Origin of the sequence: Streptomyces sp. NPDC093225 (assembly GCF_044753805.1) — a bacterium.
Classification (GTDB): Bacteria; Actinomycetota; Actinomycetes; order Streptomycetales; family Streptomycetaceae; genus Streptomyces.
In genome coordinates, this window is the sequence record NZ_JBIVNX010000016.1 from 129699 (window position 1) to 172205 (window position 42507).

At 74.4% G+C, this 42507-nt stretch carries 31 protein-coding genes; 15 read left to right on the forward strand and 16 right to left on the reverse strand.

The features are described 5' to 3' along the window. Positions 1 to 224: 224 nt before the first annotated feature. Positions 225 to 884 carry a TetR/AcrR family transcriptional regulator gene (locus tag ACIQCH_RS17340; RefSeq protein ID WP_402581636.1) on the reverse strand — a complete coding sequence of 220 codons (660 nt, stop codon included), beginning with the start codon at positions 882 to 884 and terminating at the stop codon, positions 225 to 227. Between the two features lie 350 nt (positions 885 to 1234). Here ACIQCH_RS17340 and ACIQCH_RS17345 point away from each other — a divergent pair, with 350 nt between their 5' ends. Next, positions 1235 to 2806, forward strand: coding sequence for a S8 family serine peptidase (locus ACIQCH_RS17345; protein ID WP_402581638.1), 1572 nt, complete (start codon positions 1235 to 1237; stop codon positions 2804 to 2806). Positions 2807 to 2953: 147 nt separating this feature from the next. Beyond that, positions 2954 to 4456: an Ig-like domain-containing protein gene (locus tag ACIQCH_RS17350; protein ID WP_402581640.1), complete on the forward strand. Its 1503-nt coding sequence runs from the start codon at positions 2954 to 2956 to the stop codon at positions 4454 to 4456. Positions 4457 to 4518: 62 nt separating this feature from the next. On the opposite strand, the gene ACIQCH_RS17355 is transcribed toward ACIQCH_RS17350, so the two are convergent. Then, on the reverse strand, positions 4519 to 6102 hold the full coding sequence (locus ACIQCH_RS17355; RefSeq protein WP_402581642.1) for an IucA/IucC family protein: 1584 nt from the start codon (positions 6100 to 6102) through the stop codon (positions 4519 to 4521). 50 nt (positions 6103 to 6152) lie between these two features. Between ACIQCH_RS17355 and ACIQCH_RS17360 the strand changes: the two genes are divergently transcribed. The 4 genes from ACIQCH_RS17360 to ACIQCH_RS17375 all read left to right on the forward strand — a co-directional run bounded on the left by ACIQCH_RS17360 (position 6153) and on the right by ACIQCH_RS17375 (position 11899). Beyond that, a complete protein-coding gene (locus ACIQCH_RS17360) occupies positions 6153 to 7676 on the forward strand; it encodes an IucA/IucC family protein (RefSeq protein WP_402581644.1) in 1524 nt (507 codons plus the stop codon). Positions 7677 to 8029: 353 nt separating this feature from the next. After that, positions 8030 to 8875 (forward strand): endo alpha-1,4 polygalactosaminidase, encoded by an 846-nt coding sequence (locus ACIQCH_RS17365; protein ID WP_402581698.1) that lies wholly within the window; start codon positions 8030 to 8032, stop codon positions 8873 to 8875. A gap of 124 nt (positions 8876 to 8999) precedes the next feature. Then, complete coding sequence (locus ACIQCH_RS17370) at positions 9000 to 11063, forward strand: SpoIIE family protein phosphatase (RefSeq protein WP_402581646.1); 2064 nt, start codon at positions 9000 to 9002, stop codon at positions 11061 to 11063. Further along, positions 11060 to 11899, forward strand: a complete 840-nt coding sequence (locus ACIQCH_RS17375) for a class I SAM-dependent methyltransferase (RefSeq protein ID WP_402581648.1) — start codon at positions 11060 to 11062, stop codon at positions 11897 to 11899. The genes ACIQCH_RS17370 and ACIQCH_RS17375 overlap by 4 nt, the downstream gene beginning before the upstream one ends. On the opposite strand, the gene ACIQCH_RS17380 is transcribed toward ACIQCH_RS17375, so the two are convergent. After that, the gene (locus ACIQCH_RS17380) at positions 11862 to 13394 is read right to left on the reverse strand and encodes an FAD-dependent monooxygenase (RefSeq protein ID WP_402581650.1); all 1533 of its coding nucleotides are present in this window, start codon (positions 13392 to 13394) and stop codon (positions 11862 to 11864) included. The two genes, ACIQCH_RS17375 and ACIQCH_RS17380, sit on opposite strands and share 38 nt — an antisense overlap. Positions 13395 to 13559: 165 nt before the next feature. Here ACIQCH_RS17380 and ACIQCH_RS17385 point away from each other — a divergent pair, with 165 nt between their 5' ends. Next, the gene (locus tag ACIQCH_RS17385; protein ID WP_402581651.1) at positions 13560 to 14258 is read left to right on the forward strand and encodes a TetR/AcrR family transcriptional regulator; all 699 of its coding nucleotides are present in this window, start codon (positions 13560 to 13562) and stop codon (positions 14256 to 14258) included. A gap of 94 nt (positions 14259 to 14352) precedes the next feature. Further along, a complete protein-coding gene (locus tag ACIQCH_RS17390; protein WP_402581652.1) occupies positions 14353 to 14721 on the forward strand; it encodes a hypothetical protein in 369 nt (122 codons plus the stop codon). Positions 14722 to 14841: 120 nt separating this feature from the next. On the opposite strand, the gene ACIQCH_RS17395 is transcribed toward ACIQCH_RS17390, so the two are convergent. Both ACIQCH_RS17395 and ACIQCH_RS17400 read right to left on the reverse strand, forming a co-directional pair. Continuing rightward, the gene (locus ACIQCH_RS17395; protein WP_402581654.1) at positions 14842 to 15834 is read right to left on the reverse strand and encodes a universal stress protein; all 993 of its coding nucleotides are present in this window, start codon (positions 15832 to 15834) and stop codon (positions 14842 to 14844) included. A gap of 408 nt (positions 15835 to 16242) precedes the next feature. After that, the gene (locus tag ACIQCH_RS17400; protein WP_402581656.1) at positions 16243 to 16989 is read right to left on the reverse strand and encodes a siderophore-interacting protein; all 747 of its coding nucleotides are present in this window, start codon (positions 16987 to 16989) and stop codon (positions 16243 to 16245) included. 165 nt (positions 16990 to 17154) lie between these two features. On the opposite strand from ACIQCH_RS17400, the gene ACIQCH_RS17405 reads away from it, so the two are divergent. Beyond that, positions 17155 to 17796, forward strand: coding sequence for a GNAT family N-acetyltransferase (locus tag ACIQCH_RS17405; protein WP_402581658.1), 642 nt, complete (start codon positions 17155 to 17157; stop codon positions 17794 to 17796). 48 nt (positions 17797 to 17844) lie between these two features. On the opposite strand, the gene ACIQCH_RS17410 is transcribed toward ACIQCH_RS17405, so the two are convergent. The 6 genes from ACIQCH_RS17410 to ACIQCH_RS17435 form a co-directional block, all read right to left on the reverse strand. Next, positions 17845 to 18285, reverse strand: coding sequence for a hypothetical protein (locus ACIQCH_RS17410; protein ID WP_402581660.1), 441 nt, complete (start codon positions 18283 to 18285; stop codon positions 17845 to 17847). Between the two features lie 505 nt (positions 18286 to 18790). Next, positions 18791 to 19942, reverse strand: a complete 1152-nt coding sequence (locus tag ACIQCH_RS17415) for an XdhC family protein (RefSeq protein ID WP_402581662.1) — start codon at positions 19940 to 19942, stop codon at positions 18791 to 18793. A 114-nt stretch (positions 19943 to 20056) separates the two neighbouring features. After that, on the reverse strand, positions 20057 to 21520 hold the full coding sequence (locus tag ACIQCH_RS17420; protein WP_402581664.1) for an NCS2 family permease: 1464 nt from the start codon (positions 21518 to 21520) through the stop codon (positions 20057 to 20059). A gap of 412 nt (positions 21521 to 21932) precedes the next feature. Then, a complete protein-coding gene (locus ACIQCH_RS17425) occupies positions 21933 to 24335 on the reverse strand; it encodes a xanthine dehydrogenase family protein molybdopterin-binding subunit (RefSeq protein ID WP_402581666.1) in 2403 nt (800 codons plus the stop codon). A 2-nt stretch (positions 24336 to 24337) separates the two neighbouring features. Further along, positions 24338 to 24937: a (2Fe-2S)-binding protein gene (locus ACIQCH_RS17430; protein WP_402581668.1), complete on the reverse strand. Its 600-nt coding sequence runs from the start codon at positions 24935 to 24937 to the stop codon at positions 24338 to 24340. Positions 24938 to 24939: 2 nt separating this feature from the next. After that, positions 24940 to 25833 carry an FAD binding domain-containing protein gene (locus ACIQCH_RS17435; RefSeq protein ID WP_402581669.1) on the reverse strand — a complete coding sequence of 298 codons (894 nt, stop codon included), beginning with the start codon at positions 25831 to 25833 and terminating at the stop codon, positions 24940 to 24942. A 253-nt stretch (positions 25834 to 26086) separates the two neighbouring features. On the opposite strand from ACIQCH_RS17435, the gene ACIQCH_RS17440 reads away from it, so the two are divergent. Continuing rightward, positions 26087 to 27751: a PucR family transcriptional regulator gene (locus ACIQCH_RS17440; RefSeq protein WP_402581671.1), complete on the forward strand. Its 1665-nt coding sequence runs from the start codon at positions 26087 to 26089 to the stop codon at positions 27749 to 27751. Between the two features lie 183 nt (positions 27752 to 27934). Next, entirely contained in the window at positions 27935 to 28696 is a 762-nt protein-coding gene (locus tag ACIQCH_RS17445; protein ID WP_402581672.1) for a hypothetical protein, read from the forward strand. Between the two features lie 54 nt (positions 28697 to 28750). On the opposite strand, the gene ACIQCH_RS17450 is transcribed toward ACIQCH_RS17445, so the two are convergent. Next, complete coding sequence (locus tag ACIQCH_RS17450; protein ID WP_402581674.1) at positions 28751 to 29593, reverse strand: GntR family transcriptional regulator; 843 nt, start codon at positions 29591 to 29593, stop codon at positions 28751 to 28753. A gap of 194 nt (positions 29594 to 29787) precedes the next feature. On the opposite strand from ACIQCH_RS17450, the gene ACIQCH_RS17455 reads away from it, so the two are divergent. After that, positions 29788 to 30675: a (2Fe-2S)-binding protein gene (locus tag ACIQCH_RS17455; RefSeq protein ID WP_402581676.1), complete on the forward strand. Its 888-nt coding sequence runs from the start codon at positions 29788 to 29790 to the stop codon at positions 30673 to 30675. 260 nt (positions 30676 to 30935) lie between these two features. Beyond that, positions 30936 to 31994, forward strand: coding sequence for a DUF2637 domain-containing protein (locus ACIQCH_RS17460; protein ID WP_402581678.1), 1059 nt, complete (start codon positions 30936 to 30938; stop codon positions 31992 to 31994). 12 nt (positions 31995 to 32006) lie between these two features. Here ACIQCH_RS17460 and ACIQCH_RS17465 read toward each other — a convergent pair whose 3' ends face one another. From ACIQCH_RS17465 to ACIQCH_RS17480, 4 genes are all read right to left on the reverse strand, one after another. After that, positions 32007 to 32528, reverse strand: coding sequence for an ATP-binding protein (locus tag ACIQCH_RS17465; protein ID WP_402581679.1), 522 nt, complete (start codon positions 32526 to 32528; stop codon positions 32007 to 32009). 194 nt (positions 32529 to 32722) lie between these two features. Next, a complete protein-coding gene (locus ACIQCH_RS17470) occupies positions 32723 to 34465 on the reverse strand; it encodes a pyruvate dehydrogenase (RefSeq protein WP_402581681.1) in 1743 nt (580 codons plus the stop codon). A gap of 171 nt (positions 34466 to 34636) precedes the next feature. Next, positions 34637 to 36271 (reverse strand): hypothetical protein, encoded by a 1635-nt coding sequence (locus tag ACIQCH_RS17475; RefSeq protein WP_402581683.1) that lies wholly within the window; start codon positions 36269 to 36271, stop codon positions 34637 to 34639. Positions 36272 to 36612: 341 nt separating this feature from the next. After that, positions 36613 to 40389, reverse strand: coding sequence for a S8 family peptidase (locus ACIQCH_RS17480; RefSeq protein WP_402581684.1), 3777 nt, complete (start codon positions 40387 to 40389; stop codon positions 36613 to 36615). Positions 40390 to 40616: 227 nt separating this feature from the next. Between ACIQCH_RS17480 and ACIQCH_RS17485 the strand changes: the two genes are divergently transcribed. Together ACIQCH_RS17485 and ACIQCH_RS17490 are read left to right on the forward strand one after the other, a co-directional pair. Further along, complete coding sequence (locus tag ACIQCH_RS17485) at positions 40617 to 41597, forward strand: helix-turn-helix domain-containing protein (protein WP_402581700.1); 981 nt, start codon at positions 40617 to 40619, stop codon at positions 41595 to 41597. Positions 41598 to 41718: 121 nt separating this feature from the next. Further along, complete coding sequence (locus tag ACIQCH_RS17490) at positions 41719 to 42201, forward strand: DUF456 domain-containing protein (protein WP_402581686.1); 483 nt, start codon at positions 41719 to 41721, stop codon at positions 42199 to 42201. The last annotated feature ends 306 nt before the right edge of the window (positions 42202 to 42507 follow it).

Sequence of the window (42507 nt, forward strand, 5' to 3'; positions counted from 1 at the left end):
CCCTCCCCGGCCCGGCGCGGCCCGCATCATCACCCCCCCCCCCCACAACACCCCCCCCCCCCCGGGGGGGGCCCGCGGGGGGGCGCCCCCCCCCCCCCCCCGGGGCGCCCCCACGTCGGGTCCCGTCGGACGCCCCCGACGGGACCTGACGGCGCATCACGGCCGGAGGGCCGGGTGCGGCGGGGCCGACCCCGCCGCACCCGGCCCGAACCGGGTCCGGCCCCTCAGGCGCCGGCCGCACCGGCTCCGTACAGGCGCAGGAAGGTGTCCACCCCCGCCGTGGCGATCCGCACGAGCTCCTCGTCCGGCAGCGGCACGGCCCCCCAGAACGAGCGGTCGGCGGCGCCGCTGAAGGTCAGCAGGTTGAAGTGCTCGGCGGCGAGCACCGGATCGTCGACGGCGAGGAGCCCGAGCCCCGCGATCCGCTCGAGGTGTGCGGCGAGGTCGCGCACCGAGGCCACCGGGCCCGCCTCCAGCCACGCCTTGAGGACGTCGGGCGGGAGGTTCGCGGCCTCGGCACGGATGGCCCGGGGCAGCGCGTAGCTGTCGGCGAGCGCCAGCACCGCCCGGGCCCGGTCGACCGCGAAGTCCGCCAGGTCGACGCGTACGTCCACGACCTTGCGCAGGTGCCGGTCGGCGAGGGCGGCGATGTGCTCGGTGAGCTCACCGGCCGTCTCGACGGAGGCCGTGAGGAACAGGGTCTCCTTGTCGCCGAAGTGGTTGTAGACGGTCCGCTTCGACACCCCCGCCTCGGCCGCGATCGTGTCGACGCTCGCGCGCGCGTAGCCCTCGCGGCCGAAGACCAGCGCCGCCGCCCGTACGATCGCCTCCCGCTTCTCCGGGCGACGCGACCCACCCGCCGGAGCGAGCCCTTCCGTTCCCATCCGGTCCTCCTGCCCCTCACCACATGTGCACTACCCCGTGCAGTGTAATGAACGCCTCCCCCGTCGCCCACCTCCCGGCCCGACCCGGCCGGATTGGGCCGGCGCACGTCCGGACGGCGAGACGACCGCCCGGACCCCCCAGGGGCACACGTGTGCGACCAGGCGGCCCCGGCGCCGACAGGCCGGACCGCCCCGCAGCACGTCAGCGCCGCGCTCGATGCACCAACTCCTCGTCATGGATGGTGGATTGAGGACGCGGCTCGCCGGAAGGCCCCTTGCCGGAGGGCAGGCCGAACAGACACTCTTGCCTCTCACGGGACCGGCAGGGGGTCCCAGGGGGGAGTTCCTTCATGCATGCCCAAAACCGTTCCGGGCACCGACGGTTCGCCGTGCTCGCCGTCGCCGCGGCGACGCTGCTCTCCGCGGGCCTGGCGGCCCAGGCCGAGGCGGCACCGCCGCCCGAGGGGGTCGTCGTCAACGCCGGGGCGCCGGGCACCGTGCCCGGCAGATACCTCGTGATCCTCAAGGACGCCGGCGCGAAGTCGCAGTCGCCGCAGGGCCGTTCGGTCGTCGAGCGATACTCAGGGAAGATCACGCGGACCTACGACTCGGCGCTCAACGGCTACGCGGCGGAGCTGACCGCCTCGCAGGCCCGGCGGCTGGCCGCGGACCCGGCGGTGGCACAGGTCGTCCAGGACAGCCTCGTCCACGCCGACACCACGCAGCCCGTACCGCCCTCGTGGGGGCTGGACCGGATCGACCGGCGCCGCAAGCCCGGCCAGGACAAGAAGTACACGTACCCCACCACCGCCGGCTCGGGCGTGACGGCGTACATCATCGACACGGGCATCAACTTCACGCACCGAGACTTCGGCGGCCGCGCCAGGTCGGGCTACGACGCGATCGCCCCGGGCACGCCGGCCGACGACGAGCAGGGGCACGGCACGCACGTGGCGGGCACCGTGGGCGGCGCCACCTTCGGCGTGGCCAAGAAGGCCAAGCTGGTCGCCGTGCGCGTGCTCGACGCGAGCGGTTCGGGCACCACCGCCCAGGTGGTGGCGGGCATCGACTGGGTGACCAAGCACGCCGTCAAGCCGGCCGTGGCCAACATGAGCCTGGGCGGTCTGCCCAACCCGGCGCTCGACACGGCGGTCCGCAACTCGATCGCGAAGGGCATCACCTACGCCGTCGCGGCGGGCAACAACAACGAGGACGCCTCCAAGCACTCGCCGGCCCGGGTGGGCACCGCCATCACCGTGGGCTCCACCCAGAGCGACGACCGGCGCTCGGACTTCTCCAACTACGGTCCGCTGGTGGACATCTTCGCGCCCGGCACGGACATCACGTCGGCCGTCTGGTGGGACAACACGTCCTCGACGACCCTGTCGGGCACCTCCATGGCCACCCCGCACGTCGCGGGAGCGGTGGCGCTGTACCTGGCCTCGCACCGCACCGCCAGTCCGGCCACCGTGACGGCGGCGCTCAAGGCGAACTCGACGACCGGCACGATCTGGGACCGGGGCACCGGCTCGTACAACCGGCTGCTCTACGTCGGCGCCACGCCGCTGAAGCCGGCCGGCAAGCGCTTCTCGAACGCCAAGAACTACGTCATCAGCGGCAACACCCCCGCACTGTCCCCGGTCACCGCCAGCGGCGTGGCCGGTGCGGCCCCGAAGGACTTGGAGGTCGCGGTCTCGATCAAGTTCCCGGCATGGGGCTTCCTCGAGCTCGCCCTGGTCGCCCCCGACGGGACCTCCTACCCGCTCAGCCTCGCCGACACCAGCTGGGACATGCCCGACGTGGGCGGCATCTGGACCGTCAACGCCTCCGCGGAGACCGCCAACGGCACGTGGCGCCTGCGCGCCAACGACCCCTACTCCAGCAACGCCGGCTACATCGACAGCTGGACGCTCCGCTTCTGACGGATCCGCCTCCGGCGACCGGCCGGAGGAACGTTGGGCCGTGCGGGTGCTCTCCGACCCCGTACGGCCCAGCGGGCCGAGTAGATGATCATTTGGTGCACCCGCGCCGCCCATACTGCGAACCGGCTACGAGCGCAGGAGGGCGGCGTGACGGTGTCGCAGGCACGGCAACGGCTGAAGTGGGGCACTCTCACCTGTGTGACCGGCGCGCTGCTGGTCACCGCGGCGGCACCGGAGCGGTCCCCGGCGGCCGCCTCCCCGGTCCGACCGCCGACGGCCGCGGTCCCGGTCCTGCTGGACCGGGTCGTGATCGGCACCGCCACCGACTGCCAGGCCGGGAGCCTGCGCGCCGGCGCGTGCGGGGGCTGGCGGCAGCAGACGGTACGGGCCACCCCGGAGGGCGCGGACGCCGGGCCGGCCGAGGTACTGGCGGCCCTCGCCGCCGGGGCCCCGCCGGCCGGCCCGCTGACCAGCGCCACCAGTCCGCTGCGGCTGGCGGTGGCCGAGCCGGACCGGCTGACCGACGTCGTCGTCCAGGACGCGCGCGGCCGGCGCATCGCCGGCGTGCTCGACCCCACGGGCGGGACGTGGCGGAGCGCCGACCCGCTGCGGGCCGGCGAGTCCTACGCCGTCCGGGTCCGGGCCCAGGGCGGCCGTGACGAGCGGGCCGTCGGGGTCACGCTGGCGTTCCGCACCGCCCCGGAGGGCAAGGTCCCCGAGCACCGCGGTCCCACCGCCGGAGCGGACGACACCGGAGCCGCCGGTGAGCGCCTGACCGTGGACTTCGGCCCGGGGCCCGGCACGTACGGCGCCGGGCAGGTGCTGACCGCCGAGCTGAGCCTGGCCGTCCCGGCCACCGACCGGCGGGGGCGGGCCCTGGTGGAACGGGCCCTGGACGTCAGCTCGCAGCCGCGGGTGGAGGGCTCCTGGCACTGGGTGGACGAGCGGACCCTGCACTACCGGCCGCGGGACTTCTGGCCCGCGCACGCCGTGGTCGACGTACGCGCGGGGCTGGACGGCGTGGCTCTCGGCGACGGCCGCTACGGCGGCCCCTCGGAACCTCTCCACCTCCTGATCGGCGACCGGGTCGAGGCGCTCACCGACTCGCGCACGCACCGCATGACCGTACGCCGCAACGGCGTGCGGCTGCGGACCCTGCCGGTGACCACCGGCAAGCCCGGCTTCCGCACCCGCAGCGGCATCAAGGTCGTGCTCAAGAAGGAGCCGAAGGTGCGGATGCGCGGCGACAGCGTGGGCATCCGGCGCGGCACCCAGGAGTTCTACGACCTGCCCGTGGAGTGGGCCACGCGCGTGACGTGGAGCGGCGAGTACGTGCACGCCGCGCCGTGGTCGGTCGAGGCGCAGGGCCAGGAGAACGTCAGCCACGGGTGCACCGGCATGAGCACCGACGACGCGCACTGGTTCTTCGACACGGTGCGGGAGGGGGACATCGTCACCGTGGTCAACAGCGGGGGCGCGGCGATGACGCCCTTCGACAACGGCTTCGGGGACTGGAACCTGAGCTGGGCGGCGTGGCGGGCCGGCAGCGCGCTGTCCGGCCGGGCCGGGGAGGCGGCGGCCGCGGACCCGGGCGCGGGGGCGGCGTACGCCGCCGCACACGGCGCCCCCGTGCTGCGGCCGATGACCTGAGCCCGGCCGGCCCGGGCGGGCGGCGGCGGCCGCCCGGCCGGCCAGGGGCTCGGGCCTGGGGCTCAGACGCGGGGCTCGAGCAGGGGGTTCGGCAGCGGGAGGTAGCGGGAGGCGGCGCCGTCGGCGTCGGTCCAGCGCAGCAGGAGGTTCGCCTTGCCGGGCAGGGTGGGCCAGGCGAGCAGGTCCGCGACCTCGGGGAGTGCACGCCGGTCCGCGTACGCCTCGAACTCCCGGCGCACGGCGGGCCACAGGGCGGGGGCGGCGCCGGGGAAGCGCTCGACGAGGGCCCCGGCGATCTCCGCGAGGTGGTTGACGACCAGGCAGTACACCAACCGCTCCCAGCCGGCCTCGCGCCCCACCTCGGGCAGGTGCTTGACGCCCTCGGGGTCGCGGAAGACCGCCTGCACGGGGGTGCCCGCGCCGTCCACCGCGACCAGGGTGTTCTGCAGGTGGCACTCGAGGACCAGGCCGTACCGGGCGAACGCGTCCAGCACCGGCGGCACCACGCACCGCAGGTACGCCGCCCACCACGGCCGCGGGTCGGCCAGCCGGTCCAGGGGGTTGCCCTCGAACCCCTCGGCGAGCGCGGCCGGGAGCAGCGCGGTGGTACCGGGCCGCAGGTGCCGGTCCAGGCCGTCGCGGACGAGCACCGCGCAGGCCTCGAAGAGGCCGTCGACGGTGCGGTAGCCGCGGTCCCTCATCCACGCGGCGCCCGGGCGGTCGGCGCCGGGGGCGAAGGCGGCGGCCACCGCCCGGTCGGTGCGCAGCAGGCGCAGCAGGTCGTGGCGCCACAGGCGGCGGACGTCGTTGGTGATGCGGACGTCGAGGCTGAACTTCAGGAACAGGTCCTCGTCGTGGCCGGCCGGGCGGCGGCCGGGCAGGTGCACGGTCCGGACCGAGGCGGTGGGGTGCACCGGCCAGGGCGTCTCGCCGAGCCTGACGAGCCGCCCGTCGTCGAACGCCGCCCGCAGTTCTGGCAGGTGGGCGGTGAGGGCCAGCTGCCAGGGGTGGGCGGGCAGGACGCGGTAGCCGGCGGGGGCCCGGCCGAGGGCGTCGAGGGCGCTGGTGTCGCCCTCCTCGACGAGGGCGTCCTCGCGGACGCCGAGCAGGACGAGGGGGAACCGGGCGTGCGCCTCGGGGGCGTAGCGCAGCCAGCCGTCGGCCGGGCCGCCGCCGCGCGCCTTGGGGGCGGGGTGGAAGGGATGGCCGGTGACCAGGGCCTGCTCGGAGCGCAGCCAGGCGTCGGCGGGCGCCTCGGTGCGGGCGCGGGCGGCGAGGATGGCGGCCACGGCCTCGTGGCTTTCGGCCATCTCGTCGGCGAGGGCGTCGTTGGATCGGCCCGTGGTCAGGACCATCTCCCGCGTCACGAGGTCGACGAGGTCGGGGTGGTGCAGCCGCCGCCAGCCCTGGCCGGACCACAGTTCGGGGTGGTGCGGCCGGTGCCGGCCGCGGACGCGCAGCAGGTCGCCGCCCGCGCGCAGCCGGTAGGTGCGCGGGCCGGGCGGGGCCTGGTCGAGGAGGTCGGCGGGCCGGTCCGTGACCGGGTCGGCGAGCTCCCTGAGCAGGCAGTTCAGCAGCGGTATGACGGCCAGCGCGTCGGCGGTCGGAGCGGTGGTCGGGTCGGCGGTGACGGGAATCGCGTTCATCAGAGATCAGTATGGGTACCCTCGCACCCCCGTGCGTTCCAGGAGGACCAGTGTTCCAGACCGCCGCCGAAGTCGCCCTCGCCGACGAACTGCAGGTGGTGCGCCCCGATTTGGTGGCCCCGTACGCGGCCGCGCTGCCGGGGGCCCGGGCATCGGTGCTCGGCCGGCTGTGGCGGGGACTCGTACACGAACCGGTGCCGTGGGTGACCGGGCGCGAGCCGGTGCGCGACGGGCTGGTGCTGCGGCTGGCCGACGGGCGGCGGTTGTACGGGCCGGTGCAGGACCCGTGGGCGACCGGCACCGCGCTGAAGGCGGTGGAGCTCGACAGGGCGGCGTACGCGCATCCGGCGCGCCTGCTGCACGCGCTGGGGGTGCCGTACGGCGAGGGTTTCGCGGCCGAGTTGGACGGCAGCGCGGCGTCGTTGGCGCTGTCCCGGACGGCGCCGGTCGCGGCGGGCCGGCCCGGGGCCTCGTGGGAGTGGGAGCAGCGGGTGGTGGACGGGCATCCGTACCACCCGGGCTGCCGGTCGCGGCCGGGGTTCACGGCCGCCGAGCAGTTGGCCTACGCGCCCGAGCACCGGCCGGTGGTGCGGCTGCCGCTGGTGGCGGCGCGGGAGGCCGCGGTGACGGGCACGTGGCCGGACGCGCTGCGGGACGGCCCGGCGGTCCTGGTGCCGGTGCATCCCTGGCAGGCGGCGCACGTGCTGCCCGGACCGGTACGGGGCCCGGCGTTGCCCGCGCGGCCGCTGATGGCGCTGCGCACGCTGCACGCGCAGGCGTCGGAGCTGGGGCCCGGGGTGGACGTGAAGACGGCGCTCAGCGCACGGTTGACCTCGTCGGTGCGGGACATCTCGGCGTACTCGGTGGCGAACGCGGCGGTGCTGTCGGACTTCGTCGAGGGCCTGGCGGCGCGGCTGGACGGCCCGCTCGCCGGGCGGCTGCACATCACGCGCACGCTGGGCGCGGTGGGGGCGCCGGCTCCCGACCTGGCCGCGGTGTTGCGCGAGTCGCCGGACCGGTACGCGGACCGGGCGGCGGGCGAGTCGGTGGTGCCGGTGGGGAGTCTGGGAGCCGTGGTGCCGGCCGGGCGGCGGCTGGAGTGGCTGACGGGCTACGCGGAGCTGGTGGTCGGCGTCGGGCTGCGGTTGCTGGAGCTGGGGCTGGCGCTGGAGGCGCACGGGCAGAACCTGCTGGTGGTGCTGGACGCCCGGGGCGAGCCGCGGCGGCTGGTGTACCGGGACGTGGCCGACACCCGCATCAGCCCGGAACGGCTGGCGCGGCACGGCATCGCGGTGCCGGCGCTCACGGAGCGGCAGCGCACCGACGACCCCGTGGCGCTGCGGGCGAAGTTGTTCGGGTCGCTGGTCACGGGGGCGCTCGGGCCGTTGGCGGGGGACGCGCAGACGCTCGGCGCGCTGCTGGAGGCGGCCCTGGCGACCGTCCCGGACGGCCCGGACGCGGCGGCTCTGCGCACCCAGCCGCTGCCGGCGAAGGCCCTGACCCTGATGCGCCTCGGCCCGCCGGGTACGGGCGACGTGTGGGCGGCGCTCCCGAACCCCCTGGCGGGTGCATAGGCGCGCCCCGGGGGCGCGTGGACGGGGCGGTACGCCCCCGGCGCACAGTGCCGTTCCGGTGGGCGGACGTGGCCGAAGTCATGCTGTCGGGCGGCGGTTGACGGGTTCGGGCGCGGGGTGGGGCAGGCCTATGATGTGATCGCCTCGGCCCGGCCCGTCCGCCGGGCTCGTCGCTCTCGTGGAAGAGCCCAGTGCCGAGGAGCAAGCCCGTGGCCGAAGCCCGCACCCCGTCCCTCAAGCGCCGCGTCGCGCGGTACGGCCTCGCGCTCGGCGCCGCCGGCGGACTGCTGGCGGGGCTGCCGTACCTCAACTCCGCTGACGGCGGTTCCGACGACGGCGGGCGGGCGGAGCCGCTGGCGGCCGCCGCCGACCGCCGGCCGGTGGCGGGGGCCGGTACGGGTGGCGCGTCCTCCGACACGGGCGCGGCCTCCCCCGGGGCCCAGGGGGCCGGTGCCGCCGGCCCGGTGGCCGCCGCCGTGCGGATCCCGATGCCGCCCGGCAACGCACCGTTCGACTACCAGCTCGGCGGCGCGTACCGTCCGGCGGCCGGGGTCAGGGTGCTCTCCCGCGACCGGTCGGACCGGCCGGTGTCGGGGGCCTACACGATCTGCTACGTCAACGGCTACCAGGCCCAGCCGAACGAGCTCCGCTGGTGGCAGCGCAACCACCCGGACCTGCTGCTGAAGGACGCGCACGGCCGGCCCGTGGTCGACGAGGACTGGAACGAGGTCCTCCTCGACACGCGCACCGCCGCCAAGCGGACCCGGCTGGCGGCGGTCGTGGGGCGGTGGATCGACGGCTGCGCCAAGCACGGCTTCAAGGCCGTGGAACCGGACAACCTCGACTCCTACGAGCGCTCCAAGGGCCTGCTGCGCAAGAGCGACAACGTGGCCTTCGCCCGGCTGCTGGCCGCCCGCTCGCACGCCCGGGGACTGGCGATCGGCCAGAAGAACACCTCCGAGCTGGCTCCGCAAGGCCGGCGCATCGGCTTCGACTTCGCCGTGGCCGAGGAGTGCGGCCGCTACGACGAGTGCGGGGCGTACACGGCGGCGTACGGCAACCGGGTCTTCGTGATCGAGTACCGCGCGCGGGACTTCAAGAAGACCTGCGCGACCTGGGGCGGCCGGCTGTCCGTCGTACAGCGCAACGTCGACCTGCGGCCCGTCGGGCGCACCGGGTACGTCCGCAAGGCCTGCTGACCGGCCCGGCGGTCCCGTCCGCCACGCTGCCGGAGGTGCGGCGGACGGGCACGGTGGCGCAGCGTGGCCGGGCCTCGGCTAGGGTTTTCGGTAGAACTGCACCCCCCGGGGTTAGGTCGATGCATTGGACACTTACCAGTCGACGAGCGAGAGTCCGGATCAGCCCCTCACGGCGGTCGGGTACGCGGGGGTGCTCCGCGAGCTCCTGCCCATGGCCCTGTGGCGGGAGGACGCGGACGGACGCATCGTGGAGTGGTCGCTGGCCGCGCAGGACCTGCTCGGATACCGGCCCGGCGCGGTGCTCGGGAAGCCGGCCGCGGAGGTGCTCGTCCCGCGGGGCAACTGGGGTCTCGCCGAGGACCTGACGCGGCGCGTGCACTCCGGGGAGACGGTGGGCGGCACCCTGTCGGTGCAGCACCGCGACGGGCACCCCGTGACGATGGAGATGTGGATCCTGCCGGCCGCCGACCCCCGGGGCCGGCCGGGCGCGATGCTGATCGCGGTGGAGACCTCCCAGGTGCTGCGGATGCGCGACTCCCTGGCGGCGCTGGAGAGCCTGTTCACCCAGTCGCCCATCGGGCTCGCCACGCTGGGCCCCGACCTGCGCTTCCTGCGCGTCAACGACGCGCTGGCCCGGATGAACGGCGTACCCGCCGCCCAGCACATGGGGCGGCGGCTCACCGAGGTGGTGCCGGGCGTGAACGCCGCCGCGCTGGAGGCCATGATGCAGCGGGTGCTGGACCGGGGGGAGGCGGTGCTGGACGCCCGCCGCACCGGCCGCACCCCGGCCGACCCCGACCACGACCGGACCTGGTCGTGCTCGTACGCCCCGTTGCGGGACGGGGCGGGGCGGCGGCTCGGCCTGATCGCCTCGCTCATCGACATCACCGACGGTCAGCGGGCCCTGGTCGAGGCCGAGCGGGCCCGGCGCCGGTTCGCGGTGCTGGCCGAGGCCGGGGAGCGCATCGGTACGACGCTGGACCTGCGGCAGACCGCCGAGGAGATCGTGGAGGTGCTGGTCCCCCGGTTGGCCGACTCCGCCGACGTGCAGATCCTGGAGACGGTGTTGGCCCCGGACGACGCGAGCGCCCCGCACGGGCTGCTGCGCCGGCTGGCGGCCGCCTTCCCCGACCCGACCGCGCCGACGGCGAAGCTGGCGGTGGGGCAGACCTTCCAGATCCCGCTCGGCTCGGTGTACGAGCAGGTCATCACCGACGGCCGGGCCATGAACCTGTACACGTCGGACGTCCCGGCCCTCATCAAGGGCACCCGTGCAGAATCGCTTCGCCGCTACCTCGGGGCCGCCGTCGGCTCGGCGCGCCTGATCCCGCTCGTGGCGCGGGGCAAGGTGCTGGGCGCGGTGTCGGTGACCCGGCTGAAGGGGCGCGAGCCCTTCGACGAGCAGGACTGCGTGCTGATGGACGAGGTGGTGGCCCGGGCCGCCCTCAACATCGACAACGCCCGCCTGTACATGAGCCAGCGGGAGGCGGCCCTCACCCTCCAGCGCAGCCTGACGAACAACCCGCTGCCCGAGGTGCCGGGCCTGGAGCTGACGGGCCGCTACCTCCCGGCCAGCGACCACGACGTGGGCGGCGACTGGTACGACGCGATCCGCCTGTCCGGCGGGCGGACCGGTCTGGTGATCGGCGACGTGATGGGCCACGGGATCCACGCGGCCGCCGTGATGGGGCAGTTGCGCACGGCGGTGCGCACCCTGGCCCGGCACGACATCCCGCCCGAGCACATGCTGCGCTCCCTCGACGAGGTGGTGGCGGACCTGGGCGAGGACGAGATGGCCACGTGCGTCTACGCCGTCCACGACCCGGCGACGGGCGAGTGCGTGCTCGCCCGCGCCGGGCACCCCCCGCCGGCGGTGGTCCTGCCCGGGGGCGGGGTCACCTTCCTCGACGGACCGGCGGGCACCCCGCTGGGCACCGGCGGGCGCGAGTTCCGCACCGAGCGGTTCGCGCTCCCGCCGGGCAGCGTGCTCGCCCTGTACACGGACGGGCTGATCGAGTCCCGCGAACGGGACCTCGACCAGGGCATGGCCCGGCTCGCCGACGCCCTGCAGGACCTGGACCGGCCCCTCGACGAGGTGTGCGAAAGCATCCTGGTCCGGCTCCTCCCGACCGCCGCGCAGGACGACGTCGCCCTGCTGCTGGCCCGCACCCCCCACCCCGTCCCATGACGTCGGAGCGGTCCCCGGACATGTGGGCGGCCGGTGGCGCCTACGAGCGGTACATGGGCCGCTGGAGCCGGCCGGTGGCGCGGGCCTTCGTGGAGTGGCTCGGCGCCGAGGAGGGGCTGCGTTGGCTCGACGTGGGGTGCGGTACCGGGGCGCTGACGGCAGCCGTGGTCGACCGGTGCCGGCCGCGGCTGGTGCTGGGGCTGGACCGCTCCCCCGGCTTCGTGGCGGCCGCCGCTGCCGCCGCCCCCGCCGCGGCGTGCTTCGCGGTGGCCGATGCGTCGGCCCTGCCGCTGCGCGACGGGGTCTGCGATGCGGCCGTGAGCGGGCTGGCGCTCAACTTCCTGCCGGACGCACGGGCCGCGGTGGCCGAGGTGACCCGGGCGGTGCGGCACGGCGGCCTGGTCGCGGCGTACGTGTGGGACTACGCCGAGGGCATGGGCTTCCTGCGCCGCTTCTGGGACACGGCCGCCGCGCTGGATCCGGCGGCCGCCGCACTGGACGAGGGCCGCCGCTTCCCCGTGTGCCGACCCGAGCCGCTGCGCGCCCTGTGGGTGCGGGCGGGGCTCACGGACGTCCGCGTCGCCCCGGTCGAGGTGCCCACCCGCTTCGCCGGCTTCGCCGACCTGTGGGAGCCGTTCCTCGCCGGTCAGGGCCCCGCACCCGCGTACGTCGCGGGGCTCGGCCCGGCCGCCCGCGACCGTTTGCGCGACGCCTTCCGCCGGGCCGTGGACGTCGGGCCCGACGGAACGGTCGCGCTCACCGCACGGGCGTGGGCCGTCCGGGGCCACCGGCCCGACGTCAGGCGCCCGACACCGCCGGGGCCACCGGTCCGGTGAAAGGGGCCGCCCAGTCCTCCGGCGCGGCCACCGCGTCCTGGGCGGCGCAGGCGATGTAACCGTCCGGGCGGATCAGGAACAGGCCCCGGCCGTAGGCCTCGTACGCCCCTATGCGCGCCGTGCGCAGCTGCGGGAGCGGCGGCAGGTGCCCGGGCAGCTCGGTGTCGACGGCGAGCAGCGTGAAGTGCGGGCCGCGGAAGAGGTCGAAGAGCCGTGTGCCGTCGCGCCGGCCGTCGGGGGCGCGGTCGCCCGCGGTCAGCGCCTCGTCGGGCAGCCCGGTCCGGCTCTCGCGGGTGAGCGAGGAGTACCGGTGGTGCAGGCCCAGCTGGCGGGTGGCGGCCCCGCGCTTGGCTTGGCCGCGGTGGATGCGCGTGGACAGGCCCAGCATCTCGGCGGCGTTGGGCAGCCGTTCCTCCTCGTAGGTGTCGAGCAGGTCCTCCGGCGCGCCGTCGCGCAGTACGGCCGCGAGCTTCCAGCCCAGGTTGTACGCGTCCTGCACGCTGGTGTTGAGCCCCTGCCCGCCTGCCGGGGAGTGGATGTGGGCGGCGTCGCCGGCCAGGAAGACCCGCCCTTCGCGGAAGCGGTCGGCCATGGCGGCGTTCACCGTGAAGTCGGAGGCCCAGCGGACCTCGGTGACGTCCTCGGCGCGCAGGTGCGTCAGTTCGGCCACGAGGGCGCGCACGTCGTCCGCGGTCAGCTCGGGGCGCGCCTCGGAGTACTGGGCGACGAACTGGAACTCTTCCGTGTGCGGGAGCGGGCACAGCGCCGCGAATCCCCGGGTGCCGTCCTCGGAGGGCGGGAAGACGTGCCAGTGGTCCCGGTCGAGGGCGTCCACGACGACGTCGGCGACGACGAGCGGCGAGTCGTCCACGCGCTCCCCGGTCATCTTGATGCCGGTCAGACGGCGCACCGTCGACCGGCCGCCGTCGGCCCCGGCCACGTACCGGGCGCGGACCTCCACCGGACCCTCGGCGCCCGCCGGGCCGCCGGGGGCCGGCGCGAGCGTGGCCGTGACGCCTTCGGAGTCCTGGGCCAGGTCGGTCAGTTCGGTGCCGAAGCGCACGTGGCCGCCCAGCTCGCGCAGCCGGGCGAGCAGGATCTCCTGCGTCCGCCACTGCGGCAGCATCCAGGGGCTGGCGTACGGCTCCTGCTCGGTGGGCTCGCCCTGCTCGAGTACGGGGTGCTCGCCGAGCCGCACCCCGTCCCGCCACGCCATGCCCGTCGGGGCCGGACCACCCCAGCGCAGGACCTCGTCGAGGACGCCCAGGTCCTCGAAGACCTCCAGGGTGCGCGGCTGGATGCCCTTGCCGCGCGAGCCGGGGAACAGTCCCGGCGCCCGCTCCACCACCAGGGCGCGGACCCCGCGCCGCGCCAGGTCGCAGGCGAGCACGAGGCCGGTCGGCCCCGCCCCCACGATCAGGACGTCCGTCTCGCTGCCGTGCGCCTGGTCCTGCGCCTCGCCTCGTGCCTGGTCCTGCGCCGCGTACGCGCTCATCGTCTTCCCCCGTTCCGTCCCCGTGGCCGCACCCTGCGACCACCTCTCCTTAACGTCGTTAAGGAGGCCGTGAAACGAGGATGCCTTTAACGTTGTTAAGCTGTCAAGCCCCGAGAAGCGGAACCCCCGCGGACCTGAGAAGCGGACCCCGAGAAGAGGCAGGCGATGACCCCCACGCCCGACCGAACGCCGCCCCGCGTCCCGCCACTGAGCCGCACCACCGTCGCCGAGGCGGCCCTGCGGCTGCTCAACGAGACCGGCCTGGAGAAGCTGACGCTGCGCGCGATCGCGACCGAGCTGGACGTGAAGGCGCCGGCCCTGTACTGGCACTTCAAGAACAAGCAGGAGCTCATCGACGAGATGGCGACGGAGATGTACCGGCGGATGGCGCGGGACGCCCCGGAGTCCCTCTCCACCCTGGACCCGGGCCCGTCCGCCCCGGCCCTCCCCTGGCGGGACCGGCTCCTCGTCGCCAACCGCAGCCTGCGGCACTCCCTGCTCTCCTACCGGGACGGTGCCCGGGTCTTCAGCGGCTCGCGGTTCACCGGCACCGACCACGCCGAGCACTCCGAGATCCAGCTCCGGGCCCTGCTCGCGGCCGGCTTCGGACTCGACCAGGCGGTGCGGACGCTGGCGACGACGTTCTCGTACACCCTCGGCTTCGTGACCGAGGAGCAGGGCGTCCACCCCGTCCGCGGCGAGCGGCGCGAGGGCTACGACGTGGCCGAGCGCGGCGAGCGGCTCGCGGAGTTCCCGCTCTCGGCGGCGGCCGGCACGCACCTCTTCGAGGAGTACGACGCCCACTTCGAGGAGGGCCTCCAGCTCATCCTCGACGGCGTCAGCGCGCGCTACGGCGTGCGCTGACCCGGCCGGCGGCACCGGGGCCGGTGACCGGGCGGGCCGGTACCTGACGGATGATGGAGCACCGAGAACCGAGAACCGAGAGAGGGAGTCCCGCGTGGACGTACAGCACTTCGAGCGGATCACCGCGTTCATCGAGGCGCGGCTGACGCCGCTGTTCGACCCGCAGGAGGGCAGCGACCACGGCTGGGGCATGGACGACAAGTCCCGCGCACTGCGTGCCCTGCGCAACGCGGTGCTCGGCGCCTCGGCCATCAAGGGGATCATCGCGCAGCGGGCCGCGGCCGACGCGGCGCTGCGCGGGATCATCGACCAGTCGCTGGAGCACAACTGGGACGTCCTGCGCGGGATCGCCCGCCAGTGGGAGGATCACCCGGACTACCAGCGGGAGTTCAAGCGGCACGCCTGGGAGCTGGAGGCCGCTCCGGCAACGGCCGCCGCGGCGACCGCCGCCACGGACGGCTGACGGTCCGTTCCGCACGGTCCACGGCCTACGGCCGGGGTGCTCGCCCCGGCCGGTCCGGTTCTCGTCCGGGTGGCCCGGTCGTTCGGCAGGCCGTCGAGCCGACGCCCGGCCAAGGGCGCTTCACGCCTTCTGCGACCTGGCGCCCGGCACGACCGCCACCGGGCACTGCGCGTGCTGCAGCGCCGCGTTCGCGACGGAGCCCATGATCAGCGACTGCGTCCGCACCCGGTGCCGTCCCACCACGAGCAGTGCGGCGGTCTTCGACAGCGCGACCAGCTGACCCGCCGCGTCACCGGGACCGATCAGGTTCTCCACCGGCACGTCCGGGTACGCGGCCCTGGCCGCCGCCAGCCGCTCCTGCTGGGCCCGCTCGATCTCGCGCAGCAACGGGGCGACGTCCGCCTCCGAGAGCGAGGCGACCGGCATCGGCGTGGCGACCAGCGGCAGCGGCGCGACCGGGTCCAGGAAGGCGGTCACGGCCAGCACCCCCAGGCCGCGTTCGGCAGCCCGCCGGAAGGCGAAGTCGACCACCTCGTCCGACGTGTCGGACGGGTTCACCCCGAGCACCACCCGGCCCCCCGCGTTCCAGTCCCGCGTCGCGGTGCCTTCCTGGGCGGCACCCTCCTCACCGGGCGCCTCCTCGGCGGCCTCCGACGGGCCGGCCTCCCGTGCCCCGTGCGGTACGACGACCACGGGGCACGGCGCGGTCGTCGCGCAGGCCCGGCTGGTGGAACCGAGCAGCAGGCTCGCGAAGCCGCCCCGCCCGCGCGAGCCCAGGACGAGCATCACCGCCCCCGCCGCCCGCGCGCTGAGCGCGCCCGCCACCTCGCCGGTCAGGGACTCGAAGCGCAGCGGCGGCAGCTCGTCGTCCGCATCCACGTGCTCCCGGACGTACGCCTCGACCGGGTCGGCCGCCGCCTCGGCCGGCGTTCCCACCACGGCCTCGCGGCGCGCCTGCCAGAGTTGGGTGTGGTCGGGCAACACGTGCGCGACCACGAGCTCCGTGCCGGCCGCGCGCGCCGCGGGGAGTGCCCAGTGCAGGGCCTTGAGGCTGTGGTCGGATCCGTCCACGGCCACCACGACGGGGCCCTCGTTCGCACCATCAGAGATCATTCGTCCAGGATTGCACCCCTGTGCGTCGGGGGCCGGAAGGCCGCCCCGGGGGACGGTTCGGAAACCCCGGGCGCCCGCGTCCCTCGGTTCTGGGGCGGGTGCGTCCCTCCGTCCCTCGCTTCTGGCGGGTGAGTCCATCGCTTCTGGCGGGCGCCGTGTCGGGTGGGGTGGCTTCGGGGGTGGGTCCCGTGGTGTGTGGGTCCCCTCGGTGCTTGACCCGGTAGGGCCTGCAGGCCCTGCGGCAGGCCCACCCCTGGGGCTTCGGGGGCTCCGCCCCTGGCCTGCGGCCACCCCAGGCCCGGGCCTGCCTCCGGACCAGCCTGCCCTACCGCCTCAAGCGCCTCCCCCACACACCACGGGGCGGCAGTGCTTCGGAAGGGGTGGGCCCGGGGCTTCGGTGGGTGCCGGTCAGGTTTCGGTGGTGGGGCGCCAGTAACCCAGGCTGTTCACGCGCTGCTTGGGGAGGCCCAGGTCCTTGCGGAGGTAGCCGGTGAGGGTGCGGGTCGTCGCCGTGTCGCAGGCCAGCCAGACGTACGCCGACTCGGGGTCGGCGGTCAGGGCGGGCAGTTCGGCGTGGATCCGCTCGACCAGACCGGTGCCGGCGCCGCTGCGCGGGACGTGGCGGATGTCGTGCCGGTCCGGATCGATGCGGACCGGGAGCTCGGCGTCGGCCTCGTGCCGGGTCTCGAACCAGATGGTCGCAGGGGTCTTCGGGTAGGCGTCCAGCAGGGAGTTGATGGCGGGCAGCGAGGCCGGGTCGCCGATCACGAGCAGCCGTTCGGGAGCGGGCGCGGGGGCGGTGAAGCCGGTGCCCTGGACCGTGGCCTCGATGGTGTCGCCCGCCGCCGCGTTGCGCGCCCAGTCGCTGGCCACGCCGTCGTGCAGGGCGAATTCCAGGGCGAAGGTGCCGGCTGCCGGGTCCGGGTCGACGAGCGTGTAGGCGCGCTGGTGGGGCTTGCCGTTGTCGGCGAACCAGAGGCGGACCCACATGGTCGGGTGCAGGGAGTCGCCGGCCGCGGCGAGGAGGCCGCCGTCCGTGAAGCGGACGCGGCGGTAGTGCGGGGTGACCTGTTCCGCGCCGGTGACCGTGAACGTGAAGTCCTTGCCGCGCAGCAGCTTGAGGACCACGCCTTCCCAACCCTTGCCGACCGCCATGTTCCTGACCCCTCCATGGACCGCTATATTTAGGCCAGCCTAACCTAACTCCACGTGTGGGTGTGCGCGCCTTCGGGTTGCCTCATCGCCGCCCGGCGCCGCCCGCAAGACCCCGACGCCGACCCTCGCGGCCGGTCCCTCCCACCGAACGGAACGAGCCACTCCATGAGACCCGACTCCGCGGCCCCCGCCGACGTCTACAGCGAGACCGTCGAGGGGTTCGGAACCGTCCGCTTCACGCCCGTCGACCCGGCCGCCGACTCCGCCGTGCTGCACTCCTGGGTCGCCGAGGAGCGCGCCGAGTTCTGGGGGATGAACGGCGCGAGCCGGGAGCTGGTCCAGGAGATATACGAGGACGTGGACCGGCGCGACACGCACCACGCGTTCATGGTCAGGCTGGACGGCGAGCCGGTGGCGCTGTTCCAGACGTACCGGCCGTCCGAGGACCGGGTCAGCGAGTGCTACGAGGTGCGCGAGGGCGACGTCGGCGTGCACCTCATGCTGGCCCCGGCCTCGGGACGCCCCCGCCCCGGCTTCAGCCGTACGCTGATCGGATCGCTGACCCGTTTCCTCTTCCGGGACCCGGCCGCCCTGCGCGCCGTCGGCGAGCCCGACGCCCGCAACGACAAGGCCCTCGCCCTGCTGGGCCGGATCGGCTTCGTCCGCCAGGGCGAGATCACCCTCCCCGAGGTCGACCTCCCGGAGGTGTACCTGCCCGAGAAGCGGGCCGTCCTCGCCTTCATGGACCGCCCGGAGCCCCTCCCGACCCCGGTCGCCGTCGGCGCCCTGCAGCCCTCGACCATCTGATCGTCCGTCAACAGGGCGGCTGTGGCCAGCAGTAGGAAGCCGTGCGACTCACGGCGCGGACGCCTCCGGAGCCGCCGGCGCGGCCTCCGGCGGCTCCGCCGGGCCGCCCCGGCGGGCGCGTATGCGGGCCCGCACGAAGCGCGCCAGGTGGGTGACGGCGTAGCCCAGCAGCCACGGCCCGAACGTGATGCCCCCGACGTACACGGCGAAGAAGCCGAGGAAGTCGTACAGGTGCTCCGGCGGCCCCAGGCTGCCGTCCATCATCACGGGCCGCTCCCACTTCTCCAGCGGGAAGACCATGGGGACCAACGCGGTCACGACGGGGACCAGCGGGATCAGTACCGAAGCCCACCGCCTGCCGCGACCGGGCTTGCCGGCACACGACGATCCCAGCGCGAGCATGAGGAACGGCCCGAACGGGACCCACAGCACGGCGGGCAGGAGCAGGAGCACCCACCAGTCGTCCGAGTACCCGAACATCATCGGCATCGCCCCCTGCGTCCCGAATTCCGCCCCGTCGTACGCCAGTCTGAATCATGGCACCGACAAGCCGGTTCGTGGGCGTGGGGCGTGGGTTGGGGATGCCTCCGCGCTTCCTTCGCGCGAGTGGACCTCGACTCGGGGCCGGCCGGCCCCGGTGACGGGGATCCTGGTCGCCCGGTTCCGGGAGTGCCGCCCTGTGGTGTGCGGGGGAGCCTCTTGAGGCGCTGTGGCAGGCTGGTCCGGAGGCAGGCCCGGGCCTGGGGTGGCCGAAGGCCAGGGCGAAGCCCCTTGCCCCGGGGGTGGGCCTGCCGCAGGGCCTGCAAGCCGCAGCGGGTCAAGAGGCGAGGGGCCCGCACACCACAGGGCGGCCCCTGCCAGAGCCCCACCCCACGACGGGCCAGCACTGTCACGAGCCGTTCGGTGAAACGGGGTCAGGTGTTGAGCCGGCGCCGTCACATCCGGGCGGCGCCCTCTCCACTCACGGAGAGCCGCCCCCAGCCCCTTCCGGCAGTCAAGCCACCGAGCCGATGCGGCCCACGACCCGCTCGCTGCTGTCGTGGTGGATCGGGGTGTGGGCGCCGGTGAGGGCCGCGCCGCTGCCGCCGCGCCGGTTGGCGACGATCTCGGCGGCGATGGACAGGGCGGTCTCCTCCGGGGAGCGGGCGCCGAGGTCCAGGCCGATCGGGGAGCGCAGGCGGGCGATCTCGAGTTCGGTGACGCCGACCTCGCGCAGCCGCTCGTTGCGGTCCTCGTGGGTGCGGCGGGAGCCCATCGCGCCGACGTAGGCGACGGGGAGCTTGAGGGCGAGTTCCAGGAGCGGGACGTCGAACTTGGCGTCGTGCGTGAGCACGCACAGCACGGTCCGGCCGTCGACGTGCGTCTCGGCGAGGTAGCGGTGCGGCCAGTCCACGACGATCTCGTCGGCGTCCGGGAAGCGGGTCTTCGTGGCGAAGACCGGCCGGGCGTCGCAGACGGTGACGTGGTAGCCGAGGAACTTGCCGATGCGCACGAGCGCGGAGGCGAAGTCGATGGCACCGAAGACGATCATGCGGGGGGCGGGGACGCTCGACTCGACGAGGACCTTCAGCGGGCTGCCGCAGAGCCGGCCGTCGGCGCCCATCTCGAGGGTTCCGGTGCGGCCGGCGTCGAGCATCGCGCGGGCCTCCTCGGCGACCGTGCGGTCCAGCTCGGGGTGGCCGCCCAGGCCGCCCTCGTACCGGCCGTCGGAGCGGACCAGGACCACCTTGCCCATGAGCTCGGCGGGGCCCTCGGCGATCCGGGCGACGGCAGCGGGCTCGCCGGCCGCGGCGGCCGCGAGCGCGGCGGCGTACACCGTGCGCTGCGGGGAGTCCGCGCGGACCGGGGTGACGAGGATGTCGATGATGCCGCCGCAGGTCAGACCCACGGCGAAGGCGTCGTCGTCGCTGTAGCCGAAGCGCTCGGCGACGGTCTCGCCGTCCTCGAGGGCCTGCTGGCACAGCTCGTAGACCGCACCCTCCACGCATCCGCCGGAGACCGAGCCGATGGCGGTGCCCTCGCCGTCGACGGCGAGCGCCGCACCGGGCTGCCGGGGCGCGCTGCCGCCCACCGACACGACGGTGGCGATGGCGAAGTCGCGTCCCTGCTCGACCCACCGGTTCAGCTCTTCGGCGATGTCCAGCATGTCGGCCTCCTGACGAGGTTCGGGTTCCAGTATCGGATGCGCGTGCGCGGGGCGCGGGTGGTGCGGGTCCGGCACCGGCCGACCTGGGTCAGCCGGTGCCGGTCACCGGGGGGCTCAGTGGACGCCGAGCCAGCCCTCGATGGGGTGCAGGGCGTAGAAGACCACGAAGATCGCGGTCAGGCCCCACATGAAGCCGCCGATCTCGCGGGCCTTGCCCTGGGCGAGCTTGATCACGACGTAGGAGATGACGCCGGCGGCGACACCGGCCGTGATCGAGTAGGTGAACGGCATCAGCACGACGGTCAGGAAGACCGGGATGCTGGTGGCGCTGTCGGCCCAGTCCACGTGGCGGGCGTTCTGCATCATCATCGCGCCGATGACGACCAGGGCCGCGGAGGCGACCTCACCCGGGACGATCTGCGTGATCGGGGTGAAGAAGAGGCAGGCGGCGAAGAACAGGCCGGAGACGACCGAGGCGAGGCCGGTACGGGCACCCTCGCCGACACCGGTGGCGGACTCGACGAACACGGTCTGGCCGGAGCCGCCCGCGATGCCGCCGATGGCACCGCCGGCGCCGTCGATGAACAGGGCCTTCGACAGACCGGGCATGCGGCCCTTGTCGTCGGCGAGCTTGGCCTCGGTGCCGACGCCGATGATGGTGGCCATCGCGTCGAAGAAGCCGGCCAGGACCAGGGTGAAGACGATCATGCCGACGGTCATCACGCCGACGTCGCCCCAGCCGCCGAACTCGACCTTGCCGAAGAGCGAGAAGTCGGGCATCGAGACCGCGGAGCCCGAGAGCACCGGCGGGCCGTTCTTCCAGGCCTTGGCGTCGATGTCGATGACGGCGTTGAGGATCGCGGCGACGGCGGTGCCGCCGACGATGCCGATCAGGATCGCGCCGGGGACCTTGCGGGCCTGCAGGGCGAAGATGGTGAGCAGGGTCAGGCAGAAGATGGCGACGGGCCAACCGGCGAGCTCACCCGTCGGGCCGAGCGTCACGGGGGGACCGAACTCGGGACCGCGGCCGACGAAGCCGGCCTTGAAGAGGCCGATCAGGGCGACGAACATGCCGATGCCCATGGTGATCGCGTGCTTCAGGGCGAGCGGGATGGCGTTCATGATCATCTCGCGGAGGCCGGTGACGACCAGGAGCATGATCACGACGCCGTACATCACGCACATGCCCATGGCCTGCGGCCAGGTCATCTCGGGGGCGACCTGCGAGGAGATCACACCGGAGACGGAGAGGCCGGCGGCGAGGACCAGGGGTACCTTGCCGACGAAGCCCATCAGGAGCGTGGTCACGGCCGCGGCGAAGGCGGTGGCCGTGATGAGGGCCTTCTGGCTCAGGGTGTCGCCCGCGACGTCCTTGCCCGAGAGGATGAGCGGGTTGAGCAAGAGGATGTACGCCATCGCCATGAAGGTGGTGATGCCGCCGCGCACTTCGCGCGTGACCGTGGATCCTCTGTGCGTGATGTGAAAGTACCGGTCGAGCCAAGACGTGCCGGCGGGCTGGCGAGTTCCCTCGCCGGCGTCTTCCGCGGTGGTCTTGGGCTCCACTGACGACTGGGTCATGGTGCCTAACTCCCAAGGTTCAAAGGGGCACCCGCATGAGGTGCATGAAGGCTGCGGGATTTGGGACTGCGTTTGGCTGCACGACCCGGGGTGACGGCCCGAGCTGTGTTACTGCTGGGGTGTGCGGCAAAGCCGGTGCATCGGGTGATGCGGTGGCATCCCTTGATGCGGGGGTGAAGCGTTCCGCGAGCGGTGCGGTACTTCGGTGCTCCGGGCGGTGCGCGGTGAAGTGTGACGTTCCCATGCGCACCGCCCGGAGAGTCTTTCGTTCCGGGAGCTGTGCGTCCCCCGGAGCGGGGGGTCCGGGGGCCGTGCGCCCCCGGAGGGTTGTTCCGGGACGTCCCGGTCCCGGGGGTGGGACCCGTGGGGGTCCCTGGGTGCCGGGGGCCTCGGGCCCCCGGCATCCGCCGTCCTAGAGGGTTCCGGTGAGGGCCTCGGGACGGATCGGGGTCTTGTTCAGCTCCAGGCCGGTCGCCGCCCGGATCGCCGCGAGGACGGCCGGGGTGGACGACAGGGTCGGGGCCTCGCCGAGGCCGCGCAGGCCGTACGGCGCGTTCGGGTCCGCGAGCTCCAGGTAGTCGACCGGGATGCTCGGGGTGTCGAGGATCGTCGGGATCAGGTAGTCCGTGAAGGAGGGGTTGCGCACCTTCGCGGTCTTCGGGTCCACGATGATCTCCTCCATCACCGCGACACCGAGACCTTGGGTGGTACCACCCTGGATCTGGCCGACGACGGAGAGCGGGTTGAGCGCCTTGCCCACGTCCTGGGCGGTGGCCAGCTCGACGACCTTGACCAGGCCGAGCTCGGTGTCCACCTCGACCACCGCGCGGTGCGCGGCGAACGTGTACTGGACGTGGCCGTCGCCCTGGCCGGTGACCAGGTCGAACGCGACGGTCGGCTTGTGGCGGAACTCCAGCTCGATGTCGATGGGGTCCTCGCCGTCGAGGATGTCGGCGATCTCCGCCAGCACCTCGCCGCCGTCGGTGACGACCTTGCCGCCCTCCAGAAGGAGCTCGGCGGTGGCCCACGCCGGGTGGTACGAGCCGTTCTTGCGGCGGCCGATCTCCAGGACCGCCTCGCGCACGGCCTCGCAGGTGTTCTTCACGGCGCCACCGGTCATGTACGTCTGCCGGGAGGCGGACGTGGAACCGGCGGAGCCGACCTGCGTGTCGGCCGGGTGGATCGTCACGTTGGTGACGCCCAGCTCGGTGCGGGCGATCTGCGCGTGGACGGTGACGCCGCCCTGGCCGACCTCGGCCATGGCCGTGTGGACCATCGCGACGGCCTCGCCGTTGACGACCGACATGACCACGCGGGCGGTGGAGTAGTCGTCGAAGCCCTCGGAGAAGCCGACGTTCTTGATGCCGACCGCGTAGCCGACGCCGCGGACGACGCCCTCGCCGTGGGTGGTGTTCGACAGACCGCCGGGCAGCGCGCGGACGTCCGCGCCCTCGCCGGCCGTCTCCCACTGGCGCTCCGGCGGCAGCGGGCGGGCCTTGACCCGGCGCAGCAGCTCGGCGACCGGCGCGGGCGAGTCCACGACCTGGCCGGTGGGCATGATCGTGCCCTGCTCCATGGCGTTGAGCTGGCGGAACTCGACCGGGTCCATGCCCAGCTTCGCCGCGAGCTTGTCCATCTGGGCCTCGTACGCGAAGCAGGCCTGGACGGCGCCGAAGCCGCGCATGGCGCCGCAGGGCGGGTTGTTCGTGTAGAGGGCGATGGCCTCGATGTCGACGTCGTCGATGACGTACGGGCCGACGGAGAGCGAGGAGGCGTTGCCGACGACCGCCGGGGAGGCCGACGCGTAGGCGCCGCCGTCCAGGACGATCTTGCACTTCATGTGCGTGATCTTGCCGTCCTTGGTGGCGCCGTGCTCGTAGTACAGCTTCGCCGGGTGGCGGTGCACGTGGCCGAAGAAGGACTCGAACCGGTTGTAGACGATCTTGACCGGCTTGTTGGTCGCGAGGGCCAGCAGGCAGGCGTGGATCTGCATCGAGATGTCCTCGCGGCCGCCGAAGGCACCGCCGACGCCGGAGAGCGTCATGCGCACCTTCTCCTCGGGCAGGCCGAGGACGGGGGCGATCTGCTTGAGGTCCGAGTGCAGCCACTGGGTGGCGACGTAGAGGTCGACACCGCCGTCCTCGGACGGCACGGCGAGGCCGGACTCCGGGCCGAGGAAGGCCTGGTCCTGCATGCCGAAGGTGTACTCGCCCTCGACGATCACGTCGGCGCGCTTGCGCGCCTCCTCCACGTTGCCGCGGATGATCGGCTGGCGGTGCACGATGTTCGGGTGCGGGACGTGACCGGCGTGGTGGTCGTCGCGGCCCTCGTGGATCAGCGGCGCGTCGGCGGCGAGGGCGGAGGCCTCGTCCGTGACGAGCGGCAGCTCCCGGTAGTCGATCTTGATCTTGGCGGCCGCGCGGCGGGCGGTCTCGGGGTGGTCGGCGGCGACGAGGGCGACCGGCTCACCGTGGTGGCGCACCCGGCCGTTGGCCAGGACGGGGGTGTCCTGGATCTCGAGGCCGTAGTTCTTCATCTCGGCCGGCAGGTCGTCGTACGTCAGGACCGAGTAGACGCCCGGCATGGCCAGCGCCTCGGAGATGTCGATGGACGCGATCTCGGCGTGGGCGACGGTGCTGCGCAGGGTCTGGCCCCACAGCATGTCCTCGTGCCACATGTCCGAGGAGTACGCGAACTCGCCGGTGACCTTCAGGGTGCCGTCCGGGCGGAGCGTGGACTCGCCGATGCCGCCCTTGTTGTGCTTCTGGGAGACGTTGGTCGGCGTACCGGAAGGAGCGGTGCGGGTGTTGGCCATGATCAGACCGCCTCTCCCTGACGGGCGGCCGCCAGGCGGACCGCGTCGAGGATCTTCTCGTAGCCCGTGCAGCGGCAGAGGTTGCCGGACAGGGCCTCACGGATGTCCTGGTCGGACGGGGAGGCGTTGGCCTCCAGGAGCGCGTCGGCCTGGACCAGCAGACCCGGGGTGCAGAAGCCGCACTGGACGGCGCCGGCGTCGATGAACGCCTGCTGGATCGGGGAGAGCTCGCCACCCTCACCGGTCTGGGAGTCGGTGCCCTTGGCGGTCCACTGCTTGGCCGCGTCGGTGGAGACGCCGCCGGCGCCGCCGCACGCGCCGGTGCCGCACGCGTGGCCGTGCTCCTCGCGCTGCTTGGAGAAGTCGGCGAGACCCTCGACGGTCACGACGTCGCGGCCCTCGACCTGACCGGCCGCGACCAGACAGGAACAGACCGGCACGCCGTCGAGGCGCACCGTGCAGGAGCCGCACTCGCCCTGCTCGCAGGCGTTCTTGGAACCGGGCAGGCCCAGGCGCTCGCGCAGGACGTAGAGGAGGGACTCGCCCTCCCAGACGTCATCCGCTTCCTGCGGGCGGCCGTTGACGGTGAAATTGACGCGCATGGTTACGCAGCTCCTTCCAGCGTGCGGCCGTTGGTGCCGCGGTACTGCTCCCAGTTCCAGACCAGCTGGCGGCGAGCCATGATGCCGACCGCGTGGCGGCGGTACTTCGCCGTGCCGCGGACGTCGTCGATCGGGTTGCAGGCGCCGGAGGCGAGCTCACCGAACTGCTTGGCGATGGACGGCGTGATGACCTTGCCGTTGTCCCAGAAACCGCCCTCTTCGAGCGCGGCGTTGAGGAACTCCTCGGCGGCCTTCGCGCGGATCGGGGTCGGGGCGGCCGAACCGATGCCGGTGCGGACCGTACGGGTCTCCGGGTGCAGGGCGAGGCTGAACGCGCACACCGCGATGACCATCGCGTTGCGGGTGCCGACCTTGGAGAACTGCTGCGGACCCGTGGCGTTCTTGACGTGCACCGACTTGATGAGCTCGTCCGCGGCGAGCGCGTTGCGCTTGACGCCGGTGTAGAACTCGTCGATCGGGATCATGCGGACGCCGCGTACCGACTCGACCTCGACCTCGGCGCCGGAGGACAGCAGGGCCGGGTGGGCGTCGCCGGCGGGCGAGGCGCAGCCGAGGTTGCCGCCGACACCGCCGCGGTTGCGGATCTGCGGGGACGCGACCGTGTGCGACGCGATCGCGAGGCCCGGCAGGGTGCCACGCAGGTTCTCGATGATCTGGGTGTACGGGACGGAGGCGCCGACACGCGTGACCTCCTCGCCGACCTCCCAGTCCCGCAGCAGCTCGATGCGGTTGAGGTCCAGGAGGTACTCCGGACGGCGGTGGTCGAAGTTGATCTCGACCATCACATCGGTACCACCCGCAATCGGCACAGCGGTGGGGTGCTCGGCCTTAGCGGCGAGCGCCTCCTCCCAGCTGGCGGGGCGAAGGAAGTCCATGTGCGGCTCTCTTCTTCTTAATCGGGTCGTTCACTTCAAGCCAGGAGGGCCGAAGTCCCTCGACTGGTCGTTCACGTGCTGTTAACGCGGTGTGGAGTCAGTACACAAGCCACGCGTCCCTCGGGTGCAGTCACCGAAACCATGAAGCAGTTGGCTGACGACCTCCCTCGTCTTGTAGATTCGTATGAAAGGCGAGAACCGCACACCTCGCTGATTTTCAACGGCAACATCGAGACAGATCGGAAACGACCCCATGCGGCTGCGCGCACTGCTGGAAACCGAAGCGCTGGGCCTGCGGCTGCTCGGCGGCGACGAGGAACTCGACCGGACAGTTCGAGGCGTCATGACCACGGACCTGAAGGACCCGAGCCGGTACCTCTCCGGCGGAGAATTGGTGCTGACGGGCCTTGCCTGGCGACAAGATCCGGCCGACTCCGAGCCTTTCGTACGAATCCTTGTGGGTGCGGGCGTCGCGGGCCTCGCGGCGGGCGAGGCGGAGATCGGCGGCATCCCCGAAGATCTCGTTTCGGCCTGCATCCGGCACCGGCTGCCGCTGTTCGCCGTGAACGAGGACGTTGCATTCGCCACGATCACCGAGTACGTCGTGCGACAGGTGTCCGGTGAGCGGGCGGGGGACCTCGCGGCCGTCGTCGACCGGCACCGGCGCCTGATGACCTCGGGCCCCGCCGGTGGCGGACCGGATGTGGTGCTGGACCTGCTCACCACCGACCTCGATCTGCGGGCATGGGTGCTCTCCCCCACGGGGCGCCAGATCGCCGGGGCGGGAGAGCCCCTCTCGCCCGGCGTCTGCGCGGCGCTCGCGAGCGAGCACCTGGCGGCGGTCCGGACCGGTCGCCGGGGCCCGCACCGGATCTCCATCCAGGGTATTACCTACTCCCTCTTCCCGATCAGGGGGAACGGCCGCACCCCGGGCCTGGCCGGGCGCGACGTGCGCGAGAGCGTCCTGTCCGACTGGCTGCTGGCCGTGGAGGCCGACGCGGGCGACTGGCCGGCCGAGCGGCTCGACCTGCTCCAGGGCGTCACCCAGCTGATCGCCGTCGAGCGCGACCGGCGCGACGCGGCCCGTACGGTGCGCCGCCGGCTGGCGCAGGAGGTGCTGGAGCTGGTCCAGACGGGCGCCGCGCCCGCCGAGATCGCCGCCCGCCTGCGGGTCGCCGCCCCGGTGCTGCTGCCCGGCCTGGGCGCGGCCCCGCACTGGCAGGTCGTGGTGGCCCGGGTGGACTGGGAGGGCGGTGACGTCGCCGGCGGCCCGGTGGCCCAGTCGCTGCTGGAGGAGATCCTGGTCGACCCCCGACTGTCCGGGCCCGAGCCGTCCGACCGGATCGCGGTCGCCCATTCGGGTGACGAGGCGATCGCACTCGTCCCGCTGCCCGCGCTGGCCGGCGAGGGCGAACCGGACACCGCGCTGCACGCCGACGTCCTGCTGACCGCCGTGCGCGAGCCGCTGGCCGCCGGCCTGGCCGACGACGGCCGGCTCACCCTGGGCGTGAGCGCCGCCGTGCACTCGGCCGAGGGCCTGCGCGGCGCGCTGGAGGAGGCCCGGCACGCCCGCCGGGTCGCCGCGGCCCGCCCGGGGCGGGTGTGCGCGGCCGGCCACCACGAGCTCGCCTCGCACGTGCTGCTGCTGCCCTTCGTCCCGGACGACGTCCGGCGCGCCTTCACGGCCCGCCTGCTCGACCCGCTGCGCGACTACGACCGGCGCCACCGCGCCGAGCTCATCCCGACGCTGGAGGCGTTCCTCGACTGCGACGGCTCGTGGACGCGCTGTGCGACGCGACTGCACCTGCACGTCAACACGCTGCGCTACCGCGTCGGACGGATCGAGCAGTTGACGGGCCGTGACCTGTCCCGGCTGGAGGACAAGCTCGACTTCTTCCTCGCCCTGCGGATGAGCTGACGCGATGTCGGTCCGGCGGGCCGGGAGGCGCTTCCCTGCCCGCCGCAGGCTGGCTGAAAACACGACGGATGGATTGTGAAACCGTTCACCTGACCCCTTGGCCGCGCCCACCGGTGTGTGCTGGGATTCGCCCACAGGGCTCGAAGACGCGCGCTTTGGGGAGGGAATGTGGCGGAGACCGCCATGTCGGGTACCGGAACGGCCGGGGACGAGGATCCCCTCCAGCGGGCGATATGGCGGCTGCGGTCACGCGGCTGTTGGACGGATGCGGCGGCGCTGCTCGAAGCCCATGCCGCCCGGCCGGGCCCCGCGGTCCAGCGCACGGCGCTCCTGGTGGAGCGGTGCCTGTTCACCGGTCAGGGGTGGGCCGAGGCGGAGGACGCGCTGCGCGCCGCGGAGTCGGTGGCGCGGGAGGACGAGGACCGGGGGGCCGCCGCCTGCGAGCGGGGCCAGCTGGCGTACGCGGCGACGGTGCTGGGGGTGCGCGACCGGGCCGACGAGGCCCGCTCCGCCCTCGGCCGGGCGGCGGCCCTGCTCTCCCCCTCCTCCCGTTTCCGGCCACTGCTGGACTTCCGCCGCGGGCTGGTGGCCGAGCACCTCGCGGACGCCCCGCAGTCGGCCAAGCCGGCGTACCGGCGGGCGCACGCTGGCGCGGCCTCCCAGGGCGACCTGCTGCTGCTGTCCTTCACCTACCGGCACCTGGCGGCGCTGGCGCTGCGGGAGGGCGAGCTGGCGGAGGCCCGGCGCGGCTTCTCGGAGTCCCTGCGCCTGCGTGAGGAGCTGGGCTTCCTGATCGGTACGGCCCCGGCGCTGGCGGCCCTCGCGGAGGCCGAGCCCGAGCCCGAGGCCACGCGGCTCCGTCAGGAGGCCGCCCGCCTGTTCCGCCTCCTGGGCGGCATCCCCACCTGGCTGGCCGACCAGCTGACCCCGTCCCCGGCGGTCTGACCCCGGGGCGGGAGGCCCGGGCCCCGGGGGGCCTCGGGCCGGCGGGCGGGGGCGCTACGGGTGAGAGCCCGTGAAGTGCTCGCGGACCAGGGACTCGACGACCGGGAGGTCCTGGGCGATCAGCGCGTCAAGGAGGGCGGAGTGCTCCGCCGCGTCGGCGACGAGGTCGGCGCGGCGGACCACCGGCACTCCCGGGAGCGGCCACTGCGACCGCCGGTGCAGGTCGTCCGCCACGACGACGAGCTGCTCGTTGCCGGCCAGCGACAGCACCGCCCGGTGGAACGCCCGGTCGGACTCCGCGTACCCCGCGACGTCACCGGCGGCCGCCGCGGCGGTGGTCGCGGCGGCCAGCGGCCGCAGGGTGGGCCAGGTCGACGCCGGCACCGTACGGGCGAGCCGCAGCATCACCGGCACCTCCAGCAGGGCCCGTACCTCCGCCAGCTCGGCCAGCTCGCGCACGGTCCGCTCCACGACCCGGAAGCCGCGGTTCGGCAGGCACTCCACCGCCCCCTCGACGGCCAGTTGCTGCATCGCCTCGCGCACCGGCGTCGCCGAGACCCCGAAACGCTCCCCCAGCGCGGGCCCCGAGTAGATCTCGCCGGGCACGAGCTCGCCGCCCACCAGGGCCGCGCGCAGGGCGTCGAGGACCTGGCCGCGGACGGAGTGCCGCGCCACCTTCTGCGTCGGGACCGCGGGCAGGGCCGCGGCCGGGTCGTCGGGAAGTCCGGCACCGGGGATCTGCGGGGGCGCGGACGGACGCGTCGGGCCGGGCGAGGGGGCGGCGTCCGGCGCGGGCGGGCGCGTCGACTCCGGGGGCAGCGGCGCGTCCGGCGCGGTCGAGGACCGCACCGGGTCCGGCGGGGCCGGGTCGGTGGAGGCCGTATCGGGCATCGGCACGCGGTCCTCCTGACGTCTGGTCGCTTCTCCTCCCGGGGTCCGGGGGATGTGCGCCGGATCATGGCCGGGACTTCCCCCCGCTCTGAGGATAGGTGACGCGGACCACCCGGTCGGAGGTGCCGTGCGGTACGGACCAACCCGCGGCGGGTAAGGTAAGGCTTACCTGCTAACGATCGTGATTCGGTGGTTCCGCCATGCCCGACCCGGCCGCCCTGCCGCCCGTCGCCACCGCGACCGCACCCGCACCCGCACCCGCCGCCGGCTCTCCGGTGGCGGACGCGTACGCGCGCCTGGCCGCGGCCCACCCGGGACTACGGATCACCGAGCGGTCCGCGACCGACCCGGCCCCGCGCGGTGCCGGCTGGGTCGGTGCGGCCGAGCTGGCGGCCGGCGGTGCGGCCCTCGACGCGTTCCTGGCGTGGGACGCCGCCCAGGTCCTGCGGGACTACGGGGGCCCCGGCCGCCCCGACGTGGTGGCCGGCTTCGGTCTGCACCGGTACGCCTGGCCGGCCTGCCTGCTGTTCACCGCGCCCTGGTTCCTCGCCCGCCGGGTCCCCGAGCTGCCCGCCACGGCGGTGGCCTTCCACCGCACGCGCGGGCTGATGTCGGTCCGGGTGGGCGGGTTCGCCTGCCTGCCGGACGACCCGGCGGCCGGCCTCCCCGGGGCCCGGGTCGTCCCGGACGAGGAGGCCCTGCGGGCGGAGGTGCGGGCAGCGGTGTCCCGCCACCTCGAACCCGTCCTGGCCGGCTTCGGCCCCCGGATGCGGCGCGGCCGCCGGGCACTGTGGGGCATGGTCACGGACGAGGTGGTCGAGGGGCTGTGGTACGTCGCCGGAGTCCTCGGCGAGGAGGTCCGGGCCCGGGAGGAGCTGGACCTGCTGCTGCCCGGGGCGACCGCCCCCTACACGGGCTCGGCCGGCTTCCGCACCCTGCGCGGCCCCGGCGGCGAGGAGCTCGCGACCCGCGACCGGGCCGGCTGCTGCCTCTTCTACACGGTGCGGCCGCAGGACACCTGCGTCACGTGCCCGCGTACGGGCGACCCGGAGCGGATCGCCCGGCTGACGGCCCCGACGGCCGCGTGACGGCGCCCGTCGGCGTCCCCCACCCGGCCCAGCCCCCGCGGCACGGGCGGAGCCGCGCCCCGGAGCGCCACACCACCCGATGGAGTGCCGCTCCTCGAACATAAATTCCATGACTCATACGGGAGTTCGAGACAGATCACCCTATCCGGAGGTCCGCGCACCTCATTGGCGTTCTCTTGTCCCGAAACCCGCGTGCGGCCCGATCCCCATCCGCCACTATGGCGCCCGGAACGCCGCTCACGCGATGCAAGGGACACCGGATGAGACTGACCGACATATCGCTGGACTGGCTGCTTCCCGGCAGCCTGCTGATCCTCGGCGTGCTTGCGGCAGTGGCGGTGCTGGCCCGCGGCAAGCGCGAGGCGGAGAAGGCCGCGGCCGACGACAGCTGGGAGCGCAGCGAGGAGCGTCGGCGCCGCAAGGAGGCGATCTACGGGATCGCGTCCTACGCCCTGCTGTTCTGCTGTGCCGCGGTGGCCGCGGCGCTCTCCTTCCACGGCCTGGTCGGCTTCGGCCGCCAGAACCTCAACCTCTCCGGCGGCTGGGAGTACCTGGTCCCGTTCGGCCTCGACGGCGCCGCCATGTTCAGCTCGGTGCTCGCGGTCCGCGAGGCCAGCCACGGCGACGCGGCGCTCGGCTCCCGCCTCCTGGTGTGGATGTTCGCCGGCGCGGCCGCCTGGTTCAACTGGGTGCACGCGCCGCGCGGGATGGGCCACGCCGGTGCCCCGCAGTTCTTCGCCGGCATGTCGCTGTCCGCGGCCGTCCTCTTCGACCGCGCGCTCAAGCAGACCCGCCGCGCCGCCCTGCGCGAACAGGGTCTGGTCCCGCGCCCGTTGCCGCAGATCCGGATCGTCCGTTGGCTGCGCGCGCCGCGCGAGACCTTCGGCGCCTGGTCGCTCATGCTGCTGGAGGGCGTACGGACCCTCGACGAGGCCGTCGAGGAGGTGCGCGAGGACAAGCGGGAGAAGGAGCAGACCCGGCTCCGCAGGCGGGAGCAACAGCGCCTGGAGCGCGCCCACCTCAAGGCGCTGGGGCGCCAGAACCGGGCCTTCGGGCGGCCGCGCGGCCGCCAGGTCGAAGTACCCGGCCTGACCGCGGGATCGGGCTCCGCGCCGGTCGGCGCGGAGCCCGCCATAGTGGAACCGGGACAACTGCCACTGCGCCAGCGCCCCTCCCTCCAGGCCGTCGGGGGTTCCAGCTCCACTGACGGCTTCGGGAACCGGACCGTCGACCTCACGGCGGAGGACGACACCCAGACCATCCCGCGCCTCGACTCACTGGAACGCAAACTCAAGGACCTGGAGCAGCAGTTCGGCTGACGGACGCGCGCGTCACCCGCGACGGGGCGCCGGAGGGCCCACCTCCGGCGCCCCGTCCCGTCCTGTCCCCGGCGGTTCCGCCCCGCCCCTCTCGGCCCTGCCACTCGCGGCGTCGTCCCTCTCGGCTCTGCCCCTCGCGGCCCGGTCCCGCTGGACCCCGTCCCCTTCCGTCCCGCCCAGTTCGAACCAGACGACCTTCCCGGTCCCCCGCGCCGTCACCCCCCAGGCATCGGCCAGCGCCTGCACCAGGAGCAGCCCCCTGCCGTGCGTACCGTCGTCGGCGGTCGGTACGAGCGGCTCGGGGCGCTTCGCGGTGTGGTCGAGGACCTCGACCCGGAGCCGGGAGCCGGCGAGCCGGGCGGTGACCTCGGCCCCCTGGTCGGTGTGCACCAGCGCGTTGGTGACGAGCTCCGTGGTCAGCAGCTCCGCCACGTCGGCGGCCTCCGGTCTCCCCCACTCCCGCAGCAACTCCCGCAGGGCCCGCCGGACATCACCCACGCACCGCAGGTCCGCCCGGCGGAGCCGACGGCTCATCCGCCGCTCCGTCTCCACCTCCTCGGCCGGCTCCCGCGCGCCGGGCCGGCCCCTTCGCATCTGCTGACCGGCTTTCGCCCCCACCCGCACGGCGACTCCCCCATCCCCTTCCCGGAACCTCGAACAGGCCTACGGGGGATGCATGCCCCGCGCGGGCGGCGGCACTCCTGCGCTCCGAAGCGCGCCGGAACGGCTTATGGCCTGGGCACATTCCGGAGATTCGAGCGGGCCATCTGGAGCATCCTGCCGACGCCTCCGTCGAGCACGATCTTGCTGGCGGAAAGGGCGAATCCCGTGACCATTTCGGCCCTGATCTTCGGTGGAATGGACAGCGCATTCGGATCGGTCACGACGTCCACCAGTGCAGGTCCCTCGTGTGCGAACGCGTCTTTCAACGCGCCCGCCAGGTGTTTCGGCTTCTCCACCCGGACCCCGTACGCACCCGCCGCCCGGGCGACGGCCGCGAAGTCGGGATTGCGGTTCGCCGTTCCGTACGGCGGCAGTCCGGCTACGAGCATTTCCAACTCGACCATGCCCAAGGAGGAGTTGTTGAACAGCACCACTTTGACGGGCAGGTCGTACTGCACGAGGGTGAGGAAATCTCCCATCAGCATGGAGAACCCGCCGTCGCCGGACATCGAGACCACCTGCCGGCCGCGGTCGCTGAACTGCGCGCCGATGGCCTGCGGCAGGGCGTTCGCCATCGAGCCGTGGCTGAAGGAACCGATGATACGACGGCGCCCGTTCGGGGTGAGATAGCGCGCCGCCCACACGTTGCACATTCCCGTGTCCACCGTGAACACCGCGTCGTCCGCGGCGAGTTCGTCCAGCACGGACGCCACGTACTCAGGGTGGACGGGGGTGCGCTTCGCCACCTTCCGCGTGTACGCCCGCACGACGCCTTCCAGCGCGTCGGCGTGCTTCTTCAGCATGCTGTCGAGGAAGCGCCGGTCGGTCTTGGCGCGCACCCGCGGCGTGACGGCGCGCAGCGTCTCGCGGACGTCGCCCCACACCGCGAGGTCGAGCTTGGAACGCCGTCCGAGGTGCTCGGGCCGCACGTCCACCTGCACGATCCGCACGTCGTCGGGGAGGAAGGCGTTGTACGGGAAGTCGGTGCCGAGCAGGATCAGCAGGTCGCACTCGTGCGTGGCCTCGTACGCGGCGCGGTAGCCGAGCAGTCCGCTCATGCCCACGTCGTACGGGTTGTCGTACTGGATCCACTCCTTGCCGCGCAGGGCGTGCCCGACCGGCGCCTTGACGCGCTCGGCGAACTGCATCACCTCGGCGTGCGCGCCGGCGGTGCCGCTGCCGCAGAAGAGGGTCACCCGGTCGGCCTCGTCGACCATCCGGACGAGCCGGTCGAGCTCGCCGTCGCCGGGGCGCACGGTGGGGCGGCTCGTGACGATCGCGTGCTCCACCGCCTTGTCCGGGGCCGGCCGGGACGCGATGTCGCCGGGGAGCGCGACCACGCTGACGCCGCTGCGGCCGACCGCGTGCTGGATGGCGGTCTGCAGCAGGCGGGGCATCTGGCTCGGGTTGGAGATCAGCTCGCAGTAGTGGCTGCACTCGCGGAAGAGCTGGTCGGGGTGGGTCTCCTGGAAGTAGCCCAGGCCGATCTCGCCGGAGGGGATGTGGGAGGCGAGGGCGAGGACCGGGGCCATGGAGCGGTGGGCGTCGTACAGGCCGTTGACGAGGTGCAGGTTGCCGGGGCCGCAGGACCCGGCGCAGGCCGCGAGCCGGCCGGTGACCTGGGCTTCGGCGCCGGCCGCGAAGGCGGCGGTCTCCTCGTGCCGGACCTGGATCCACTCGATGCCGCCGGTGCGGCGGATGGCGTCGACGACGGGGTTCAGGCTGTCGCCGACCACGCCGTACAGGCGCCGTACGCCGGCCCGTACGAGGATGTCGACGAACTGCTCCGCCACGTTCTGCTTGGCCATGGAGGGGGTGCCCTTTCCGGACCGCGGGTGGCGGCCGGTGCGGCGCCCGGCCGGGGCCGGGCCGCCGGCGGCCTGGTGGTGCCGTGCCCGACCGGAGCCGGGCGCGCGCCTCCCATCAACGCACGGGTGCGGCCGCCGCGCCTCTCGGGCGCCCGTCCTCGGAAGGTCGCCCTACGTCTCCCAGACCGCGGCGGCGGTGCGGTCGTCGGCGTAGCCCTTGACGCGGATCTGGGTGTCGGCGAGGAAGGCGGCCAGCCCCGGGGGCCCGGCCGCCTCCGGGCCCCAGCGACCGGCGAGGGCCTCGGGGAACAGGGGCTCCTCCCGCAGCGGCTCGGCGAGCCCCGCCGAGCAGGCGAGCAGGGTGTCGCCGGGGCGGGCGAGGGAGGCGCGGAAGCGGAAGGGCTGCTCCGGCACCTGTGGCTCCATGTCCTCCCAGGCCCCGCCGCGCAGTCGGAACACCCCGCCCTCGCCGGTGCCGAAGGCCACGCGGATGCGGCATTCGGGGTCGATGGGCAGCAGCAGGCAGCGCAGCCCGGTGGGCTGGGGCCGGTCCTCGGCGCGCAGCCGGCCGTACGCGCGGTCGGTGAGGCGCTGGAGTCCGGAGCGGAGGTCGTCGCGGCGGCCGGCCCTGATGTCGTCGCCCAGCCGCTCCTGGCTGCGGCCGATGGCCCCGGCGATCCAGCGGCACAGTTCGGCGTCGGCCTGCGGGGCGCCCGGGACGGCGCGGTCGCCGCCCGCGACGGCGACGAGGAGCAGGGCGTTGTCGCCGCCGCCGAAGCGGGCGGTGAGCAGGCAGTCGCGGCGGACCTCGCCCCGGTAGCGGGCGGAGTCGCCGCGTACGGAGGCGGCGCGGAGTGTGTAGCGGCCGTACCGGGCGCCTTCTAGGACGGTGTCGTGCACGAGCGCGTCGAGTTCGGTGGGGTCGGTGCGGGGCAGGGCGCCGGGCTCCGGCTCGTAGGTCGGCGGCCGGTCGCCGAGGTAGCGGATGACGGGCCGGCGCGGGAACCGCCGCGTCCCGCCGTCGCGACCCTCGGCGGGGTCTGCGTCGGGATCTGCGTCGGGATCTGCCTCGGGGCCCGCGTCGCCGCCCGGCCGGTCAAGGCCGCCAAGGGCGGCGGGCGGCGGGGTGCCCGGGGCCGTCGGGGGCAGGGGTGGCGCCGCGGGGAGCGGCGGCAGGGGGGAGGACGTGGGGAACTCGGGGGGAGCCGAGCGCTGGGCGGGCAGGCCGGGTGCGGTGCCGCTGCCGTGCGAGGTCTCCCCGGGCCGGTCCCACGGCTGCGTGGCCGCCGCCGCGGCGGGCGGCTGCTCCGGGCGCGGGGGGAGGCCGGCGCCGCGCGCCGGCTCGGGCGGTCGTCCTGCGCCGGTCCCGGAGGGGTCCGGTGGGCGGACGGTATCGGGTGGGGGCGGGTCGTCGGGCCCGCCACCGCTGTACCCGTCGGACTGCTCGGGCGGCTTGGACGGCTCGGGCGGCTCGGCGACCGGGACGTCCGGCAGGGTCGAGCCGGGCCCGTAGCCGGCCGCGGCCGGCGGTGGCCCCTCCCAGGGGGCGCGGGCCCGCGGCGGGAGCCCGCCGCCCTCGGCGGCCCCGGGCGCCCCCGGCGGGGCGGTGGCCGGCGGGGCCCCCGACGGGGGTGGTCCGGCCGTCCCGCGCGGCCCGGGGGGCGGGGGCACCGCCGGGTGGTCGGACAGGCGCGCGGCCGACCGGAAGTGGGCGTCGAGGGTGTCCTCGGATGGCGTCGAGAGGTCCGGCGGGAAGTCCTCGTAGAGGCCTTGCCACCAGTCGTCCGCGTCCCCCTGCTGACTCATGCACTTATTGTCCACCGCCGGGCCAGGACGAAAACCTCTCGAAAGTGTCTCGAAAGTGGGCACCTTTGACGCACCCTCACCACAGCCCCCGCCACCAGCACGAGAGGTCCACCGGGCGGCCCCACCCCCCACGGGAAGGTCGCCCGGCGGACCCCTCTCGGTGACCCGCCGCCGGCCGGTCCGCAGCCCCCACGGCTGCTTCCCGGCCCCGGCGGGCCCGTCTCGTGCGGCCCCTGGGGGCCGCCGCTCCGGACCGGCGCCGCCCGGCCTCCGACCGCCGGGCCCGCTGGCGGGCGGGCCGGCGGCCGGAGGGGTTCGGGGCGACCGGCACCGGCACCGGCTCAGCGCACGGCGTACGCCCGCTCGACGAGCTGGCTGACCGCGTTGCCGTGCGCGTCCGTCAGCTCGACCTTCAGCGACACCGCCCTGCCCGCCGCGCCCGCGTGGTCGACCACGGCCGTCCACGAGGCGCCCGTCCGCTCGGTCCTCGCCGCGGTCCAGTGCTCGCCGTCGTACGAGTACGACAACTTCGCCGCCGTCAGCGCGCCCGGCCGGTACCCGGCGTGGCCCGAGACGGACAGCCCGAGCCGCTGGCCGTGGGTGGCGGGGACGGTCTTGGCGCCGTCCTCCGGGAGCGCGACGCGCGGGAAGAGGATGCCGAGGCCCTGCGAGTACGCGTCCTCGTCGAGCTCCGACCGGAACGTCCACGTCGTCCGCACGGCCGGGGACCGCTCCCAGACCCGTGCGGGTGCGCCGAACTTCGCGACGCTCTGCGTGAGTTCGTACGTCGCCGGCTGCGCCGGCACCTCGAACACGCCGGACGGGAACCAGCTCTCCCCGATCACCTCGCCGTCGCGCTTGAGCTGGAGGCTGCCTATGTCACCGAAGCCGCCCGGCTGCGCGTAGTGGCCGCGGTCGCCCCACATCGCGGAGGCGAAGCCGATGAGGTTGCCCTGCCGTTCGGCGGCGAGCTGCTGCGTGCCGTCCGTCGCGCGCGACGCGACCGGGCCGATGACCCCGTCGTACCAGGCGTCGGTGCGCTTCGAGCCGGCCCGGTAGGTGCGCTGGCGGTCCGTCATGAACTCGCCCCACGGGAAGCTGCTGGAGACCATGTGGTCCCAGGCGGTGTCCCCGGCGGTGTAGTACTCGGTGCGCCGCCCCGGGACCGCCACGGTCTCGATGCCGCCGAAGAACACGCCCTGGCCGGTGGGCCGGTAGGCGCCGGTGCTGTCGATGAAGTCGGCGTCCACGCCCATCGAGCGGTACGTGGACTCCACCGCGCCCAGCTGCCGGTCGCGCACCCGGTAGGTGCGGTCGCCGCGCACCGGGCCCCGCTCCGGGAAGGCGAGGTTGTAGAGGTACGGGCTCCTCGCCGTGGCCTTCCAGGTCAGCGTGACCGCCCCGGCGGCCAGCCGGGCCAGCAGCCCCTCCGCCTCGCCGCTCTCGAGGGTCATGGTCGGCAGCGGGCCGCCCGCGTAGCCGGTGAAGGCGGTCCAGCGGCCGGGGGTGGCGCGGTGCAGCAGCAGGGCCGTGGCCCCGGCGGCCTTCGCGTCCTGGGCGAGCCGGTAGGTGGAAGCGTCCGCGGCCGCCTCGACCAGGGCCACCGCGCCCCTGGCGCCCGCCGCCGCGAGCTCGGCCGGGGTGCCGGAGCCGGCGTCGACGAGCCGGGCGCGGCCGGTGCCGTCGAGGTTGTCGCTGCCGGTGCTCGCGGTGAGCGGGTGCAGGGCGGGGCCGCCGACGGCCTTCAGTTCGGCGACCAGCGGGGCGGCGGCCCGCCAGTAGCTGCCGAACTCGAAGTCGCCGTCGCTCGCCCGGCCTTCGACCGAGGCGTAGAAGCCGCGCAGGGTGCGGCCGCCCGCGGCGGTGCCGGCGTGCAGCCAGACCGGGTCCCAGCTGCGGGCGAAGGCGAGGGTGGCGCTGCGCGTCTCGGTGGGCCGGTCGGCGGCGACGGCGAGCCGGGCGGCCCTGCGGGCGTCGAGGACGACCGTGGTGTCCTTGCGGACCTCGACCTGCGGCCGGCCCATGTAGGTGAGGGAGTCGACGAGTTCGGCCCCCTCGCCCTGGTCGGGCGTACCGATGAAGCTGGACAGGAAGTACGCGCCGGGGCGGACGCGGTAGAGCTGTTCGGTGGCGCCGTCGTTGAAGCGGCGCTCGCCGCTGGCGTCGTCGGTGCCGATGACGTCGAGGGACGAGGGGCCGGCGGCCGGGCGGCCGGCGCGGTCGAGCAGCTTGACGCGCAGGGTGACGGTCTCCGGCTGCACGTGGAGGGCGAACGGGGTCGAGACCGTCCGCCCCTTCGCCGTGGCCAGGACGCGGCCGGTGACGTCGCCGTACTGGGCGCGGGTCAGGTGCGCGGCCGGGTCGAGGGCGAGGGGGACCGTGACGGTGGCGCCGGCCGGGACGGTGACGCGGCGCTGCCCGAGGCGGGCGACGGCGGACCGGACGGCGGAGCCGTCGTTGCCGGTGACCTTCGCGAGGGAGAGGTCGAGGGTGACGGGTGCCGTGCCGGTGTTGGTGTACGGGATCCGGACCGTGGTGCGGTCGCCCGGGTCCTGGGGCCAGCCGAAGCTGCCGCCCTGGACGGCCGGGGAGCTGGTGACGGTGGTGGTGACGGCGGCCAGGACGTCGAGGCGGCCGGCGCCGGTCTCGTGCGCGTCGCCGGGGATGCGCGGGTCGGCGGAGCCGACCAGGGCCTGCTTGATCTGCTGCGCGCTCCAGTCGGGGTGGCGCTGCTTGACGAGGGCGGCGGCGCCGGCGACGTGCGGGGTGGCCATGGACGTACCGGACATGGACTGGTAGGCGTACACGCCGCGGCCGCCCGCGTTGGCGGCGGAGATGCCCACGCCGGGGGCGGCGATCTCGGGCTTGAGGGTGTGCGCGATGCCGGCCGGTCCGCGGCTGGAGAAGGACGCGGTGGAGTCGTCGCGGTCCACGGCGCCGACGGTCAGCACGCTCGGGGCGCAGCCGGGCGAGGAGACGGTGCGGGGGCCGGGGCCGGAGTTGCCGGCGGCGATGACGAAGAGGGTGCCGGTGTTCCGGGCGAGGCGTTCGGCGGCCTCGCTCATGGGGTCGGTGCAGTCGGTCTCGTCGGGGTTGCCCAGGCTCATGGAGACGACGTCGGCGTGCTGGGCGACGGCCCACTCCATGCCGGCGATGATCCACGAGTCCTGGCCGTAGCCGTAGTCGTTGAGGACCTTGCCGTTGAGGAGGGCGGCGCCGGGGGCGACGCCCTTCTTCCTGCCGCCGCTGGCCGCGCCGGAGCCGCCGACGGTGGAGATGGTGTGGGTGCCGTGGCCCTGGTGGTCGTCGGCGCCGTCGGAGTCGGTGAAGTTCTCGGAGGCGGCGATCCGGCCCTTGAGGTCGGGGTGTTCGGCGTCGGCGCCGGTGTCGAGGACGGCGACGCGGGTGCCGGTGCCGTCGTAGCCGGCGGCCCAGGCGGCGGTGGCGTTGACCTGCTTGGTCGAGCGCTCCAGGTTGGCCTGCACCTTGCCGTCGAGCCACAGCTTCTTCAGCTGCCGGGTGCTGCGGGAACGGGGGTCGGTGAGGTCCGCCCAGAACTCGCCGGCCCGCTGCTTGTCGGCGCTGAGCGCGACGCCGTCGACGGAGTCGAGGACGAGGGTGCGCTCGGCGCCGCGGGGGGCGGCGGGTGCGCTGCGGGCCACGTCCACGGCTCCGCCGTCGTACACGGCGATCAGGGGCAGCTTCCGGGCGTGCGCGTCGTCGTAGCCCTGCCGGACGAGTCCGGTGACGTTGAAGAGCTGCTCGTCGACCCGGCCGGCCGCGAGGGCCTTGACGGCGCTCTCGGGGTAGACGTACAGGTCCTTGCCGGACTGCCGGGTCTGGACGAGCGGCTGGCTGCCGTCCGCACGGGGCAGGGCGGTGGCGGCGGTGCGGCCGGCGGCGTCGGCGCTGACGAGGACGCGGTCGCCGGTGACGAGGGTCACCGTGACGGGGCCGGTGCGCTGCCGGGCGGCGGCGTCGCTGCCGGTCAGCGGTCTGGTTCCGGACGCTCCGGTGGACGTTCCGTTTCCGGTCTGTGCCGTCGACGGGGCGACCGCGGTGACGGCGAGGACGGCGGCGGTGGCCGTCCCGAGCGCCGTGCGCGTGATCGGGCGCATCGCTCTCCCAAGGTGAATTCCGGTCGAAGTGGCGCGAGCAGGGCGCAACCGTCCGCAGACGGGCGCGCCGAAATGGCCGTGACCGGTGGTTGTTTGGTGCTGCGGTGGCATGACCTTGGCAGAGCGGTGCCAGGTGCGGTGATGATGTCCCCGGGCGGGTTTGCGCCGTGGCTGTTTTCCGCCGCGGCGGCCCGACGGTGGGCTGGTCCGTGAAGGGGTGGTTTCTGGTGTTGGGTGCGCTCGGTCTCGACGAGGCCCAGGAATCCGCTTATCGCGCGCTGGTGGCGCTGGGGGCGGCCGAGATACCCGATCTGGCGCACCGGCTGGCGCTTCCGGTGCCGCTGACGGAGCGGGCGCTGCGCCACCTCGAACGGCACGGTCTGGCCGCCCAGTCCTCGGCCCGGCCGGGCCGGTGGGTGGCGGCGCCGCCGGGGGTGGCGTTGGGGGCGCTGCTGACGCAGCAGCGGCACGAGCTGGAGCAGGCCGAGCTGGCGGCGGCGCTGCTGGCGCAGGAGTACCGGGCGGAGGCCGCCGAGCCGGCGGTGCACGACCTGGTGGAGGTGGTGACCGGGGCGAGCGCGGTGGCGCACCGCTTCGTCCAGCTCCAGCTGGGCGCGGCGGAGGAGGTGTGCGCGCTGGTCACCGGGCAGCCGCAGGTGGTCACGGGGACGGACAACGAGGCCGAGGAGCGGGCGGCGGACCGCGGGGTGGCGTACCGGGTCGTGATCGAGCGGGACGTGCTGGCCCTGCCGAACGGCCTGCTGGAGGCGACCACCGCGCTGGGCCGGGGCGAGCGGGTCCGGGTCACCGACCGGGTGCCGACGAAGCTGGTGGTCGCGGACCGGAACCTGGCGATGGTGCCGCTGACCGGGCGCGGCTCGGCGGAGCCGGCGGCGCTGGTGGTGCACGCGAGCGGACTGCTGGAGTCGCTGATGGGGCTCTTCGAGGCGGTCTGGCGCGACGCGCTGCCGCTGCGGCTCGGGCCGGCCGAAACGGTCGCGGAGGAGGGGTCCGTACCGGACACCACGGACCTGCAGATCCTGTCGCTGCTGCTGTCGGGGATGACGGACGCGAGCGTGGCCAAGCACCTGGACCTGGGGCTGCGCACGGTGCAGCGACGGGTGAAGGGCCTGATGGAGCTGACCGGAGTGACGACACGGCTCCAGCTGGGGTGGCACGCGTACGAACGCGGGTGGGTGGCGCGCTAGCGGGCGGGCTGGGCGGGCGGGGCGCAGGCCGGTCCAGATCGGTCCAGGCCGGGGGTCCGGTGGGCGTACCGGTCGGTCACGTCGGGTGGCCCGGGGGCGGAGGGTCCGGCACGCTGGGGAAATGGACCTGCCGCAGCAACTCCTGGTGGGGCTGGTGCTGCTGCTCGGCCTGATCGGGGTGCTGATCCCCGGTGTGCCGGGCACGTGGCTCGTCTGGGCCGGGGTCCTGTGGTGGTCGATGCGCGAGCGCACGGGCCTGGCGTGGGTCGTCCTGGTCGCCTCGACGGCCCTGCTGCTGTTCATGGACGTGGTCAAGTGGCAGCTGCCGCCGCGCCGGCTGCGCGGGACGGGCGTCACCCGACGGATGGCGGTGTACGCGGGCTGCGGTGCGCTGCTGGGGTTCTTCCTGCTGCCCGTGGTCGGGGCGGTCGCGGGGTTCGTCGGGGGCATCTACCTGTGCGAACGGCTACGGCTGGGCAGCCACGGGGAGGCGGCGGCCGCGACGCGGGTGGTGATGCGGGCGGTGGGCACGAGCGTGCTGGTCGAGCTGTTCGCCTGCCTGCTGGTGGCGGGGGCGTGGCTGGGGGCGGTGCTGTGGGGGTGAGCGGGGCGGTGGGGCGCGTCGTCGGGCGGTGGGCGTGCCGCGGAGCGGCTCCGTCGCGTGCGCCGTGGGAGCGCTCCTTGGTGCGCGCTGTGGGGCCGCTCCGTGGCGTGCGCCGCGGGACCACTGCATGGCGTGTGCCCGACGGCTCGAAGCCTCTGGGCGATCCGACTCCCCTGCCCGGACCCGGGTCGCCGACTCGAGGGAGTGCCGCCCCGTGGTGTGTGGGGGAGGCGCTTGACAGGGGTGGCAGGCTGGACCGGAGGCAGGCCCGGGCCAGGGGTGGCCGAAGGCCAGGGCGAAGCCCCT

Coding starts and splice junctions, on each gene's coding strand:
- ACIQCH_RS17340 (WP_402581636.1), bottom strand. CDS start 884: ATGGGAACGGAAGGGCTCGCTCCGGCGGGTGGGTCGCGTCGCCCGGAG.
- ACIQCH_RS17345 (WP_402581638.1), top strand. CDS start 1,235: ATGCATGCCCAAAACCGTTCCGGGCACCGACGGTTCGCCGTGCTCGCC.
- ACIQCH_RS17355 (WP_402581642.1), bottom strand. CDS start 6,102: ATGAACGCGATTCCCGTCACCGCCGACCCGACCACCGCTCCGACCGCC.
- ACIQCH_RS17375 (WP_402581648.1), top strand. CDS start 11,060: ATGACGTCGGAGCGGTCCCCGGACATGTGGGCGGCCGGTGGCGCCTAC.
- ACIQCH_RS17380 (WP_402581650.1), bottom strand. CDS start 13,394: ATGAGCGCGTACGCGGCGCAGGACCAGGCACGAGGCGAGGCGCAGGAC.
- ACIQCH_RS17385 (WP_402581651.1), top strand. CDS start 13,560: ATGACCCCCACGCCCGACCGAACGCCGCCCCGCGTCCCGCCACTGAGC.
- ACIQCH_RS17395 (WP_402581654.1), bottom strand. CDS start 15,834: ATGATCTCTGATGGTGCGAACGAGGGCCCCGTCGTGGTGGCCGTGGAC.
- ACIQCH_RS17400 (WP_402581656.1), bottom strand. CDS start 16,989: ATGGCGGTCGGCAAGGGTTGGGAAGGCGTGGTCCTCAAGCTGCTGCGC.
- ACIQCH_RS17405 (WP_402581658.1), top strand. CDS start 17,155: ATGAGACCCGACTCCGCGGCCCCCGCCGACGTCTACAGCGAGACCGTC.
- ACIQCH_RS17410 (WP_402581660.1), bottom strand. CDS start 18,285: ATGCCGATGATGTTCGGGTACTCGGACGACTGGTGGGTGCTCCTGCTC.
- ACIQCH_RS17415 (WP_402581662.1), bottom strand. CDS start 19,942: ATGCTGGACATCGCCGAAGAGCTGAACCGGTGGGTCGAGCAGGGACGC.
- ACIQCH_RS17420 (WP_402581664.1), bottom strand. CDS start 21,520: ATGACCCAGTCGTCAGTGGAGCCCAAGACCACCGCGGAAGACGCCGGC.
- ACIQCH_RS17425 (WP_402581666.1), bottom strand. CDS start 24,335: ATGGCCAACACCCGCACCGCTCCTTCCGGTACGCCGACCAACGTCTCC.
- ACIQCH_RS17430 (WP_402581668.1), bottom strand. CDS start 24,937: ATGCGCGTCAATTTCACCGTCAACGGCCGCCCGCAGGAAGCGGATGAC.
- ACIQCH_RS17435 (WP_402581669.1), bottom strand. CDS start 25,833: ATGGACTTCCTTCGCCCCGCCAGCTGGGAGGAGGCGCTCGCCGCTAAG.
- ACIQCH_RS17440 (WP_402581671.1), top strand. CDS start 26,087: ATGCGGCTGCGCGCACTGCTGGAAACCGAAGCGCTGGGCCTGCGGCTG.
- ACIQCH_RS17445 (WP_402581672.1), top strand. CDS start 27,935: ATGTCGGGTACCGGAACGGCCGGGGACGAGGATCCCCTCCAGCGGGCG.
- ACIQCH_RS17455 (WP_402581676.1), top strand. CDS start 29,788: ATGCCCGACCCGGCCGCCCTGCCGCCCGTCGCCACCGCGACCGCACCC.
- ACIQCH_RS17460 (WP_402581678.1), top strand. CDS start 30,936: ATGAGACTGACCGACATATCGCTGGACTGGCTGCTTCCCGGCAGCCTG.
- ACIQCH_RS17465 (WP_402581679.1), bottom strand. CDS start 32,528: ATGAGCCGTCGGCTCCGCCGGGCGGACCTGCGGTGCGTGGGTGATGTC.
- ACIQCH_RS17470 (WP_402581681.1), bottom strand. CDS start 34,465: ATGGCCAAGCAGAACGTGGCGGAGCAGTTCGTCGACATCCTCGTACGG.
- ACIQCH_RS17475 (WP_402581683.1), bottom strand. CDS start 36,271: ATGAGTCAGCAGGGGGACGCGGACGACTGGTGGCAAGGCCTCTACGAG.
- ACIQCH_RS17480 (WP_402581684.1), bottom strand. CDS start 40,389: ATGCGCCCGATCACGCGCACGGCGCTCGGGACGGCCACCGCCGCCGTC.
- ACIQCH_RS17490 (WP_402581686.1), top strand. CDS start 41,719: ATGGACCTGCCGCAGCAACTCCTGGTGGGGCTGGTGCTGCTGCTCGGC.